The sequence below is a fragment of the Pseudomonas sp. 7SR1 genome, from assembly GCF_900156465.1.
Taxonomy (GTDB): domain Bacteria; phylum Pseudomonadota; class Gammaproteobacteria; order Pseudomonadales; family Pseudomonadaceae; genus Aquipseudomonas.
Map to the genome: position 1 here is coordinate 5026334 of NZ_LT707064.1, position 57671 is coordinate 5084004.

Sequence of the window (57671 nt, forward strand, 5' to 3'; positions counted from 1 at the left end):
TGCTCAAGAACGTCGGCCAGGGTCCGGCAGAGTTCGAGAGCACGCCCTTGCGGGTGGAAAAGGTCCTGTCGCCGGGCGTCACCACGTTCGTCGTGATCCACCCGCTGCGCCCCGGGCACTATCCGTTCTTCGATGAATTCAATCCGCAACTGCCCGAGGGCGGCATCCTGGCCCGGTAACGGCCAGCAGGAGGCGTTTGCATGACTCAATCGATGTTCATTGTCTGGCGCGAAAGCGTCGAGGCGCTGCTGGTCATCGGGATTCTCCTGGCCTGGGTCGGTCGCCGGCCACAGTCCCGACGACTGTCGCGCTATGTATGGAGCGGAGCCGCGCTGGGCCTGCTGGTGTCGGCGCTCCTGGCCGGCCTGATCCTGCTCGCCGGCGAGGCCATGAGTGGTGCCGCGAACGAGTGGTTCCAAGCCGCCCTGGCGTTGATCGCCAGCCTGCTCATCGTGCAGATGGTGGGCTGGATGCACCGAAACGCCCGGACACTCAAGCAGGACCTGACACGCCACGCCGGTGAGCGCCTGGACCGCCAGGGTGGCCTTGGGCTGTTGGTCCTGGCACTGCTGGCGGTCAGCCGCGAAGGCAGTGAAACCGTGGTCTTCCTGTACGGCGCCGGTGCGAGGTTGCAAGGCACGTCACTGGGCCTGTTCGCCATTGGCGCAGTAGCCGGCCTGGCGCTGGCACTGCTGACCGTCACCCTGCTGCACGGCAGCCGCCGGTTCATCTCGTGGCCACATTTCTTCGCCATCAGCGAAGCGATCCTGCTGCTGTTGGGGGCCGCGCTGCTGGTCAGCGGCATGGAGCGGATCGCCGGGCAATGGCTCGCCATGGACTGGCCCGAGCCGGTGTATCGCGCCATCGGGGACGCCCTCTGGGACACCGGCGCGGTACTCGACGACGGCCATGGCCTGGGCGGCCTGCTGGCCGACTTCGCCGGCTATCGGGCGAGCCCCAGCATGCTGACCTTGGTCGTATGGCTGGGCTACTGGCTGCTGGTGGCCGGATGGCTGCGGCCGCGCAAGACGCGAAGCCTGCCATGCCCGACCTGAACCCGTGGCTCCAGCGCCTGGGCGATGGCATGCGGCGCCACGGTGCGACCATTCGCGCCGTGCAATGGGGGGTGGTGCTGTTCTATGCCGTGCTGTTGGTGCTGCCCGCCGTGGCGCCATTGCCGGCGAGCCAGGCGCGGCTGTTCGACAATCTCACCCTGCTGGCGCAGTTCCTGTTCTGGGGAATCTGGTGGCCGTTCGTCTTGCTGTCGATCGTACTGTTCGGTCGGCTCTGGTGTGGCGTGTTATGCCCTGAGGGCGCGTTGAGCGAATGGGCCAGTCGGTATGGCAAGGGCTTGGGCGTGCCCCGCGGGATGCGCTGGGCCGGCTGGCCCACCCTGGCGTTCTGCCTGACCACGATCTATGGCCAACTGATCAGCGTCTATGACTACGCCCAGGCGGCACTGCTGATCCTGGGAGGCTCGACCGTCGCGGCCATGGTGGTCGGCCTGCTGTTCGCCCGAGGCAAGCGGGTCTGGTGCCGTTACCTGTGTCCGGTCAGCGGCGTCTTCGCCCTGCTCGCCCGCCTGGCGCCGGTGCATTTTTTTGTGGACGAACAACGCTGGCTGGAGAACTTTGGCCCCCGCCGCCCGCCGCCCAATTGCGCGCCGCTGCTGGATATCCGCCGCCTGCGGGGCGCCGCGGACTGTCACGCCTGCGGTCGTTGCAGCGGCCAGCGCGATGCGGTGCGCTTGATTGCCCGTTCCAGCAGCCAGGAAATCCTGGAGGCGACGCCGGCCACCGTCTCGGCATGGGACGTGCGCCTGCTGCTGTTCGGGGTCATCGGCCTGGCCATGGGCGCCTTTCAATGGACCGTCAGCCCCTGGTTCATCGCCTTGAAGCAAGCGCTGGCACAATGGTTGGTTGCCCACGAGCTGTTCTGGCCGCTGCAGGACAATGCTCCCTGGTGGCTGCTGACCCATTACCCCCAGGCCAATGACAGTTTCAGTTGGCTCGACGGGTTTTGCATCCTCGCTTACCTGGGCACGAGCGCCATGCTGCTGGGCACCTCATTGCTGTTGCTGATGCGCCTGGCGGCGAGATTCGTGGGCGATCCCGCCCAATATTGGCCCTTGGCCATCACCTTGACGCCCCTTGGCGGTGCAGGATTGTTCCTCGGCCTGTCGGCCACCACCGTCAAGCTGTTGCGCTATGAAGGGTTGTTGCTCGAGTGGGTACAGCCGGCTCGCGCCGGGCTGCTGGTGGCGGCGATCGCCTGGAGCCTCTGGCTGGGTTACCGGCGCCTGGAACAGAGCGCAGCGACACCCCTCCAGCGATTGCCCGCCATGGCCTGCCTGGTATCGGCCAGCGGGCTGGTGGGCTATGGCTGGTGGTTACAGTTCTGGGGCTGGTGACACACCGCCCTGTGAAAGCGAACCTGCTTGCGATGACATCGGCACGGCCCCTTTTGCCATAAGCTGACTCACCGCCATTGCGAGCTGGCTCGTCCTCCGGGACCAGGGACATCGCTCGATGTCCCTGGGCATCGCCTGCTGGCTACACCTTGAACCGCGCCACTGTTTCATGCAGCGAACCCGCCATCTGGGCCAGGTCCTGACCGGCCGTGTCGGTGTGACGGGCGCCCAGCAGCACCTGCTCGGACAGGTTGCGAATCCCCGTCAGGTTGCGGTCTACCTCCCGGGCCACCAGCGCCTGCTGTTCCGTGGCGCTGGCGATCATCAGGTTGCGCTCGTTGATCTGCGAGATCGAACGGGCGATTTCATCCAGGGCATCGCCCGAGCGCTGGGCCACTTGCAGGGCGCTCTGCACCCGCTCGCTGTTGCTCTGCATGGCACTCACTGCCTGGCCGCTGTCCTGGCGGATGTTGCCGATCATGTCTTCGATTTCCCGGGTCGAATCCTGGGTGCGATGGGCCAGCGCCCGGACCTCGTCGGCCACCACCGCAAAGCCCCTTCCGGCGTCGCCGGCACGGGCCGCCTCGATGGCGGCGTTCAACGCCAGGAGATTGGTCTGTTCGGCGATGCTGCGGATCACGTCCAGCACCGAGCTGATGTCCTCGACCCGTCCCGCCAGTTGCTGGATGCGAGAGGAGGAATCCATCACGCCATCGGCCAATACGCCGATGGACGCAACCGTTTCCTGGACCTGCTCGCGCCCGCGCTGGGCGGTCTGTTCGGAGAGGCGCGACGCCTCGCTGGTGCTCACCGCATTGCGCGCCACTTCATCCACCGCGGCTGTCATCTGGTTCACCGCCGCCGCGGCCTGTTCGATTTCCATACCCTGCAATTGCAAGGTGCTGTTGGTCTGGCTGCTGACGGCACTCAACTCTTCGGACGAGCTGGCCACCCGGTCCACCGAGGCCGCGATATGGCGGACCATGGCGTTGAGATTCTGCTGCATGTCATGCATGTTGCTCATCACGCTGTCATTCGCACCGACGCCCACGGGAACCCGGATCGTCAGGTCGCCCTGGGCGATGAGGTTCAGCACCCGTGCCGCATCATCGGGTTCACCGCCCAGCGGACGGGTCACGCTGCGCGTCACCAGTATCGCGACAGTGCTCACCAGGGCCAGGCACATCAGCACCAGGGCGAGCATGTTGCGTCGTGCATCGCTGTAGCGTTCCTGGGCCAGGCGCTCGCGCTCGGCGAACAGCTTGCCCTGCATCGCCATCAGCCCTTCCAGGCTCTTGTACACCTCCAGCTCCGCCGGGATCACCCCTTGGCGCAGCTGCGTCATCGCCTCGTCCCTTGCGCCCTGGCGGATCAGCGTCTGCACCTGGACGAACGCCGCCACGTAGGCTTCGCGGCGCTTTTTCAGTTCAGCGTATGCGGCCTTGCCTTCGGGCTGGACCAACAGCGGTTCCAGCGTGGCAAAGGCCTGGGTGATGCGTTGCCGGGTGGCATCGATGGACTGTTGGACCTGGGCGTTGTCCTTGTCGATCAACAGGTCCCGGGTGTTGCGGGCGTTATCGCGCACGCCCGTGGCAATCACCATGATCGGATCGATCCTGGGCCAGTCCTGGCGGACAATCTGCTCGGCCTGGTCGCGCAGTGTCGCCAGGTCGTGCAAGGCGTAGAACGCCAGGGCGATCAACGCCAGGGGCGCGATGGCAAAGCCGATGACGATACGTTGGGCAGTGGTGAGTCTGGTCATATCAAATGCTCCCTGTTCAACTACCTGCCATCCGGCAGCGCATTTGAAAACCTTGAGAAAATGCCCGGTCAGGCCGGGCCGATGAGCCTCAGCGTGGCAGTGTCAACTGCGCAACACGAACGAGGGGAACAACTCGCGAAGGGCTCCCCACAGCTCGGGCTGCAAGGCTTGTGCCGAAACGCTGGAAAGATGGGGGTCGAGCATTCGGGCGGTGCGCACCAGTTGCACGGCGAAACGCTTGACGCCCTGCTCGCTCAGGCGCCGGGCCAGGGTCAACAGTCGATCGGGATCGAACAGGTGCCAATGCACGGTGGTGCGGCATTCGTAATCCACGCCACTGGCCAGCAAGTGGTCGAGGCTGCGCCAGTTGGCGGCACCGCTTCCCTCGACCCGGGTGACATCCAGCGCGTCCTCGGGCAGGGCCTTGATGTCGAAACCCACCCAGTCGGCCAGGCCCACCACCTTGGCGAAAGCCGCCGGCTTGATACCGGCGCTGTGCAGGCCGACGCGAAACCCCATCTGCCGCACTTCTTCCATGGCCAGGGCCAGGCCGTCCTGCAGAGTCGGCTCGCCACCGCTGAAGACCACGGCATCGAGCAGGTCCTGGCGACGCTGCAGGAATGCCAGTACCCGGCACCAGTCCACCTCCTCGCTGCCGCGCGGGGGGATCAGTTGCGGGTTATGGCAATAGCGACAACGCCAGGCACACCCCTGGCAGAACAGGACGCAAGCCAGTTGGCCCGGATAGTCGAGGGTGGTCAGGGGCACCATGCCCCCGACCCGCAGCACTCGACTCATGGACGCCCGGCCGCGCTTTCGGTGAAGTGCACCCGCTCGCGGTGCTCGGACTGTTTGCCTGGGTTGAACGCCGCCACCGGGCGGTGATAGCCCATCACTCGGGTCCAGACTTCGCAGCGTTGGCGCTGTGCCTGTGGAACGGTCTGTGATGCAGTCATGGATGTAGCTCCTTGCGGTCGATGGATCGGATCAGTGAACGCTGCCCTGGCGCTGTTGTTGCAGCAGCAAGGCCTCGTCGCATTTGGGGCAGAACTCGTGTTCGCCCGCCAGGTAGCCGTGCACCGGGCAGATGGAGAACGTCGGCGTGACGGTCAGGTACGGCAGCCGGAATCGCCCCAGGGCCTTGCGCACCAGTTGCTTGCAGGCCTGGGCGGAAGAAATCTGTTCGGCCATGTACAGGTGCAGCACGGTGCCGCCGGTGTACTTGCATTGCAGTTCGTCCTGCAGCTCCAGGGCTTCGAACGGATCGTCGGTGAAGCCCACCGGCAGTTGCGAGGAGTTGGTGTAGTAAGGCGCGACCGGACTGCCGGCCTGCAGGATGCCGGGGTAGCGCTTGAGGTCTTCCTTGGCGAAACGGTAGGTGGTGCCTTCGGCGGGCGTGGCCTCCAGGTTGTAGAGGTGGCCGGTTTCCTCCTGGAAACGCAGCAGCGTGGCCCGTACGTGATCCAGCAGCCTGAGCGCGAAAACCCGGCCCTGCTCGGTGTGCAGGCCCTGCTGGTCATCGGTGAAGTTGCGCAGCATTTCGTGCAGGCCATTCACCCCGATGGTGGAGAAATGATTGCGCAAGGTGCCCAGGTAGCGCTTGGTGTAGGGATACAAACCGGCATCCATGTGATGCTGGATGACCTTGCGCTTGACCTCCAGGCTCTCCTTGGCCAGTTCCATCAAGGTATCGAGGCGTTGCAGCAACGCACTGGTGTTGCCCTTGTAGAGGTAGCCCAGGCGCGCGCAATTGATCGTCACCACGCCAAGGGAACCGGTCTGCTCCGCCGAGCCGAACAGGCCGCCGCCGCGCTTGAGCAGTTCGCGCACATCCAGTTGCAGGCGGCAGCACATCGACCGCACCTGGTTGGGTTGCATGTCCGAATTGAGGAAGTTCTGGAAATACGGCAAGCCGTAGCGGGCGGTCATTTCGAACAGTCGGTCGGCGTTCTCGCTATCCCACGGGAAGTCATGGGTGATGTTGTAGGTGGGAATCGGGAAAGTGAACACCCGTCCTTTCGCGTCGCCGGCCTGCATCACTTCGATGTAGGCCCGGTTGAGCAGGTCCATTTCCTGTTGCAGGTCGCCATAGGCGAACGGCATTTCCTCACCGCCGATCACCGGGATCTGCTCGCGCAGGTCCTGCGGGCAGACCCAGTCGAACGTGAGGTTGGTGAACGGCGTCTGTGTGCCCCAGCGCGACGGGACGTTGAGGTTGTAGATGAACTCTTGCAACGCCTGGCGGACCTCGTCGTAGCCGAGCCTGTCCTTGCGCACATAAGGCGCCAGGTACGTGTCGAAGGAACTGAAGGCCTGGGCCCCGGCCCATTCGTTCTGCAAGGTCCCGAGGAAATTCACCATCTGCCCCAGGGCACTGCTCAGATGCCTGGGAGGCCCGGCCTCGACCCGTCCCGGCACACCGTTGAGGCCTTCATGCAACAACGTGCGCAAGGACCAGCCGGCACAGTAGCCGGCGAGCATGTCCAGGTCGTGGATATGCAGGTCGGCCTCGCGGTGGGCCTCGCCGATGGCCTGGCTGTAGACCTCGTCGAGCCAGTAGTTGGCGGTGACCTTGCCCGATACGTTGAGGATCAGCCCGCCGAGGGAGTAACCCTGGTTGGCGTTGGCCTGCACACGCCAGTCCTCGCGGTCCAGGTATTCGTTCATCGAGGTGGCGACTTCCACCAGGGTGCGACGATCCCGACGCAGGCGTCCGTGTTGTTCGCGATAGACGATGTAGGCGCGCATGGACAGGAAATACCCGGCGTCCATCAGAACGCGTTCGACACGGTCCTGGATCTGCTCGACGTTCAACCGTGTCTGTCCTTCCAACCGGGCCAGCACCGCCTGCAGCAGCCCCTCGGCCTCGGCCTCGGCATATTCGCCCGTGGCCTTGCCGGCGGCGATCAGCGCCTGGCGGATCTTGTCCGCGTCAAAGGCAACCACGCTGCCATCGCGCTTGTGCAAGCGGTTACAGCCCACAGCGATCAACATACTTTGCATTTTGGCTCCAGACACTACATATAGGATTTTTTCTTTATAAAAACACAATATGCAGTGGAGATTACGGCCAAACGATCGAGTTGCAATTGATCGATATCAAGAATCCGGGGCGACTATCCATCAGGCTTGAAAGGTCATTTTGGCAGCCCCCTTATCCCTGTGGGAGCGCGCTTGCTCGCGATAGCGGTGGGTCAGTTGAGATCGATGTTCAATGGGCCGCCGTCATCGCGAGCAAGCTCGCTCCCACAATTGGATCGGGGTACGACCGTGAGACCAAGAACAGGCCTGCTGCGCCCTCCCAGCGGGAGCAAGCTCCCGCGCCACGGGGTTTGTGCAGGCCCTTAGCCTCCAGTCATGTTCATGAACCGTACGATCTGCACTTCTGCACCGGGGTCGAAGTCATGCCGCAATGGCTTGCCGCGCAACGCCTGTCGCACCGCCTGGATGACCGGTTGGTCGTCCAGCGGATACCGGCGCAGCAAGCCGCGCAGGTCCAGGGAGTTTTCCTGTCCCAGACACAACAGCAAGCGCCCTTCGACGGTCATGCGCACCCGGTTGCAACTGGCGCAGAAGTTGTGGGTGTTGGGGGAAATGAAACCGATCCGGGTGTCCGGATGCTGTTCCAAACGCACATAACGCGCCGGGCCGCCGCTGTTTTCGGTGCTGTCCAGCAGCCGGTGATGGCGAGCGATCTCGGCCCGGACCTCATCGCTGGAACAGAACGACTCGCCCCGGGAACGCCCGACCTCCCCCAACGGCATTTCTTCGATGAAGCTGATATCGATGTGTTGGTCGATGGCGTACTGCGCCAACGCCGGGACTTCATCGAAGTTGCGGCCTTTCATGACCACGCAGTTGAGCTTGATCCGCTCAAACCCGCCGACCTTCGCCGCTTCAATCCCTGCCAGCACTTGATCGAGGTTGCCGTTACGGGTGATCGCCCGAAAACGCTCACCGTCGAGGCTGTCGAGGCTGATGTTCAGGCGCTTGACTCCGGCCTCCACCAACGGCCGGGCCAGTCGCGCCAGTTGCGAGCCATTGCTGGTCATCACCAACTCCCGCAGGCCGGGCAGTGCCGCGATGTCGCGACACAAGCCGACGATGCCGGGACGGATCAGCGGCTCGCCGCCGGTCAGGCGGATCTTCTTCACCCCCAGCCCGACGAACAAGCGCGCCAGCCGATGTATCTCTTCCAGCGTCAGTACCTGCTGGCGCGGCAGGAAGGTCATGTTTTTCGCCATGCAGTACACACAGCGAAAATCACAACGATCGGTCACCGACATCCGCAGATAATCGATCTGGCGCCCAAATCCGTCCTGCAACACGGCGTTCATGGATACCCCCTGGTTGGCCCGGTGTTCACTGCACCAACGGCGAGTCGGCGCCCTGGAGATGGATGCCACGGATGTCCGCCGCACCGACCAGGGTCTGCAGGTACTGCACCAGCGCCTTTTGCCACACGCCCTGCTCCAGCTGGGTGCGGATGGCGGTCGCCACGGCTTCGTAAGGCAGCGGCTGGCCTTCGATGCGCTGGTCGATGCTGATCACGTGCCAGCCATAGCGACTTTCCAGCGGCTTGCCCGCCAGGCCCGCCGGCAGCGTGAACAACTGACGCTCCAACTCGGGCACGGTCTGGCCCTTGCTGATCTGCCCCAACGACCCGCCCTGCTCCTTGGACGGGCACGCCGAATACTTCAGCGCCAACTCGGCGAAGCTGCCGGGAAACTGGTCCAGCCGCTGGAGCAGCAACTCGGCCTGGGCATGGGCCAGGCTGCGGGCCTCGGCGTCATCCGGCGCGCATTCGAGCAGGATGTGTCGCACCGCCAGCAACGGCGCGCTGTGGAAACGCGCCCGGTTGCTTTCGTAGTAATGCCGGCAGGTGGCCTCGTCACATTGCGGCACCTGCACCTCACGTTCGAGCAACAGCCGCGTGGCTGCCTCTTCTTCGTTTTCACCGGCAGCGACCTGCAACGCCAGGCCCAGCTCGGCGATGCGCTGCTGGAGCAATTGGCGAATCACCAGGGCCCGTGCCGCCTGGTAGACCGCCTCCTCGCGACTGTCAGCCGGGTGATATTGCAGCTCCTGGGCCATCGCCTGCGGGGTGATGGACACCCCGTTGACGCTGATGATCGGCCATTGCTGTTCACTGCTGGCAATCAACTGCGGCGCTTCATCTACCGCCACCGGCCCAGCCTGGGCCGGCTCGAACTGCGCCGCCCCGACGGGGTCCACATCGACCACCGGCGGCACTTTTGCCGAGGAGCCGCAACCACCGCTACCGCTACCACCGCCACATCCGCATCCACTGGCCATGATCTTCTCCTCAGAACTTCTGCCGAACGATTTGATAACGACGTCCCAGGTACCAGACCGGCGCACTGACGATGTGGACCAGACGGGTGAACGGAAACAGCACGAACAGGGTCAGGCCCAACAGCACATGGAGCTTGTAGACCAGGCCCACCGGTGCCATGGCGGTGGCCGCCTCCACCGGACGCAGCAGCACGGTGTTCTGGGCCCAGTCGGCCAGCATCACCATCACCGAGCCGTCCATATGGGCAGTGGACGCCACGATGGTCATCAAGCCCAATACCAGTTGCACCAGCAGCACCACCAACACCAGGATGTCCGAAGTGTTGGACGTGGCACGCACGCGCGGGTCGGTCAAGCGGCGGTTGAGCAGCATCAGCAGGCCGATCAGCCCCAGCACGCCGAAGAAACCGCCGGAAACCATCGCCAGCAACTGCTTGTTCTCGGTGCTCAACACATGGTGGTAGATCGCCGAGGGCGTCAGCAGACCAACGAAGTGGCCGGCCAGCACGAACAGCACGCCAATGTGGAACAGGTTGCTCGCCACGCGCATGCCGCGGTTGCTCAGCATCTGGCTGGAGCCGGCCTTCCAGGTGTACTGGGACAGGTCGAACCGTGCCCAACTGCCGATCAGGCAGACCGCCAGGGCCACATAGGGATAGACCCCGAACAGCAACAGATCCCATTTAGACATTGCCCACCTCCCCGGCTGGCGCTGCGGCCCGCCCTTCATGCTGAAAATCCACCCAGTGCAACGGCACCGGACCTTCTTCCCGGATCTTGCCCGGCGCGCTCGGCAGCGAACTGCAACGCTCCTGCTGCTCGGCCTTCATGAAATCCACCACCTCTTCTTCCCAGACCCTGTCCAGGGCTTCGAGGGAGTCGTCCCGTGGCTCGGCTTTCACCTGCTCTGCCAGCCCGGCGACCGCCGTCTGGGGTTCGGCCCCGGCAATCTGCAACAGGGCCCGGAAACAGCTGGCGTAGGCGCTTTCCCGCTCGTCCAGGCGCGCCGCCAGCAAGGCCAGCAAGTGCGCCACGTCCGCCAACCCTTCACGGGCCTCGATGTCTTCGCGGGTGGACAGAAACTCCAGGTACAGGGGGATGTAGTCGGGCAGCTCCTTGACGCCGATGGCGAAGCCGGCTTCTTCGTACTGGGCCATCATGTCCACCATGGCCTGGCCGCGGTCGCGGGACTCACCGTGGACATGTTCGAACAACAGCAGCGACAGCGAACGGCCGCGACCGAACAGCGCCCCGTAGTGTTCCTGGCCGTCCATCAGATCCTGGCTGCAGATCAGCTCCAGCAGCTCGAACAGCCCGGCACGCTGGGCGGGACTGATTTCCCGGGCCTGGAGAATCGCCTGTTCGAGTTCGTCACGGGCGGCCACCAGGGTTTCGGTCGGGTAGTCGAGGAGCAGCGAAATCACCTTGAGAATGCGCATGTTCATTCCTCCCACAACTGCACGGTCTTGATCACATCCCGGCGGTTGGCCTTCTTGCCGCCGAACATGTTGGTGTCGGAACTGCCGCTGCAACCGCTGCCGAAGCTGAAGCCGCAACCGGAGCGCTCGGCGAATGCGTCGCTCATGGCGTCTTCGCGGTGGGCGCTGGGCACGACGAAACGATCCTCGTAGTTGGCGATGGCCAGGTAGCGGTACATCTCCTCCACCTGGTTCACGCTCAGGCCGACGTCGGCCAGCACTTGCAGGTCCTGTACGCCATCGACCTGCTGGGAACGCTTGTAGGCGCGCATTGCCAGCAGGCGCTTGAGGGCATGCCTGACCGGCTTTTCGTCACCGGCGGTGAGCATGTTGGCCAGGTAACGCAATGGGATGCGCAGGCTGTCGACGTCCGGGATCACCCCGTTCATGCCCACGGTACCGGCGGCCGCAGCGTTCTGGATCGGCGACAGTGGCGGCACGTACCAGACCATCGGCAAGGTGCGGTATTCCGGGTGCAGCGGGAGCGCGAGCTTCCAGTCCACGGCCATCTTGTAGACCGGCGAACGCTGGGCCGAGTCGATCACCGACTGCGGCACACCATCGGCCAGGGCCTGGCGGATCACCGCCGGGTCGTTGGGGTCGAGGAAAATCTCCAGTTGCTTCTCGTACAGGTCCTTCTCATCGGCGGTGCTTGCCACTTCGCTGATGCGGTCGGCGTCGTACAGCAGCACGCCGAGGTAACGGATCCGGCCGACGCAGGTTTCGGCGCACACCGTCGGCATCCCCGCCTCGATGCGCGGGTAGCAGAAGATGCATTTCTCCGACTTGCCGCTCTTCCAGTTGAAGTAGATCTTCTTGTAAGGGCAGCCGCTGATGCACATGCGCCAGCCGCGGCACTTCTCCTGGTCGATCAGGACGATGCCGTCTTCCTCGCGCTTGTAGATCGCCCCGCTCGGGCAGGATGCCGCGCACGCCGGGTTCAGGCAGTGCTCGCACAGGCGCGGCAAGTACATCATGAAGGTGTTTTCGTACTCGCCGTAGATGTCCGCCTGGACCTTGTCGAAGTTCTTGTCCTTGCGCCGCTTGGCGAATTCGGTACCGAGGATCTCCTCCCAGTTCGGGCCCCACTCGATCTTTTCCATGCGCTTGCCGGACACCACCGAACGCGGCCGTGCGGTGGGTTGATGTTCGCCCAGTGGCGCGGTGTGCAGGTGCTGGTAGTCGAAATCGAACGGCTCGTAGTAATCGTCCAGGCTGGGCAGGTCCGGGTTGGCGAAGATGTTCGCCAGCACACGGAACTTGCCGCCGATGCGCGGGTTGATCGAACCGTCGGCGTTGCGGACCCAGCCGCCCTTCCACTTGTCCTGGTTCTCCCATTCCTTTGGGTAGCCGATGCCCGGCTTGGACTCGACGTTGTTGAACCAGGCGTATTCCATCCCTTCGCGGCTGGTCCAGACGTTCTTGCAGGTGATGGAGCAAGTGTGACAGCCGATGCATTTGTCCAGGTTCAGGACCATGCCGATTTGTGAGCGAATCTTCATCTCAGTTCTCCTCGATATCGGTTGGCAGTGGACGCGGCAGATCATCGCCACTGGAACCGTCGAGCCAATCGACCTTGGCCATCTTGCGCACCACGACGAATTCGTCGCGGTTGCAACCGACCGTGCCGTAATAGTTGAAGCCATAGGCCTGCTGGGCGTAGCCACCGATCATGTGGGTGGGCTTGAGCACCACGCGGGTCACCGAGTTGTGGTGGCCACCACGGGTCTTGGTGGTTTCGGAACCTGGCACGTTCACGATCCGTTCCTGGGCGTGGTACATCATCACCATGCCCTCCTTGACCCGCTGGCTGACCACCGCCCGGGCGGTCAGCGCGCCGTTGGCGTTGAAGCATTCGATCCAGTCGTTGTCCTCGATGCCGGCGCGCCTGGCGTCGATTTCCGAAAGCCAGACAATCGGCCCGCCACGGCTCAAGGTCAGCATCAGCAGGTTGTCGCTGTAGGTGCTGTGGATGCCCCATTTCTGGTGCGGGGTGATCCAGTTCAGGACGATCTCGGTCTCGCCATTGCCGCGCTTGCCCTTCACGCCGGCGATGGTGCGGGTGTTGACCGGAGGCCGATAGCTCATCAGCTGCTCGCCGAACGCCTGCATCCAGGGGTGATCCTGGTAGAACTGCTGGCGACCGGTGATGGTGCGCCATGGAATCGACTCGTGGACGTTGGTGTAGCCGGCGTTGTAGCTCACATGGTCGTCTTCCAGGCCGGACCAGGTCGGGCTGGAAATGATCTTGCGCGGCTGGGCCTGGATGTCGCGGAAGCGAATGGCCTCATGCTCCTTGGAGACGGCCAGGTGGCTGTGGTCGATGCCGGTGAATTCCGACAGCGCCGCCCAGGCTTTCACCGCCACATGGCCGTTGGTTTCCGGAGCCAGGGACAGGATCACTTCGGCGGCGTCGATGGCGCTGTCGATCTTCGGCCGCCCTTGGCTGATACCGGCGTCCACTTCATGATGATTGAGCTCGCCGAGGAACTTCACCTCGGCGTCGGTGTTCCAGTTGATGCCCTTGCCGCCGTTGCCGAGTTTTTCCAGCATCGGGCCCAGGGAGGTGAATTGCTTGTAGATGTTGGGGTAGTCGCGCTCCACCACTTGCAGGTTCGGTGCGTTCTTGCCCGGTACCGGCGCCACACCGGCGCTTTTCCAGTCGGTCCCGCCAAATGGCTGGGCCAGTTCGCCAACGCTGTCGTGCATCAACGGTACGGTCACCAGGTCTTTTTCCACGCCCAGGTGTCCGACGGCCATGGCGGAAAACGCTTTGGCGATGCCCTTGTAGATTTCCCAGTCCGAGCGCGATTCCCAGGCCGGATCGATGGCGGCGGACAGCGGGTGGATGAACGGGTGCATGTCCGAGGTGTTCATGTCGTCTTTTTCGTACCAGGTAGCGGTCGGCAAGACGATGTCGGAATACACGCAGGTCGAGGACATGCGGAAGTCCAGGGTGGTCACCAGGTCGAGCTTGCCAATGGCACCCTCGTCGACCCATTCGGCTTCAGTGGGCTTGCAGTCACCGACCTGGCCGATGTCTTCGTTCATCACGCCGTTCTTGGTGCCCAGCAGGTACTTGAGCATGTACTCGTGGCCCTTGCCCGAGGAGCCCAGCAGGTTGGACCGCCAGATGAACATGTTGCGCGGGAAGTTCACCGGGCTGTCCGGTTGCTCGCAGGCAAAGCGCAGGGAGCCGTCCTGCAGCGACTTGACCACATAATCCTTGGGTTCCAGGCCCGCGGCGGCGGCATCGCGGCAGATGTGCAGCGGGTTGGTGTTGAGTTGCGGCGCGCTGGGCAACCAGCCGGCCCGTTCGGCGCGGATGTTGTAGTCCAGGGCGTGCTCGGGGAACTGCGACTTGTCGGCCAGGGGCGAAAGCACGTCGTGCATGCTCATCTTCTCGTGGCGCCATTGCGAGCTATGGCCATAGAAGAAGCTGGTGCCGTTCATCTGCCGGGGCGGACGGTTCCAGTCCAGGCCGAAGGCCAGGGGCAGCCAGCCGCATTGCGGACGCAGCTTTTCCTGGCCGACGTAGTGGGCCCAGCCGCCGCCGGTCTGGCCGATGCAACCGCAGAGCATGAGCATGTTGATCAGCCCGCGGTAGTTCATGTCCATGTGGTACCAGTGGTTCATCGCCGCCCCGACGATGATCATCGAGCGGCCACGGGTCTTGTCGGCGTTGTCGGCGAACTCGCGGGCGATCTGGATCGCCTTCTCGCGGCTCACACCAGTGATCTGCTCCTGCCAGGCTGGCGTACCGGGTACCGAGGCGTCGTCGTAGTCCTTGGCGACGTTGGCGCCCCCCAGGCCACGGTCGATGGCCAGGTTGGCCGCCGACAGGTCGAATACAGTGGCGACTTTCGCCACGCTGCCATCGGCCAGCACCACGCTGTGCACCGGCACCCTACGGAACTGCACCGCATCACCGGCCACGTGCTGGAAGTACTCCTGGGCTTCGCCGGCGAAGTACGGGAACGCCACCTCGGCGACGTCACCGCCGATCAGGCTCAGCTTGAGGTCGATTTCACGCCCCTCGCCGCCTTCACGGGGCAGGATGTTCCACTTGCCCTTCTCGCCCCAGCGATAGCCGATGGAACCCTGGGGGGAAACCAGCTCGCCGTTGGTATCCAGGGCGATGGTTTTCCATTGCGGGTTGTTGTCCTGGCCGAGGTTGTCGGTCAGGTCGCTGGCCCGCAGGAAACGGTCCGGCTGGTAGCCCGCGCCTGGTGCCGCGCCGAGCATCGGCTTGAGCATCACCAGCACCGGCAGGTCGGTGTAGCGCTTGGCGTATTCGGTGAAATAGGCGCTGGGCTTGTCCAGGTGGAATTCTTTGAAGATCACATGGTTGAAGGCCTGGGCCAGGGCGGCGTCGGTGCCCTGCTTGGGGTTGAGCCACAGGTCGGTGAGCTTGGCGACTTCCGAGTAGTCCGGGGTGATCGCCACGGTCTTGGTGCCCTTGTAGCGCACCTCGGTGAAGAAGTGGGCATCAGGGGTACGGGTCTGCGGGACGTTGGAGCCCCAGGCGATGATGTAGTTGGAGTTGTACCAGTCGGCCGATTCCGGCACGTCGGTCTGCTCGCCCCAGACCATCGGCGAAGCGGGCGGCAGGTCGCAATACCAGTCATAGAAGCTCAGGCACACGCCACCGATCAGCGAAAGATAGCGCGAGCCGGCGGCGTAGCTGACCATGGACATGGCCGGGATCGGCGAGAAACCCACCACCCGGTCAGGGCCATGGGTCTTGACGGTGTAGACGTTGGCGGCGGCGATGATCTCGTTGACTTCTTCCCAGTTGGAGCGGATGAAGCCGCCCATGCCGCGCTTGCTTTTATAGGCGTCGGCCTTGGCCTTGTCCTCGACGATGCTGGCCCAGGCCTCCACCGGCGGCAGGGTCTGCCGGGCTTCGCGCCACAGCTTGAGCAACGGCTTGCGGATCTTCGGGTACTTGAGCCGGTTGGCGCTGTAGATGTACCAGCTGTAGCTCGCGCCGCGAGGGCAACCGCGAGGTTCGTGGTTGGGCAGGTCGTTGCGGGTGCGCGGGTAGTCGGTCTGCTGGGTTTCCCAGGTGATCAGGCCGTTCTTGACGTAGATTTTCCACGAGCACGAGCCGGTGCAGTTCACTCCATGGGTCGAACGCACGATCTTGTCGTACTGCCAGCGGGAACGGTAGACGTTTTCCCAGTCGCGGGACTCCTTGCGGGTCTCGCCGTGACCGTCGGAAAACTCGCCTTGCTTGCGGTTGAAGAACCGCAGTTGATCCAGTAAATGACTCACAGTGTCTTCCTCTCAGGCTTGCTCCGCGGGGTCTGCGCCCCGCCCAGGCAGGTTTAGGTTCGGCTTAGCAAGGTGTCGCGGCGCCCTTGCGGGCATACCACCACCAGGTCACCACGATGCAGCTCAGGTAGAAGCCGACGAACATGTAGAAGGCCATCTCCGGACCGCCCGTCAGGGCCATCGAAGTGCCGAATGATTTAGGAATGAAGAACGCACCGAAGGCGCCCATGGCCGAGCTGAAGCCCAGCACCGCGGCCGACTCCTTGCCGGCGTTCTTGAGCGCTTGCTCGCGCACCTCGGGCTTTTTCCCCAGGGCGGCTTTTTCATGCAGGGTGCGGAAGATCACCGGGATCATGCGGAACGTGGAACCGTTGCCCACGCCAGTGGTGATGAACAGCAACATGAACAGGCCCAGGAAGCCGTAGAAGTTGCCGCCCTGGCCACCTTGGGGCAGAAAGTGCATGACGCCGAACACCATCGCGATCATCAGCACGAAGTTCCACAGGGTGACCTTCGCACCGCCGAGCTTGTCCGCCAGCCAACCACCCAGCGGCCGCACCAGGGCGCCCACCAGGGGGCCGAGGAAGGCGAATTTCAGGGCGATGACTTCCGGGAACGAAGTCTTGATCAGCAGCGGGAACGCGGCGGAGAAGCCAATGAACGAGCCGAAGGTCGCCAGGTACAGCCAGCACATCAGCCAGTTGTGCTTGCGCTTGAAGATCACCGCTTGTTCGCTGAACGAGGCCCGGGCGCTGGACAAATCGTTCATGCCGAACCAGGCAATCAGGGTCACGGCCAGGATGAACGGCACCCAGATGAAACCGGCGTTCTGCAGCCACAGCGAGCTGCCGTCAGCCAATACCTGGGGCTGGCCGCCCATGAAGCCGAACACCCCGAAGGAGATCACCAGCTGCACGCAGAACTGCATCACCGAGACGCCCAGGTTGCCCAGCCCGGCGTTCAGGCCCAGGGCGGTGCCCTGCTGGGACTTGGGATAGAAGAAGCTGATGTTGGACATGCTGGAGGCGAAGTTGCCGCCGCCAAAACCGCAGAGCAATGCGATCAGCACGAAGACGCTGTAGGGCGTGCCCGGATCCTGTACCGCGAAGCCCATCCACAGCGCCGGCACCAGCAGCGATGCAGTGCTCAGGGCGGTCCAGCGCCGACCGCCGAAGATCGGCACCATGAACGAATAGAAGATGCGCAAGGTGGCACCGGACAGCCCCGGCAGCGCCGCCAGCCAGAACAGCTGGTCGGTGCTGAAACTGAAGCCGATGGCGTTCAGGCGCACGATCACCGTGCTCCAGACCATCCACACGGCGAAGGCCAGCAGCAGCGCCGGGATCGAGATCCACAGGTTGCGCCGTGCGGTCTGTTTGCCACTGCTGCCCCAGAAGGCGGGGTCTTCGGGGCGCCAGTCATGGATGACCGGGCCTTTGTCAGGCGTTTGCAGAACGGACATGTTCTTCTCCTTGGGCAATGCTGGAAAACGGGGGGTGGCTGGCGGGCTGACGCTTGCCCAGCAGCGGGCGCTTGCGCATTTCGCTGAAGTACATCCAGATGAGGGAGACCCAGACCACGCCGTACAGCAACATGAAGCAGGACGAGCGCACGCCGGTGAGGTCCACCAGGGCGCCGAACATGATCGGCAGCACGAAGCCGCCCAGGCCGCCGGCCAGGCCGACGATGCCGGACACCGCGCCCATGTTTTTCGGGTAGTCGTTGGCGATGTACTTGAAGACCGAGGCCTTGCCGAACGCGAAGGCGATGCCCATCACGAACAGCAGCACGGTGAACAGGGTGGCGTTGAGGCCGATGTGGAAGTCGACGATGCCGTTGACGGTCTGCACTTGCAGCTGGGTCTGGGGATAGGACAGCAGGAACAGACAGATCCAGCTGACCCACAACACCCACCAGGTCACGCTCTGGGCACCCCAACGGTCGGACATCCAGCCACCGACGGCGCGCAGCACACCACCGGGCAGCGAAAAGCACGCCGCCAGCAGCGCCGCGCTCTGCAGGCTGAAACCGTATTCCTGCACGTAGTATTTGGTCATCCACAGCGCCAGGGCCACATAGCCGCCGAACACGATCGAGTAGTACTGGCAGTAGCGCCACACGGCCGGCTCTTTCAGGGCCTTGAGCTGTTCGCGCAGGCTGGCGCCGTTGGCGCTGCGGTGCTCTTTTTTCTCGGCGGTGAGGAACCAGAACGACAGCGCGGTGAGGAACAGGATCGCGCTGAACACCTTCGGCACCAGGTGCCAGGAGCCCAGGGCGATCAAGGCCGGCGCAAGGAACTTGGTCACCGCCGCACCGGCGTTGCCGGCACCGAAGACGCCCATGGCAAAGCCCTGGTTCTGTTTGTCGAACCACTTGGCGACGTAGGCGATGCCCACCGAAAACGAACCGCCGGCCAGGCCGACGAACAGCCCCAGGACCAGGAACTGCCAGAAGGCCGTGGCCAGGGTGATCAGGTACAACGGCAGTACGCAGGACAGCATCAGCAGGAAGAACACGATGCGCCCGCCGAAACGGTCGGTGAGCAGCCCCAGGGGCAGGCGCACCAGCGAACCGGTCAGTACCGGCGTGGCGGCCAGCAGGCCAAACTGGGTTTCGTTGAGGGCCAGCATTTCCTTGATGGGAACGCCGAGCACCGCGAACATCATCCAGACCATGAAGCACACGGTGAAGGCCAGGGTACTCATCCCCAGTACCAACCCTTGTTGCACTTGCGCTCGCATCACGATGCTCCCATCAGTTCGATGAGCGCAGACTAGTGATGCCTACCCCGCAAAAACTTGACGTGAGTCAAAGAGCCTCCCGGGGGTATGGGCCTATGCTTGGCCCACCTACCTCCAAGGAGGTAGTCCCTGAAATTGATAGAACCCTTTGTTTATCAATAGCTTGAACGAATTGGCCGAAGCTTTTATGGAAACGGAACGGCCAACAACTCTTTAGAGGTAGTGCGCCCGGGATCGGCTGCAACACCCTCGATCCGAGGCACCCTATGCTCGTTTTACCGCTGTTGCGCCAGGGCCAGCCGCAATGATGGGCTGGCTGCGCAGCTCCCTGCCCGCGCGCGCCGCGGTAGCAGTCATCCTGATTGCCATCCTTGCCCTGGCCAGTTCCCTGAGCGCCGGATTGATCGCCTGGTTCAGCCAGGGCGATGCGGCAGCGATCAACACCGCCGGCTCGGTGCGCATGGAGACCTACCACCTGAGCTGGAAACTGGCGGCGGGCGACACCGCCGCCATCCCGGCCATCGTCGACAGCCTGCAGCAACGCCTCAATAGCCCTTCCCTTCGCGCCGTGCTGGAGGACGGCCCGACAACTGCCCTGAACCAGAGCTATCGTGACCTTCTGCAACGCTGGGACGAGACCCTGCGCCCCGCCGTCGAGCGCGGCGACTCGGCGCTCTTGCAGGCCAGCGCGGATTCCTTCGTCGCGCAGCTGGACCAGTTCGTCACCCTGCTGCAACGCCAGAGCGAGCACAAACAGGGCTGGCAACAGACGATCCAGGGCATGGCGCTGTTCAGCACCATGATCATCCTGCTGATCGGCTTGTACGAACTGCAATACAGCGTGGTCACGCCGTTGCAGGAACTGGTGGAGGCGACCCAGCGTTTTCGCCGTGGTGAATTCCAGGTCCGGGTCAATCACCAGTCCGAGGATGAACTGGGCCAACTGGCGACCAGCTTCAACACCATGGCCGAAACCATCGAGCAGTCCCACCGGACCCTGGAAGAACAGGTCCGCCAGAAAACCCTGAACCTGCAACACGCCAATGCCGCCCTGGAACTGCTGTACCAGAGCAGCCGCAGCCTCGCCACGCGCCAGGCCAATGCCCAGGGCCTGGATGAGCTGATCGGTCGTTTCCAGCAGCGGCTGCCGGGCCTGCGCCTGTCGCTCTGCCTGCAAGGGCAACTGCAGGCCCCCGCGCGGCAACTGCTGGCGATTCATGGCGCCAACAACCGCGAGGTCTGTGCCAGCAGTGACTGTGCCACCTGTCAGAAGCATCATGGTGCCCGGCCACAGACCTTCAGCATCAGCAACCAGGGCAACGAACTGGGCGAGCTCAAGGCGCATTTCGTCGACGGCCATACGGCGCAACCCTGGGAGACCGAACTGATCCAGGCCCTGGCCAACGTGATCGGCACGTCACTGTCCCTCAAGCGCCAGCGCGAGCAGGACCATCGCCTGTTGCTGCTGGACGAACGCACCATCATTGCCCGGGAGCTGCATGACTCCCTGGCCCAGGCCCTGTCGTACATGAAACTGCAGGTCAGCCGCATGCAGACCCTGATGCGTCGTGGCGAACCGGTGCAAACCCTGGAAGCGGTGACCGGCGAGCTGCGCGAAGGACTCAACAACGCCTATCGCCAGCTACGGGAACTGCTGACCACGTTTCGCCTGCAGATCCACGACGACGGCCTGGTGGAAGAGCTCAAGGACACCGCCGCGGAGTTCTCCAGCCGCGGGGACTTCCAGGTCCATCTGTTCATCGACACACTGGCTTTCGAGCTGTCGGCCAGCGAACAGATCCATATCCTGCAGATCACCCGTGAAGCCTTGTCCAACTGCCTGCGCCACGCACACGCCGAGAATGCCTGGCTGCAGTTGCGCCAGGAAGGCGAGACGGTGCAATTGTCGGTCGAAGACGATGGCCGTGGTTTCAGCGGCGAAGTGGACCAGCGCGAACACCATGGCCTGAACATCATGAACGAACGGGCCCGCAGCCTGCGCGGCCAGCTGCAGATCCTCTCCCGGACACCCCAGGGCACCCGTATCCAGGTGTGCTTCCAGCCGGAATTCCTGGGCCAACACACCGAAGGCACCGTCACATGAACGCCCCCCTGCGCCACACCCTGCTACTGGTCGACGACCATCCGATGATGCGTCGCGGGATTCGCCAGATGCTCGAACTCGAAGACGACCTGCAGATCGTCGGCGAAGCCAGCCATGGCGAAGAAGCCCTGTGTTTGATCGAACCGCTCAAGCCCGACCTGGTGCTGCTGGACAACAACATGCCGCAGATGAACGGCATCGAAACCCTGCGTCGGCTGCGCGCCATGAACTACAGCGGCAAGGTGTTGCTGTTCACCGTGTCCGATGCCGAGGACGACATCCGCGATGCCCTGCGCCTGGACGCCAACGGCTACCTGCTCAAGGACATGGAGCCCGAGCTGCTGGTGCAGTACATCCGCGATGCGCTCAAGGGCGCCCTGGTGATCAGTCCCGGGCTGACTCGTGTCATGGCCCAGGCCCTGCGCTCCCCGCCCCGCCAGGCCGACGTGGACCTGACCGAGCGCGAACGCCAGGTGCTCAAGACCATCGCGGCCGGCTACAGCAACAAGGTCATCGGCCACAAGCTGGGCATCACCGAAGGCACGGTGAAGGTCCACGTCAAGAACCTCTTGCACAAGCTCGGCCTGCGCTCGCGGGTCGAGGCCGCCGTATGGGCCATGGAGCACCTGCGCGGGGTCGGTTAGGCTGCAATGCCCGGGCAGGTCTCCCCGCCCGGCTCCCCAGCCGCCATTTGAAAAGTCCTCGGAGACAAAGGTCAGGCCAGGCAAAAACCGCCTGGGAAGCTGGATTCACTGGCGTAAACGAGCATTCCGAGGCGGTTTTCGACGCCGCATCACCGAGTATCAGGGCTTTTCGAACAGCACTTAATGTTGGACCTGGACCATGGAGCTCACCTGCACCCGGGCCTGCATCTGCTCCGCCCCGCCTCCGCGACGCATGCCCCGCACCGGGCAGGCATCGAGGTAGTCCAGGCCGACCGCCAGCTTCAGGTGCCGGTCCGGGCGGGTCAGGCGGTTGGTCACATCGAAGCTGTACCAGCCATCGCCCAGCCAGGCTTCGGCCCAGGCGTGGCTCGCCAGGTGACTTTCATCCTCGGTGCACAGGTAGCCCGAGACATACCGTGCCGGAATCCCCAGGCTGCGGGCGCACGCCAGAAAGGCGTGGGTATGGTCCTGGCAGACACCCGAGCCGCCGGCAAACGCCTCGGCGGCCGTGCTGTTGACCGCGGTCGTACCCGGACTGTAGGGCATGCGGGCCACCAGGCCGTCCATCAGGGCGGTCAAGGCGGCACGATCGCGTCGGCCCGCGCATTGTTCCTCGGCGAAGGCACCGAGGGCGTCGTCCGCCTGGGTGAGACGGCTGGTACGCAGGAACGGCAATGGCGACTGGTCATCCGGCTCCACCTCCACCGCCTGGTGGATCTGCACCTCACCGTAGGCCGTGAGCACCAAGGCGCCGTGGGGCTCGTCCATGGTCATCACATGCAGGATGTTGCCGTACGGGTCGAGCTGGCTGCGCACCAGGCGCGGCAACTCCAGGTGCCATTGCAGGATGCGCTGGCGCTGGCTGTCCTTGGGCGTCAGGCGCAGGAACTGGATGCTGGTGCACACCTCGTCGGTGTAGCGGTAGGTGGTGTCATGGCGTATGGAAAGTTTCATACGACCTCCAGATAGGATTCGTGGACGGTCTGGCCCAGGTGGCGGATCTGGTCGATAAGGTCGGTCAGCCACAGATGCAGGCCCGAGGCCAGGATCTCGTCGATCCCGGAATAACGCAGGCGTGCGTGCAGCTCCGCGGCCAGGCGCTGGGCCGGGCGCCCATTGTTGCCCGGCAGGCTGGCCAGGATGTGGTCGAGTTCCTCGATGCAGGCGAGCAACGAGCGCGGTACATCGGCGCGCAGCAGCAACATTTCCGAGACCTGCTCGGCATTCGGCGCATTGCGGTAGATCTCGTTGAACGCCTCGAAGGAAGACAGGGCCCGCAGCAACGCGCTCCACTGGTAGTAGCCGCGCGCCGATTTGTCGCTGACCTCCTCCGACTCCTCGCCATACATTTCGTAGCGGGCGTCCAGCAACCGCAGGGTGTTGTCCGCCCGCTCGATGAAGGTGCCCAGGCGAATGAAACAGTAGGCATCGTTGCGCATGATGGTGCCCGACGTCGCCCCACGGAACAGGTGCGAGCGTTCCTTGACCCATTCGCAGAAATGACTGATGCCGTAGCGTCCCAGGCCATTGCCGGCGATGTTGCGCATTTCCAGCCAGGTGGCGTTGATGTTTTCCCACATGTCGGCGGTGATGCGTCCGCGCACGGCGTGGGCATTGGTCCGCGCCGCCCGCAGGCAGCTGTAGATGCTGCCGGGGTTGGTGTCGTCCAGGGCGAAGAAATGCAGCATGTGTTCGCTGTCGAGCGCCCCATAACGAGCGTTGTAGTCGTCCAGCGTACCGGCGGCCAGCAATGACATCGCCAGCTCGGCGTGCCCGTCGCTACGCCCGGCCTGGGGCATCAGCGACAGCGAGTAGCTGACCTCCAGCATGCGCGCCAGGTTCTCGGCGCGCTCCAGGTAGCGGGACATCCAGTAGAGGTCCGAAGCGGTTCTTGAAAGCATGTCTTAATCCTCCACTACCCAGGTGTCCTTGGTACCGCCACCCTGGGACGAGTTCACCACCAGCGAGCCCTCGCGAAGCGCCACGCGGGTCAGCCCCCCGGGCACCAGGCGCGTCTCCTTGCCCGACAGCACGAACGGACGCAGGTCGATATGACGCGGGGCGATGCCGTTCTCGACAAAGGTCGGGCACGTGGACAGGCTCAGGGTCGGTTGGGCGATGTAGTCTTGCGGCCGGGCCTTGAGGCGGGCGCGGAAGTCTTCGATCTGCGCCGCGGTCGCCGCCGGCCCCACCAGCATGCCGTAGCCGCCGGAGCCCTGGGTTTCCTTGACCACCAGGTCGGGCAGGTTGGCCAGCACATGGGACAGGTCCTGGGGCTTGCGGCACTGCCAGGTGGGCACGTTCTTGAGGATGGGTTCTTCGGTGAGGTAGAAGCGGATCATCTCGTCCACGTAGGGGTAGATCGACTTGTCGTCGGCCACGCCGGTGCCGACGGCATTCGCCAGCACCACATTGCCGGCGCGGTACACGGCGATCAGCCCGGGCACGCCCAGCATGGAGTCGGGGTTGAACGACAGCGGATCGAGGAACGCATCGTCGAGACGACGGTAAATCACGTCCACCTGTTGGGGACCTGCCGTGGTGCGCATGTAGACATGGTCGTCGCGCACGAACAGGTCGGCCCCTTCCACCAGTTCGACCCCCATTTCCCGGGCCAGGAACGCGTGTTCGAAATAGGCACTGTTGAAACGGCCGGGGGTCAGGACCACGGCGGTGGGGTTGTCCAGCGGGCTGGAGCTCTTGAGGGTGTCGAGCAGCAGGTTCGGGTAATGATCGATGGGGGCCACGCGCTGGGCCGCGAACAGTTCGGGGAACAGGCGCATCATCATCTTGCGGTCTTCGAGCATGTAGCTCACGCCGCTGGGGGTGCGCAGGTTGTCTTCCAGCACGTAGTAGCTGCCATCGCCGTCACGCACCAGGTCGACACCGGCGATATGGGCATAGATGCCCCGGTGCAGGTTCAGGCCCTGCATCGCGATCTGGTAACCCTCGTTGGCCAGCACCTGCTCGGCCGGGATGATGCCCTCCTTGAGAATGCGCTGGTCGTGATAGATGTCGGCCAGGAACATGTTCAGGGCCTGGACCCGCTGGATGCAGCCGCGCTCGACCGTCTGCCATTCACTGGCCTTGATGCTGCGCGGAATGATGTCGAACGGTATCAACCGCTCGGTACCCTGCTCGTCCCCATACAGCGTGAAGGTGATCCCGGCGCGATGGAACAGCAGGTCGGCTTCGCGCCGGCGTTGCTCGAGCAGCTCGGTCGGCGTGTCCGCCAACCAGCGTGCGAAGGCTTGGTAATGCGGGCGGCAGTCACCCTTGGCGTCATACATTTCATTGAAAAAAGCTCGGGGCATAGCCAACTCCCAGCCGCGTTCTACACGGCATTTCTTATCACTGCGTCATTCCAATAGTGCGGCCTTGCCTGTTTGGGTGAGCCTTGTTTGATGAGCCCTGGTTCTATGAGCACCTCATGGATGTCGGTCGCTGATCTGGCCTTTGCGTCTGGAAGACGTGCGCCCCCTTCAACTCTGCGTAGTGCCCCTCTCCTCTGTTCTGTGGGTGTCTGTTCCATGGAAGCCCCCGGTTCGGTGGCCACTGACTCAAGCCGTAGCAAAGGCTGTGCCCAAGCTCGAGGTTAGGCGCTTTCGCTGGAAAAACCGGCGCAAAATGGCGTAACCGTGAAATTTTTATTCGTTTGAGCGGCGAAAAGCACCTGATAAGGCTGCAAAGCCCTGCACGGCGCCTGACCAGGACATCGCAAACGGGTCGAATCGGTGCAGCGAAACGGATGAAGGGCGCTTGATGCCCTGAAACGGGGAAATTACTACCCACTGGCGATTTCGGCCTCCCTGCAAGCCGGCAATCGAACCAAGCCCATGTGTGTCAAAAGTGACAATTGTCCCCACTGGCCCGCCGCCGTCGCGCAAACGGCTGTCAACTGCCCGCAAAGCCCAATAACGTATCGCGCAAACGGATCAACTCTGATTAAGGATGATGCACGTGGGGGTCTTTCGGTTGCTGCTGGCAATGCTGGTGGCGATGTCTCATATGGGCGTGACGTTCATGGGCTTCAATCCCGGCGTGGTGGCCGTGATTTCCTTCCTGATCATCAGCGGCTTCGTGATGACCTCCCTGATCGAACGCAACTACGGCAGCGATGGGCAGATTGGCCTGTTCTACATCGACCGGCTGTTGAGGTTGTACCCTCAGTTCCTGCTTTACTTCGCCCTGTCCTGCGTGGTGATTCATTTCCTGTTGCCCGGCACACCCCAGGCCGCGGCCCTGACCCTGGAAAACGTCGCCACCAGCCTGCCGATCGTACCGCTGGGTTTCTATATGTTCGGCATCACCGTGCCGCAGATCCTGCCGCCGGCCTGGTCCCTGGGCATGGAAATGTGTTTCTACCTGCTGATCCCGTTCCTGATCCGCTACAGGGCGCGGGGCATCGCATTCGCGGCGTCCGTGGCGATCTTCCTGGTTGCCTCGCTGGGCTACCTCGACACGGATATATACGGCTACCGGTTGCTCCCGGGCGTGCTGTTCATTTTCCTCTGTGGCAGCTACCTGTACCGGGCCCAAGCCAAGGGCCTGTGGATCGCGTCGATGACCGCGGCTGTGGCTGGGTTGATGTGCCTGGGCATTGCCATGGGGTTCATTCCCCGCCGTCCTTTCAACGCGGAAGTCACCCTCGGCATCGCCCTCGGCCTGCCGGCAGTATTCCTGCTCGCCAGGCACAAGCCTCATCGGCTGGACGAACTGCTGGGCAATATCAGTTACGGGGTGTTCCTCAACCACTTCGTGGTGATGTATGTACTGCGGGCGTTCTGGCCGGTGGAGTACAACGCGCTGATCATCACGGCGGTACTGGTGCTGTCGTTCGCATTGAGCGGCGTGTCCTATTACCTGGTGGAGCGACCGGCGCTGAAGCTTCGCCACGCCCTCAGGTCAGGCGTCAGGCAGGACGCGGCGAAGCCCCCCGTCGGCGGCACCCCGGCTTAGCCTGCGACACCATGAAAAAGCCCGGGACAAAACCCGGGCTTTTCGGTTTCAGCGCAGCGCGATCAGAATGTCACGCTGGCGCTCAGGCGTGCGGTACGAGGCTCGCCGACGTTGACCTGCAGCTCGCTGCCGGTGGAGGACGGGTAGTACTGCTTGTCGAACAGGTTGTCCACGTTCAGCTGCAACGAGGTCTTGTAGCCCAGGACCGGCGACTCCCAGCGCAGGAAGGCGTCGGCCACGGTGTAACTGCTGAGCCAGAAACCGTTGTCGTTATTGGCGGCTCGTTCACCGACGTAGCGCGCACCGCCCCCGGCGTGCCAGGCGCCGAATTCGGCGGGGACATTGAGATGATGGGTCAGGTACAGGCTGGCGGTGTGTTTCGGCGCGTCGGCGAGACGATGACCTTCGTTTTTCGGATCGTCGAGGATTTCCGTGTGGGTGTAGGCGTAGGTGCCGATCAGCTCCCAGCGCTCGGAAAGGCGACCGGTGATGTCGAGTTCCAGGCCTTGGGAGCCGACTTTTCCGGCGGCTTCGGAGACTTCGTCGACAGTAGTCACTACGTTCTTCTTAACAATGTCGAACAGGGCGAGATTGATGTTCAAGCCCGGCAACGGATCGTACTTGGCGCCAATTTCATAGCTGCGCCCCTCCTCTGGCTTGAAGGTACGACTGTCCTTGTCGACCACGTCGTTGGGCTTGAATGAACGGCTATAGTTGCCATACAGCGAAAGGGTCTCGGATGCCTTGTAGACCACGCCCAGGAATGGCACGAAAGCGTCGCCGTTATCGTCGCGAACCGGCGAAGCAGGAACCAGTCCTTGTGTAGTGTATTGATCGTAATGCTGGTAGCGACCACCAAACACCAGGATCCAACGATCATCCAGATGCCAGTTGTCCTTGAGATAGATGGAGCTGGATGTCAGTTGGTTGCTCAGATTACTTTGTGCCGCATTGATTCTGCCCGGCTCTGCCAGCCCACCGTAGACAGGGGCTGTGATGTCGAATCCGCCTTGCGCGACCCCACGATAGGTCTTGCCGCGATACTGATCGGATACCTGATTATCGACCCCCACCAGCAGGTCATGGCGTTGGCCGAACAGCTCCTGCTTACCAATGAAATCCCAACTCGCGTAACGGGTCTCATCATCGTAGTGCGCGCCATTGGCAGCCCTGCGCAGGATATTGCCAGTCAGTTGGCTCGGCTGCGCAATCGAAAGGCTGTACCGATCATTGTTCCAGCCATACGTCACGCGGGTTTTCCACGCCTCGCTCAGCTCATACTCGAAACGCGCCGTCGCTGTCTCGCGAATGCCCACGCTTTTGGCCCAGGGCTCGTCCAGGCGCTTGTCATAATCGATGTCCACCGGATGTCCATTGCGGAACACTGTGCCCCGGTCAAACGGATTGGAATATTCGTTGTACTCATAACTCAAATTCAACGAAGCCCGCTCACCCGTCCAGGCCAGCGAAGGCGCGACCAGAGTGCTCTCGTTGACCCCGTAGTTGCGCCAGTAATCTTCATGTTTGCGCTCGGCAATCAAGCGATACGCCAACCCTGTGTCTCCCAACGGCCCGGTGGTATCCAGGGCCATTGTGCCGCCGCCTTCGCTGTAGCCCGAGCCGCTCAATGTGGTGCTCCGGGTGTACTCGGGCTGCTTGCTGATGACGTTGATCAGGCCGCCCGGCTCCAGCGCGCCATACAGCAACGAGGCCGGCCCCTTGAGCACCTCGACCCGCTCGGTGGTGGCGCTGAAATTGTGCCCCAGGTTCGAGCGCACGCCATCGCGCAGGATCGAGCCATCGTCGTTGGTACCAAAGCCGCGCTTGACCAGTGAGTCCCGCGAGCCGCCCAGGGTGTTGCCCTGGCTGACACCGCTGACGAATTTCATCGCATCGTTCAGCGAGCGCACCTGATAGTCATCCAGGGTCTGCTGGGTGACGACATTGATGGACTGCGCCTCTTCCTTGATCGGTACATCGCTCTTGCTCGCCGTGCTGGCTTGCGATGCCGTGTAACCCTCCTCCTGAGTGATGCGGGTGCCCTGGATATCCGTGGTGGGCAGCTCAAGGGAATCCTGCGCCCACAAGGGGCTGGCGATGAGGCAGCAGGACAGCGTGGGCAGCACACGCTTGAAGAATGCGCTGCGGTTGGCGAAAGGGATGGAACGCTTCAAGAAAGGGCACTCATGGGAGGGGACGTTAATGAGAGCGAATATACTTTGAGAATAATTCCCAGTAAATCTTTTCCATCAAGCCCATCGCCTTCCAACCCTATGAATCGGGCCGACTTTTGCAGAGTGATATCAAATAGCCCTTCCCCGCCTAAAGCTTTTGCGCTTTCGGTCGAATGTATTCCATTAAAAGATTTTTCCGCCCAGGAGCGACGGTATGCAGACGTTAAAGGACTTGTACGAGTCTATCGAAATGCGTTTTTTCGATACCCTCACTAAAAAGCTGTCGAGCCTTTTTCTACTGGTCGTGGTCAGCGGGTTGCTGTACTGGGTCGCCCTCAGCGCCCGTGCGGACATCGTGCTGCAGTTGCGCAATGCCCAATTGGACGCCGCCTTGCTGGGGCAGATCGAGGGGCGACTCGACAGCCTGACCCACGCGCTGCTGTTCGGTACGTTACTGACGGCGGGCATGATCAGCTTCATGGTCTGGTACTTCCGCCATCTCATCGTGCGCCCGGTCACAGCCATGACCAAGGCCCTGGAGGAAATCGCCAACGGCGAAGGCGACCTGTCCAAGGACTTGCCCCTGGTGACCCACGACGAAATCCGCGTACTGGCGGGCACGTGCAACCGTTTCCTGGCCAAGCAGCGGGAAATCATCAGCAACGTCCAGGCCCTGACCGTACACATCGCCGTGGAATCGGCGCGTTCGCTCAAGAACATCAGCGATTCCAGTGACAGCGCTACCCACCAGGCACGCTTCGCCAAGGAAGTGATGGACCAGAGCAACAGCGCCGTTGGCCGCATCGAGGAAGTCTCGCGCCAGACCCAGGGCATCTCCAGCACCACCGCCCAGAACCTGAGCATGGCCCGCGACTCCTACGCCGAGTTGCTCGAAGTGACCGGCAACATCAGCGAAATCTCCAGCAGCCTCAACGAGTTCGCCACGCTGGTGAACGCCTTGAACCAGCGCTCCTCGAGCATCAAGTCCATCGTCGGGTTGATCCAGCAGATCTCCGCCCAGACCAACCTGCTGGCGCTCAACGCCGCCATCGAAGCCGCCCGGGCCGGCGAAAGCGGCCGAGGCTTCGCCGTGGTGGCCGATGAGGTGCGGACCCTGGCGCAGAACGTCAGCCGGGCCACCGACGATATCTCCCGCAACATCGACGCCATGCTGGAAGAAGTCAGCTCCACCCATCAACAGACCACCCAGATCAGCCACAGCGCCCGGGAAACCCAGAAAGTCGTGGAGCGCGCCTCCGGCCATTTCGAAAGCATGATCGGCGACTTCGAGTCCACCAATGGCAAGCTGGCGGACATCGCCGAGCATATCCAGCAGTTCGCCGATGCCAACACCGGCATCAACGAGCGAGTCACCCAGATCCACGCCGACAGCCAGTCCATCGATCAGCGCATGCAGCATTCGGCGACCGCCACCCGCGACCTGTCCGGCGTGGCCGAGCGGGTGCAGGCGTTGCTGGGCCGCTTCGTGCTCGGCCATGGCAAGCTGGACGCCGCCATCACCCGGGCCAGCGAATGCCGGGACACCCTTCAGGTCCGCCTGCAGGCACTGCTGGACGAGGGGCTCGATCTGTTCGACCAGAGTTATCAGCTGATCCCGGGCACCGATCCCAAGCAGTACATGACCCGCTACACCGAACGCTTCGCCCAGGTCTGCCAGGAAGCCTGCGACACCCTCACCCGCAGCACGCCGGGGGGCAAGGTTTCGTTCATTGTCGACAGCAAGGGGTATTGCCCGGTGAACAACAGCTGGGTTTCGAAGCCACCGACCGGTGACCGGGCGGTGGATCTGCCGGTGTGCCGCAACAAGCGAATCTTCAACGACCCCATTGGCCTACGTGCGGCAGGCAACGTCCAGCGCTTCCTGCTGCAGACCTACCTGCGCGATACCGGGGAAATCATGACCGAGATCGACGTCCCGTTCTTCTTTGGCGGTCGTCACTGGGGCAACTTGCGCGTGGGCTTCGATGCGGCGGTGTTGCTGGCGGAGTGAGGGTGCGCTTACACGCCCCCCTTCCCCGGAAACGACTGATGTTGGGGGGAAGTCTGCTCACAAGCGGTGGATCAGCGACATCATCGTCAACTGACCCACTGCCATCGCGAGCAGGCGCGCTCCCACAAGGGATCCGTGGCGTAAGCAAATCCTGAGGTCATCCTACAAAGGGGTCTGAGGTGTATGCACCTCTTGAGCCCCCAGAAACAACTGTGGGAGCGAGCAAGCTCGCTCCCACAAGGGTTGCATCATCCGCCGGCAATCAGCGGTTCAACAGCACTTGGGCCCGGCCTTGCCGCCGTAGCGGGCTTCCTGGCGTTCGCGGAAGAACGCCTCGTAGTCCATCAGCGGCTTGTCCGGGTGCTTGGTTTGCATGTGCTCGACGTAGTTGTCGTAGTCGGGCATGCCGACCATCAGGCGGGCGGCCTGACCGAGGTATTTACCGAGGCGACTCAAGTCATTGAACATCGTTGCAATCCTCTGGTTACGCGTCCGGCAGGGCCTGGAATGGCGCTTCTTTGTCCGTGCGCTCTTTCGTGCCCCAGGCGGCGATGCCGACCTTGAGCGCGTAGAACAGGATGCTGAAGACCACGAACAGGAACAGCACCGTCAGCGTGGCGTTGGTGTAGGCGTTGAACACCACGTGCTGCATCTGCTCCACGCTCTTGGCCGGGGCCAGGACCTGGCCGGCGGCCAGGGCATCGTTGTACTTGCGCGCCAGGGCCAGGAAGCCGATCGCCGGGTTGGCGTCGAACAGCTTGATCAGGCCCGCGGTGGTGGTGCAGATCAGCAGCCACGTCGCCGGCAGCAGCGTGACCCAGACGTAGCGCTGGCGCTTCATCTTGATCAGCACCACGGTACCGAGCATCAGGGCGATCCCCGCCAGCATCTGGTTGGAGATGCCGAACAGCGGCCACAGGGTGTTGATGCCACCCAGCGGGTCGATCACGCCCTGGTACAGCAGGTAGCCCCACAGTGCCACGCAACCGGCGGTGGCGATCAGGTTGGCGGGCCAGGATTCGGTGCGCTTGAGGGCCGGCACGAACGAGCCCAGCAGGTCCTGCAGCATGAACCGCCCGGCACGGGTGCCGGCGTCCACCGCGGTGAGGATGAACAGCGCTTCGAACAGGATCGCGAAGTGGTACCAGAACGCCATGGTGTTCTCACCCGGCAGCACCGAGTGCAGGATCTGCGCGATACCCACCGCCAGGGTCGGCGCACCACCGGCGCGGGCCAGGATGGTGGTTTCGCCGATGTCCTTGGCCACCGCCTGCAACGCGTCCGGCGTGATGGCAAAGCCCCAGTTGCTGACGGTCTGCGCCACGGCCACCACGTCGGTGCCGACGATGGCCGCCGGGCTGTTCATGGCAAAGTACACGCCCGGCTCGATCACCGAAGCGGCGACCATGGCCATGATCGCCACGAAGGACTCCATGAGCATGCCGCCGTAGCCGATGTAACGGGCATTGACTTCGTTATCCAGCAGCTTGGGCGTGGTGCCCGATGAAATCAGCGCATGGAAGCCCGACACCGCGCCACAGGCGATGGTGATGAACAGGAACGGGAACAGCCCGCCCTTCCACACCGGGCCGGTGCCGTCGGTGAACTGGGTCAGCGCCGGCATCTTCAGCTCCGGCATGGTGATCAGGATGCCGATCGCCAGGGCGACGATGGTACCGATCTTGAGGAACGTGGACAGGTAGTCCCGCGGCGCCAGGATCAGCCACACCGGCAGCACCGCCGCGACAAAGCCGTAGCCGATCAGCATCCAGGTGATCTGCACGCCGGTAAAGGTGAAGGCCTTGGCCCAGACCGGATCGGCGGCCACCTGCCCGCCCAGCCAGATCGAACCCAGCAGCAACAGCACGCCGATGAGGGAGATCTCACCGATGCGGCCCGGGCGGATGTAGCGCATGTAGATGCCCATGAACATCGCGATCGGGATGGTCGCCATCACCGTGAAGATCCCCCACGGGCTCTCGGCCAGGGCCTTGACGACGATCAGCGCCAGCACCGCGAGGATGATGATCATGATCAGAAAGCAGCCGAACAGCGCGATGGTGCCGGGGATACGGCCCATTTCCTCGCGCACCATGTCGCCCAGGGAGCGACCGTTGCGGCGGGTGGACAGGAACAGGACCATGAAGTCCTGCACCGCACCGGCCAGCACCACGCCGGCGATCAGCCAGAGCGTGCCGGGCAGGTAGCCCATCTGCGCCGCCAGCACCGGCCCGACCAGCGGCCCCGCGCCGGCAATCGCCGCGAAGTGGTGGCCGAAGAGGATGTGCTTGTTGGTCGGGACATAGTCCAGGCCATCGTTGTTGAGCACGGCGGGAGTGGCCCGGCGCGCGTCGAGTTGCATCACGTTGTTGGCGATGAAAAGGCTGTAGTAGCGGTAGGCGACCAGGTAGATGGCCACGGCTGCGACGACGATCCAGAGGGCGTTGATGGGTTCGCCGCGGCGCAAGGCCACGACACTCAACGCACAGGCTCCCAGAACAGCCACGGCAAACCAGGCGAGGTGTTTAACCAGACGGGTTGTCATTGCGTGTCTCCTGCCGATGTCCAAGAGGACTGCGGCGATTGTTTTTATAATGTGCCCCGGCTATTCGGAGCCGGCCCAATATCGTTGCAAGCCGTCAATAAATAAATCCGTAGTACTACGTAGACGCCGTCGGTCTTGCAGGGCCGGGCTTGCTTGCACAGGTCTGCTATCGGGTAGGATGTTTGGCATATGATGCCAGTCATCACGCCTCCCCTCGCCAGGCCCGGACAGGAGTACAGATGCTGCTCAAACACAAAATCGTCGCCCTCGGGATCCTGCCCCTGGTCCTGGCGATCGCTGTCATCTGCGTGCTGGTGATTTCCCTCAACCGCCAGTTGGGTGATCAGCAGGCGCAACTGATCGAAGACAGCATCCTGGCCAGCAAGCGCGCCGAGTTGAAGAACTATGTCGAGATGGCGCAGAGCCTGATCGCCCCGCTGTACAACGATGGACAGGGGGACGAAAAGGCCCAGCAGCAAGTGCTGGAGGAGTTGCGCAAGCTCAGCTTCGGCATCAACGGTTATTTCTTCGTCTACGATCGCCAGGGCCGCAGCCTGATGCATGCACGCCAGTCGGAACTGGTGGGCCAGTACCTCTGGGACATGAAGGATCCCCACGGCCTGCCCGTCATCCAGGCGCTGATCAAAAGCGCCGAGTCAGGCGAAGGCTTCCAGCGCTATGCCTGGAACAAGCCCTCCTCCGGCCAGGTGACCGACAAACTGGCCTATGTGGTCATGCTCGATCGCTGGGGCTGGATGCTCGGCACCGGGATCTACCTGGAGGATGTCGAACTCGCCACCCAGAAGGCCCGCGATGAAGTGGCCCAGGGCATCCACACCACCATGCAGGCCATCGCCGCGGTGGCATTGGTGGCGGTGCTGCTGGTATTCGCCGGCGGCATGACCCTGAACGTCAGTGAGCACCGCCTGGCCGACAAGAAACTGCAACGGCTGAACCAGCGCATCGTCAGCTTGCAGGAGGAAGAGCGCTCACGGGTGTCTCGCGAGCTTCACGACGGCATCAGCCAGGTGCTGGTGTCGATAAAGTTCCAGTTCGAACTCGCCAGCCATGTCCTTGAGAATGGCCAGGAAAATGGCCTGGGTATCCTGAAGAACGCCACCGACCGGCTGGGCCAGGCCATCGGCGAAATCCGCAGCATTTCCCATGACCTGCGCTCCTCCCTGCTCGATACCCTGGGCCTGCCGGCCGCCATCGGCCAGCTCGCCGCCGAGTTCGAACAGCGCAGCGGGCTCGAAGTGTCCTATCGAAGCAACGAATTCGACTGCCGGCTGGAAAATGGCGCCCCCGTCTCGCTGTTCCGCATCGCCCAGGAGGCCTTGACCAATATCGAACGCCACGCCGGAGCCAAGCGGGTCGCCATCACCCTGTTCGGTTCGGGCCAGTCCTTGCGCCTGACGGTGGTGGATGACGGCATGGGCTTCAACGTGCCCCAGGTCGAACGTGGCCATGCTGGCATCGGCCTGCGTAATATCCGCGAACGGGTCGAGCATTTCGGCGGCCGCCTGGAACTGACCTCGACACCCGGACGAAGCGAACTGGACGTCCTGCTCCCCATGAACACGTCGGTCACGCAAAGCTGATGAGCCCCCATTACAACAAGAGCGCCTGCCCATGAGCCTGCCCCCTGTAATCCGTGTCGCGCTGGTGGACGATCATTCCCTGGTCCGCGACGGCATCAGGGCCTTGCTGTCCGTCATGCCGCAACTGGAGGTGGTCGGTGAAGCGGAGAACGGCGAGCAAGCGCTGGAAATGATCGGTCGTTGCCAGCCGGACCTGCTGCTGATGGACATCGGCCTCAAGGACATGAACGGACTGGAACTGACCCGGCTGCTGGGCAAGCAGTACCCCAGCCTCAAGATCCTCATGCTCAGCATGTACGACAATCATGAATACGTGAGCGAGTCCGTGCGCTCCGGCGCCAGTGGCTACGTGCTCAAGAACGCCCCATCGCGGGAAATCATCGCCGCCATCGAAGCCATCATCAGCGGCGGCACCTTCTACAGCGCCGAGATCGCCCAGCGGCTCGCCGCCGATCCGAACACCGACAACGAACTGACCCCTCGCGAGAGCCAGGTGCTGCGCAAGATGGTCCAGGGCCTGAACAACAAGGAAATGGCCCGGGAACTGGACATCAGCGTGCGCACCGTCGAGACCCACCGCCTGAGCATCCGCCGCAAGCTCAACATCGACAAACCCGCGGCACTGGCGAAGTACGCCATCGATCACGGGATCATATCCAGCTGAACAGTGGACGGCTGACGCGGATGCAGCGGGCGGAACCGTCCACGCAAGGTTGCAACGGCGCCATGGCTCCGGCAGGTGCCTCGCTTCACTTCGCGAACAGCTGGCCCATGTCCTTGAAGGCCTTGAATTCCAGCGCGTTACCACACGGATCGAATAAAAACATGGTCGCCTGTTCGCCAACCTGGCCCTGGAAGCGAATATAGGGCTCGATCACGAATTCGGTGCCGAAGGACTTCAAGCGTTCGGCCAACGCTTCCCATTCCTGCCAGCCCAGCACCACGCCAAAATGCGGGACAGGAACGTCATGACCGTCCACCGGGTTGCTATGGACGCTTTCCTGGGACGGCGTCTTCGGATGTTCATGGATCACCAGCTGATGTCCGAAAAAATTGAAATCGACCCATTGGGCGCTGGACCGCCCTTCTTCCAGGCCAAACACTTGGCCGTAGAAAGCGCGGGCGGCCGCGAGGTCATATACAGGGATAGCCAGGTGAAAAGGCGCGATACTCATCGGGACTCCAGGGGTTTGAGGTCAGGGAAACCAGCCTAGCGCCGCGCAGAAGATAAAAAAATCAATATAAATCGCTCAGGAACACAACTATTCTTTGTGAATGATCAAAGAACTCAAAACACTGGTCGCCGTCTGCCGCGAGGGCACGTTCGCCGCCGCCGGCCACCGAATCGGCCTGACCCAGGCCGCCGTCAGCGCCCAGATGCAGCGTCTGGAAGCCGAGCTGGGCTTCCCGATCTTCGATCGCAAGGGTCGTAGCGCCCAGCTCAATCGGATGGGTCATCAAATCCTGCTCCAGGCCCAGGACCTGCTGCGCCTGTACGACAACCTGGGCTCCGCCAGCATCGGTGCGCCCGCCAGTGTCTTGATCAACATCGGCGCCATCGCCTCGGTACAGCGCTCGTTCCTGCCGGACGCGCTGGCGAAGTTCCACCGACAGTATCCGCAATGCCGAACCCGCGTGATACCCGGCCTGTCGATCGAGTTGATCAACCTTGTGGACGCCGGTGAGATCGACATGGCCCTCATCATTCGCCCGCCTTTCTCACTGCAGAGCGACCTGCGCTGGGCCACTCTGGTCCGTGAGCCCTACCGATTGATCGTACCCGCCGATGTGCCCGGGGATGACTGGACCGAACTGCTCGCCAGCCAGCCCTTCATCCGTTATGACCGCTCTTCTTTCGGCGGCAGGCAGGTGGACCGATTCCTCAGCCGGATGCCTGTCAACCTGCGAGAAATATGCGAGCTGGATGAACTGGATGCGATCATCAAACTGGTGGGAAAAGGCGTGGGGGTCGCGCTGATTCCCCAGACCGCCGCCCATCAGGACTGGCCCGGCGACGTCCGGGTGGTGGAGCTGGGGGAGCACACTTTTCACCGTGATATCGGCCTCGTGCATCGTCGCCCCCAAAGCCTGAGCGAGCCTGTGGGATCGCTCGTGCAATTGATGAGCGAACATATCCGACCGGACGGCCCTTGAACACGAGCCCTGCCGCCACCGCGGGCGCAAGCATGCCCAGCCCACGCCTTCGGTGACAGCCTGCAAGCACTTTCACTACACTGGCCCGTCTTGTCCCCTTCCCTTGCGAGACGTGCGTCCCTATGAAAAACACAATAAGCACAATGACGTTCTGCGGCCTGATGGCGCTGTGCGGCAGCGTCATGGCCGAGCCGGCCCCTTCCCATCTGGATCAGGTCCTGCAACGCGGCGAGCTCAAGGTCTGCACCACCGGTGACTACAAGCCCTACACCTACAAGGCTGAAAGCGGTGAATACGAAGGCATCGACATCGACATGGCACGCTCCCTGGCCACGAGCCTGGGGGTGAAGGTGCAGTGGGTGCAGACTACCTGGAAGACCCTGATGCCGGACATGCTGGCAGGCAAGTGCGACATCGGCATGGGCGGGATTTCCGTGACCCTGGAACGCCAGAAGAAAGGGTTTTTCAGTGACACCCTGGACGTGGACGGAAAAATCCCGCTGGTGCGCTGCGAAGACCAGTCGCGCTACCAGACCATCGAGCAGCTCAACCAGCCCTCGGTGCGCCTGGTGGAGCCCGCCGGCGGCACCAACGAAGCCTTCGTACGGGCCTTCCTGCCCAAGGGCCAGCTCAGTTTCCATGACAACGTGACCATCTTCCAGGAGCTGCTGGACAAGCGGGCCGACGTGATGATCACCGATGCGTCGGAAGCCCTCTACCAACAGAAACTCAAGCCTGGCCTTTGCGCCGTCAACCCGACCCGCTACCTGCAATATGGCGAGAAGGCCTATCTGCTGCCTCGGGACGACACCACCTGGAAAATGTATGTGGACCAGTGGCTGCACCTGAGCAAGGCCAATGGCAGCTACCAGAAAGTCATCGGGCAGTGGCTGGCGGTGCCAGGGGCTCGATAACGCTCTGATAACGATGCGTCAGGCTGTGGGAACGAGCCTGCCCGCGATGGCGCCAGGTCAGCCACACTGCAAGTCGCTGACACACCGCCATCGCGAGCAGGCGCGCTCCCACAGACTTGAACGGGACCCGATTCAGCTCACTGTCCTGCCCGCACCTTGGCGATTTCGTCGTACATCATCTTCACCAGGTTGGCGTCCAGGGACTGGGCGAACTTGTCGATCACCGGCCGCACCCGCTCGCGGAAGCGATCTTTCTCGGCCGGGGTGAGTTCGTTGACGGTCATCGCGCCAGCCAGCGTCGCCTTGGCCTTGTCCATGCTCGCCGCGGTGACTTCCCGCTGGAAGTGCTGCGCTTGGGCGGCGGCCTCGCGAATCATGGTTTTTTCAGCATCGTTGAGGCGATTCCAGGTCTTCTGGCTGATAATCAACGATTGCGGGTTGAAGATATGGCCCGTGACGGACAGGTATTTCTGCACCTCGTAGAACTTGTTGCCCTCGATCACCGTGAACGGGTTCTCCTGGCCGTCGATGGTGTGTTGTTCAAGACCGGTGTAGACCTCGGGGAACGCCATCGGCACGGGGTTGGCCCCCAGCGCGGAGAAGGTTTCCAGGTAGATGGGCGACTGAATGACCCGAATCTTCAGGCCCTGCATGTCTTCGAGCCGGTTCACCGGATGCTTGCTGTTGGTCAGGTGGCGAAACCCCAGGTCCCAGTAGCCCAGGCCGACCAACCCTTTGCTGTCCAGTTGCGCTGCGAGCTTCTGGCCGACCGGTCCGTCGATCACCGCATGGGCCTCGGCGGCGTCGTTGAACAGAAACGGAAAGTCGAGCATGGCGAAGTCCGGTGCCTGGGCCGCCAGGATGCCCGAGTTGAGCACGGTGATATCCAGCGTACCGCCCTGCAGGGCAGACACCGTCTGCACGTCACCGCCCAGCGTGCCGCCGGGGAACAGGCGGACCTTGATCTTGCCGCCGCTCTTTTCGCTGAGCAGGTCGGCGAACTTCTGCGCCCCCTGGCCCTGTGGATGTTCCTTGACGTTCTGGAACGCGAATCGCAGGGTGCGCTCGCGTATCTCGTCCGCATGGCCGGCCACGCTGCCCAGCAGCAACCCCGTCGCACATGCCCCGGCCAACAGGGTCTTCATCAGTTTTCGCATGTCACTCTCCATTCATTATTGTTGTTGAGGTCGAGCTGACCAGGCTTGCACCGGGCTCATCCGGTGAAGAACTTCAACGGCCCGAGGACCAGTTGCGGGAACAGCACCAGCAGGAACAGCACCACGAATTGCGCGAGCATGAACGGCCAGACCCCGCGGACGATCTCCTCGAAATCCAGCTTCGCCACGCCGCACACCACATTCAGTACCGTGCCCACGGGCGGGGTGATCAGGCCGATGGCCGTATTGATCAGAAACAGCACGCCGAAATACACCGGATCGATCCCCGCCTGGATGACCGCGGGCATCAGCACCGGCGTGAGGATGAGGATGGTCGGCGTCATGTCCATGACCGTTCCCACCAGGATGATCAACGCCATCATCACCAGCAGCAGGAGGGTCTGGTTGTCCATGAAGGGTGCCAGCAGCTCCGCCAACTGACCCGGCAGGTCGGCAATGGTCACCAGCCAGGATGAAACCATGGCCGCCGCCACCAGCAGCATCACCACCGAAGTGGTCCTGGCCGAGGACAGGATCACTTCGTACAGTTGGCTGACTTTCATTTCCCGATAGATCACCAGGGACACGAACAGCGAGTAGACCGCCGCCACCACTGCGGCTTCGGTGGGGGTGAAGATGCCGAACTTCAGGCCCAGGATGATGATCAGGGGCAGGCCCAGCGCCCAACTGCCGTCGAGCAGGGTGCGCAGTACTTCGGCGCGGGAGCGCTTGGGGGGCGTTTCCACATGCTCGTTGCGCGAGATGTACCACCAGGCCACGGCCAGCGAAGCGCCCAGCAACAGCCCTGGCACGATGCCGGCCAGAAACAGCTTGGAAATCGACACACCGGACGCCACGCCAAACACAATGAAACCGATGCTGGGGGGAATGACCGGCGCAATGATGCTGCCGGCCGCGATCAGGCCGGCCGACCGACCCCGGGAGTGCCCGGCCAGCACCATCATCGGCACCAGCAACGCCGCCAGTGCGGCCGCGTCGGCAACGGCGGAGCCGGAGAGCGATGCCAGCAGGCAGGACGCGATGATCGCCACGTAACCGAGGCCACCGCGCTTATGCCCTACCAGGGCCATGGCAATGTTGACGATGCGCTTGGACAAGCCGCCGACATTCATGATTTCGCCGGCCAGCATGAAGAACGGCACCGCCATCAGCGGAAAGCTGTCGGCGCCATTGAGCAGGTTCTGGGCAATGATCTGCGCGTCGAACAGGTCCAGGTAGACCATCAACGCCACACTGACCACCAGCAAGGCAAACGCGATGGGTATGCCCAGCGCCATGCTGCCCATCAGGGACCCGAGGAAAATGGCCAGTGTCATGGGCGGTCACTCTTGATGGGGTTATGCGCCAGCGCTTGCGTAGCGTCGTTGTCCTTGATCATCACCAGCTCGTCGTCGCCGAGCTTGCCGAGCAGGGCCAGGTAGAGTTCATGGAGCAGGATCGGCGCGGCACTGGCACCGAATACCAGGCCGGCGGCATAGAACAGCGCCATGGACAGACCGGATGCCGGTGCGACCACCTGCAGGTTGATCACCGCCTGCTGCCAGCTGCCCAGCAAGATCAACCAGCAGATGTACAGCATCAGCAGATGCCCGATGACCAGGCAGGCGCGCTTGCCGGCCGCTGGCAGACGCTTGACCAGGCTGTCCATGCCCAGGTGCGCGCGGTCCTTGAGTGCCACCAGGGCGCCGAGAAAAATCATCCAGACGAAGAACCAGCGCGACAGCTCCTCGGATACGCTGATGCCGGAGTTGAAGGCGTAACGCAGCACGACGTTACCGAATACCAGCACGATCATCGCGACCATGCACAGGACAATCAGCAACTTGAGCAATTTGAAATACAGATCGACGACTTTGGTCATCTTGAAGACCTCTCGGGTTTGTCGAGCGCCGGCCTCGGCGGCGCGATAGGACCGCAGCGGCGTGGGCCGCTACCGGGTCGAACCGGAGACGCAAATGGCTTCAGGAATGAAACGACAGAGCGAAGAGAGAGCGTGGGGTGCCCGCGGACGGCTGCGCATAGGGTGTTCCTCTATTTTTATTATGAGCCCCGCCGTATCGGACAAGACTGTTGCGCCTAAAATGTACCAACCGGTTAGTTCGGTCAATAACCCAGGCCTGCCCACCGTACAAAGCGTGCGATTATCGGCTAGGGAAAGTCCTCGGAATTGAGCACTGGCAGGCAGGTCTACAACGGATTTGTATCGGTCTGTATATGAACCCGCGACAGATACGAAACCGTCGATTTCGCCCTCTCCCGCCACACAGCGTCGATACATCCAGGCGTTTAACTGTGATCACCGGACAGCAACACCCTTCGCTGCCACGGACCCAATCCACTTGAACGCAAGGAGAACCACCATGCTCAGTTTCTCGAAGATATCCTCCCTGGCACTGGCCCTGACCCTGGTTGGCGGGGTCGGCGTGGCGAATGTCGCCTCGGCGAGCGCAACGCCCCACAGCCAGGCTGCGCAACACCTGGCTGAAGGCGGCTCCGACCGCTTGCTGGAACGTCGTGTCGCCGAGGGCGGGTCCGACCGTTTGCTGGAACGCCGTGTCGCCGAAGGCGGCTCCGACCGCTTGCTGGAACGTCGTGTCGCCGAGGGCGGGTCCGATCGCTTGCTGGAACGTCGTGTCGCCGAAGGCGGCTCCGACCGCTTGCTGGAACGTCGTGTCGCCGAAGGCGGGTCCGATCGCTTGCTGGAACGTCGTGTCGCCGAGGGCGGGTCCGACCGCTTGCTGGAGAATCGTGTCGCCGAAGGCGGCGCCGATCGCTTGCAGGAGCTGCGCGAACGCAGCGCCGCGACCGTCGCCTGAAGGTCCCGTCAATGCCCTTCGAGAAGCTGCGTGGCGTGACAGAGAGTGCCGCCACGCCAGCTTCGAGACGGCTCGCAAAGCACCAGTGGCTTCAACTGAGTACCACTACCCCACCCGGTAATTCGATGCATCGGGCCCCGTAGGCGTCGCGGATCAGCAGCGCCACGCCAGCCAGTTGATCGAGACGGAAACGCGCCTGGACCTTGCGCTGGCCCAACTCACGATTGAGCAGCAACAACATGCCCGGACGGTAGCGGTTGATTTCATCGATGACGCTGGCCAACGTGGCGTCGTTGAAGACCAGCACTTGCTCGCGCCAGGCAACGGCAGCCGATACATCGGCGTTCTGTGGCTGGCCGGTACGGCCATTGCCGTAGGTCAATTGCATGCCCGGCTCCAGACGCAAGCTCTGCCCCTGCACCTGCACCTGCACGACGCCTTCCAGGCAGGTAGTGCAGACGCTCTGGTCCACGTAGCGGATGTTGAACCGTGCCCGTGCAGCGCTGATCCAGCCGGTGCCGGCCTGGACGCTGACCGTCGAGACACTGCGCCCCTGCACTTCGATCTCTCCAGCCAGCAACTCCAGTGCCTGCCCTCCCTCTGCCAGCGCACGGCGACTCAGGCGGGTCTGGGTATTGAGCTCCAGGCTGATTCCATCGCCCAGTTCCACCCGCCGCTGCTCGCCAACCTCGGTGACGTAGTCGGCTCCCAGCCCGGAAATTCCGCCGGGCACCATCGTCCTGATCAACAGGAAACCCGCCGATGCCGCGATGGCCCCGCCCAGGAATGCCCGACGGCCGAAATGCCGCGGTGCCTGCATGGCCTCGGCGGCCGGCAGCAGCCCCTGCCAAAGCGCCTTGGCCTGCTCGAATGCCTGGGCGTGCGCGGGGCTTTGCCCACACCATTGGCGCAAGGCCCGGGCATCGGCCACGGTGGCCCGTCCCGAGGTCAGCAGGATCAGCCAGTCTCGGGCTTCGTCGGCCAGTCGAGCCTCTGGCGTGGCATCAGGGGAAGCGATGCTGAAGATGTTCAAGCGCACACGTACTCACGAATTGATCCGATCCAAGGGTTGTACGTAAAGTCGCCACGCGGCGAGCAGGCCAGGCGAAAACAGGCGAGCAAGCGCAGTTGACGGGTTGCCAATGAGCTTTGCGAGCCTGTTCTCAACGGCAGCAGGGTCGTCGCGCAGGCACTTTTCGTACACAGCCTAACCTTCAAGACTGTTTTCCCGCCCCGGGACCGAACCGTTGGATGACTTTTCTTTCCAGGCGTTGGGCGCAATGCCCCAGCGCGGCCTTGATTTCCTTCTCCACCATCCGGGTGGAAATACCGAATCGCTGGGAAATTTCCAGGTGCGGTGCTTCTTCCAGGCGCGCCGCGATGAAAATCCTGCGCCGGCGCGCCGGCAATTCATACAGTGCCTTGAGCAAGGTCTGCAGTTCCTTCTGCCCGCTCACGACCCGGGCCGGGTCCAGCGCCTCATCCGAAACCTGCAGCAGTTCGTCGATCTCGCCGCCGGTCAGCAGGCGAGCATCGGCTTGCCGTCGGTCGGCGGCGATGTTCAGGGCCATGCGATACAGATAGGCGTTGGGCTGGGCGATGTCCGGTGTGTCGTCCATGCGATCGACTCGCAGGTAGGTCTCGTGCAACACATCGTTGGCCAGTTCCTCGGAACCCAGGCGTCGGCGCAGGCGAACCTTGAAATCCTCGTAGGAGGTGAGGAAAAGCCTGACCATCGGGTTGCGACCAGTGTCTTTCATTGCCCGAACACCCCTTCCCCTGCTGTGCATTCCATGCGTTTTCCTGATGAGTCGGGTAACAAGAGCAGGGTCACCGGCTGGCGCAACGACGTGGGCGCCGGGCGGTCGATCCTGAGGTTCTGCATACTGTTGACCAGGGCCTTGTCACGCATCAGATTCCCGGTGGAAGCGACCAGGCGAGTGTGCTGGACCACCCCGTCGCGGCCGATCCACACCTGCAGCAACGCGCGAAAGCTGCCCGGATGGGTCAGTGGCGACGCACACAAATTGCGTTGGATGACCGCCTGGATGGCCGCCGCATAATTGCCTTCACTCAACCCCGGCGCAGCGCCGGGAGGCAGCGCGACTTCACGGACCCGCACCGGCTGCAACGTGAAGGCGTCCGCCCGGGCGTAATGCGCCGCAAGCCCTGTACCGCGCAGCAATACGTTCAAGGCTTCGGAAGGCGTGAATCGCCCCTGGACACCCAGGGTCTGGCGTCGGCTCGACAACCCGTGGTCCACCAGCACCGCCATGCCGGTCGCCCGGCTGAACTGCTCCAGCGCCGTGGTCAATGCCTGGGGCGCGATGTCCAGCTCCACCAGGCCAACAGCCCGCACCGGAGCGGCCAGCAGACACAACCACACCATCAGCCAACCCAAGGGGGGCCTGGTCAATCCACGCCTGCATCCACCCCTGGCGCTGCCTTGCTGCACGACTGACGTATCCGTTGAAAAACGTCATCCTGAGGGCTGTTTATGAATGTCGTATGACACCTGATACAAATCCCTCGGACCGCACTAGACTGATGCCCTGACAACGCACCGTCCGCGGTGACGGGCCAGGAGGTCAGCGATGAAACAGTGGATGGGCATGACGGCGGGAGTGGGATTGTTCACGGTGCTTTGCAGCGCCTGGGGCGACGAGGCGCCGGCCTGTATCGAGGTGACGGTGGGTGGCTACAAGACCCCCGACTACAACTGCCTGAGCCGTCAGATGGGCAACGATCCACAGGCCGCGGCCGCCGCTCGACAGGCCCGGGAAGCCCTGGACGTGCCCGTCGAGCGGCGGCCGCCCAACAGCGTCGGCCTGGCAACGCCGGCGGCTACCGGGGTGCGCATGGGCAATACGTTCGGCACGTCGGTCAAGCCCCAGAGGCCAGCCAGCGGCCAATGACTTCGCTGCGCCTCAACAGCCGTCCGGGTGCCGTGTCGATCAAGCGCTGGGACTCTGACGGAAACTCACCGCCAGACGATTCCAGGCGTTGATGGTGCTGATCGCCAGGGTCAGGTCCACCAGCTCTTCTTCGGCGAACTGACTACGGGCCAGGGCATAGACGTCATCCGGCACCTGGCTTTCGGCCAATAGCGTGACCGCTTCGGTCCAGGCCAGGGCAGCACGTTCGCGCAGGTTGAAAAAGCCGCTGTCGCGCCAGACCGCCACGGCGTAGAGGCGTCGTTCGGTCTCACCCTGGCGTCGCGCGTCCACCGAGTGCATGTCGGTGCAAAAGGCGCAGCCGTTGAGCTGCGAGGCACGAATCTTGATCAGGTGCAGCAGCGCCGGCTCGATGCTCAGGCGACTGGCCAGCGCTTCCAGGCCGATCATCGCTTTCATCGCCCCGGGGGAGGCGCTGTAGTAATCCAGACGCTGGCTCATGGCGGGCTCCGTGGCGTTCGATAGCGTCACGGTAGGGCCTGCGGGCCGCCAGGGACAGGTCCAATTCAACGAAAAAACCGGGACCACCGTCCAGAAGCCAATAGGCGGGATTTTCACCACGCAACTTCTACGCGCTTATCCAATACGGGTAATCTTGCCCCTTTGATGCTCGCCGCAACCAATTGCCCCAGGAGCCAGCGGGTATGGAACTTCATGTCGTCATCAACGGCCGCAAGGACCTGACGAGCCAGTTGTATCAACAATTACGCAGCGCGATCGAAAGCGGCCGCCTGGCCGCCGGTACCCAACTGCCCCCCAGCCGGTTGCTGGCCGAACAGCTGGGGGTGTCTCGCAAGACGGTTTCCGATACTTATGCGCAGCTCACCTATGAGAACTTCCTGACCGGCATCATAGGCAAGGGCACCTACGTCAACGCCCGTCCGGCCAGGATCGTGCACAAGCAGAGCCACCGGGAGCTGGCCGGCGCCGAGGTGGTGCAAGCCTGGCGCAACATGCCGGACCTGATGCGCCACCCCAGCGTCGAGAGTGCCCTGCGCTACGACTTCATCGGTGGCGCCACCGGCAAGGGCCAGTTTCCCCTGGACGACTGGCGCCGCTGCACCGCCCATGCCCTGCGCCAGATCGCCAGCCACAAGGGTTTCTATAGCCAGCCCGAAGGCCTGCCGGCGCTGCGCAATGCCATTGCCCGGCACGTCGCGTTTTCCCGCGGGGTCAATTGCCAGGATGACGACGTGGTGGTGTGCAACGGCGCACAACAGGCCCTGGACCTGATCTCGCGAGTACTGACCTGTCCCGGTAGCCTGGTGGCCATGGAAGACCCGGGCTACCCACCGGCGCGCCTGCTGTTCGGTTCCCATGGGGCGACGGTGGCCGGCGTGCCGGTGGACGACCAGGGCATGCGCGTGGACCTGATTCCCGACGGTACGCGGCTGATCTACGTGACCCCTTCCCACCAGTTCCCGTTGGGCATGCCCATGAGCCAGGCGCGGCGCCAGGCCTTGCTGGCAAGGGCCTACGAGCTGGGGGCGATCATCATCGAGGACGACTACGACAGCGAGTTCCGCTACGAAGGACGCCCTGCCGACTCCCTGCAGAGCATGGACGAACGCGGCATCGTGGCGTACGTCGGGACCTTCTCCAAGACGCTGCTGCCGGAACTGCGGCTCGGTTACGCCATCCTGCCACCGGCCATTCTCGAAGCGGTGATCCTGGCCAAGCGCCTCACCGACCAGCACACCTCCACCCTGCCCCAATGGGCCTTGGCCAAGTTCATCGCCGAGGGCTGCCTGCTCAAGCACATCCGTCGATGCCACACCCTCTACGCCGGTCGGCGCGAACGCATCCTGGCCCGCATGGCCGGGGACCTGTCTCCCTGGTTCGAAGCCGTGCCCACCACCGCGGGCTTTCACCTGGCGGTACTGTGCAAGGTGCCGATCGACCTGGCGCTGGTGATCGAGCTGGCGAAGAAAGCCGAAATCGGCTTGTACAGCCTCGACGGCTTCTTCAACGAAGCGCCGGTCCGCCCGGGCCTGTTTCTGGGTTTTGGCGCGATCGAAACCCTGGACATCGACACCGCCCTGGACCGCTTGCGGGACATCCTGCAACAGATCGCCTGAGGCGATTGGACTGGTCATTTATCCGCCCATTGGCTGTTTTAGCCTTGGCCTGGGGGGCCTATCCTGCACAGGTGCCGTTGAGTGCCGAACAACCCCGTCCGACTTGATTCAGGAGCCAGCGCAATGACTCGCCAAGTGATCAATACCGTACAGGTGCAGGCTGCCGCCGGCCGCTCGGAAGAGCTGGGCCGGCAATTGCAGCAGATCGTCGAAACCCTGCGTGCCCAGCCGGGCTGCGACGCCTATATGGTCGACCGTTGCCCGGAGGACGGCGATCGCTGGACCGTCAGCGCCCGCTGGCAATCGGAAGCGGCCATGCAGGCCCACTTCAATTGCCCCGAAGTGCAAGGCTTCATCGGCCTGATCGACAATCGCCTGGCCCGCAGCGTGGACTTCAACAGCTTCCCGATTGTCTGAAGGTCGCCGCTTTATTCCTGCCCGGCCAGATTGTGGTGAGGGGATTGATCCGCTCACCACAAAGGGGCTGGCCAGCTCATCGCACTGGCCAGCCTGCCGTGGATTCGCCCCCATCATTGGTCTACTCACCTTCCGCAAGATTGGACGTTTGCTTGCCTCACCCTGGGGCTTAGGGTGGATTCATCGCCGCAACAGCGCGAATCCACTCACAACCACACAGGTCATGTCCCCATGAAAACACTCTGCCTGATCGCCGCCCTCGGCCTGCTGCCCCTCGCCCAGGCCTACGCCCATGAAACCGCGCCTTCGGAAAAGGTCACGGTGCTGCAGGAAAAGGCGTTGAAGAACCTGCCCGGTAAAAAAACCATGATGCTCACGGTCGACTACGCGCCGGGCCAATCCTCCATTGCCCACAAACATGAAGGCACGGCCATGGCCTATGTGCTCGAAGGCGCCATCACCTCACAGGTCAAGGGCGAGCCGGCGACCACCTACAAGGCCGGGGAGTTCTGGTATGAAGCGGCGGGTTCCGAGCACCTGGTCTCGAAAAACGCCAGCGCGACCGAGCCGGCGAAACTGCTGGTGTTCATGGTGATGGGAAAGGATGAAGCGGTATTGATACCGCTGAAAAACTGACGATCACACTACAAGCTCGCTTCCACAGGGGCCACAGTCAATCCTGAAAGGCAAAAAAGCCCCGCATCTCGCGATGCGGGGCTTTTCATTCAACGCCGGATCAGTTGGCCGTCACGACCGCCTGACCGCTCAACGCCAGGTCCAGCAGTTCGCGGTTGGCCACCGCGTACATGGCGTAGTCGGTACCGTTGGCGGCACGGATGTCCACCAGCATCGCACGCCAGCGCTCGACCATGCTGTGATGCTGCTCCAGCCACAGCGCCAGGCGGGTTTCCACGTCCTGGGTGCCATCGCCCTGTTGCAGGACCGAGATGGTGATCGCCCGCTGCTGCCAGTCGACATCATCGCGGAACGCTTCGCGGGCCAGGGCCTGCCAGTTGTTTTCCACTGGCAAGGCGCTGATCTGCTGCAGGTACCAGGTGACGTCCAGGGCGCTGCCGACGGCGAAGTAGGCCTTGGCCACATCGGCGGCGTTCTGGCCCGTCACGTCGGATGCCTCGATGATCGGCAGCAAGGTGTACAGGTGCGTGGTGCCTGCCACCATGCGCGCCAGCAACTCCGGCACGCCGGCCGCCACATAGGCCTGGTAGCGGGTCTGCCAGCCTTCGCGGGTCGGACCTTCCAGCAGTTCGTCGAGCTTGAGGCCCAACGCCGCCAGGTGCGGACCGAAGTGCGCGACGTCGCGGGCGGCGTTCTGCTCGTTGCGGCGGCTGCGCAGGAACCAGCGCGTTGCGCGGCGTCCCAGGCGCATCAGCTCGTCCATCAGTTCCAGCTGGACGTCCGCCGAGACCTGGTGGTCCAGGGCTTCGATCTGGCGGAACCAGTGTGGAAGGTGAAAGATATCCCGAACGATGACATACGCACCCGCCACGTTCGCCGGGCTCATGCCAGTGGACTCTTTCAGCCGCTGGACGAAAGTGATGCCCATGTGGTTGACCAGGTCGTTGGCGATCTGGGTGCTGACGATCTCGCGCTTGAGACGATGGCGACGCATGGCTTCGGAGAACTTGCTCACCAGGGTCGGCGGGAACGCGGTTTCCATGTCCCGGGTCAGGTAGTCGTCGTCCGGCACCAGGGAGTTGAGCAGCGCCTCCTTGAGGTCGATCTTGCTGTAGGAGATCAGCACCGACAGCTCGGCACGGGTCAGGCCATGGCCCGCCGCGACGCGTTCGGCCAGTTGCTCCTCGGTCGGCAGGAACTCGATGGCGCGGTCCAGCTTGCCCCGGGCTTCCAGGTCGTTCATCAGGCGCTTGTATTCGGCGATCCGCACGAAGGCACGGCGGGCCGCCAGGGACAGGGCCTGGGTCTGCTTGTAGTTGTTGCCCAGCACCAGGCCACCGACTTCGTCGGTCATGCTCGCCAGCAACTGGTTGCGTTGCTTGTCGGTCATGTCGCCGGCCTGCACCACTTCGTTGAGCAGGATCTTGATGTTCACTTCGTGGTCGGAGCAGTCCACGCCACCGGCGTTGTCGATGAAGTCGGTGTTGGTGGCGCCGCCATGCAGGCCGAACTCGACGCGACCCAGCTGGGTCATGCCCAGGTTGCCGCCCTCGCCCACCACCTTGCAGCGCAGCTCGTTGCCGTTCACCCGCAGTGCATCGTTGGCCTTGTCGCCGACGTCGGCGTGGCTCTCGCTGCTGGCCTTGACGTAGGTGCCGATACCGCCGTTCCACAACAGGTCCACCGGTGCCTTGAGCAAGGCATTGAGCAGTTCGGTCGGGGTCAGCTTGTCAGCCTTGATGTCGAATCGTTCCTGCATCTGTGGCGTGATGGCGATGCTTTTCGCGCTGCGCGAGAAGATACCGCCGCCTTCGGACATGATGCTGGTGTCGTAGTCGGTCCAGGCCGAACGCGGCAGGTCGAACAGGCGCTTGCGCTCGGCGAAGCTGCTGGCCGGATCCGGATTCGGGTCGACGAAGATGTGCAGGTGGTTGAACGCCGCCACCAGTTGCAGCTTGTCGGACATCAGCAGGCCGTTGCCGAACACGTCGCCGGCCATGTCGCCGATGCCAACCACGGTGATGCTGTCTTCCTGGACATTGATGCCACGCTCGCGGAAGTGGCGCTGCACGCCCACCCACGCGCCCTTGGCGGTGATGCCCATCTTCTTGTGGTCGTAACCGGCCGAGCCGCCCGAGGCGAACGCGTCGCCGAGCCAGAAACCGTAGTCGATGGCGATGCCGTTGGCGATGTCGGAGAAGGTCGCGGTGCCCTTGTCCGCCGCCACCACCAGGTACGGGTCGTCATGGTCATGCCGCACCACGTTGGCCGGCGGCACCAGGGCGCCGTCCTTCAGGTTGTCGGTGATGTCCAGCAGGCCCGAGATGAAGATGCGGTAGCAGGCAACGCCCTCGGCCGCGATCTCGTCCCGGCTGCCGCCCAGTGGCAGGCGACGTGGCAGGAATCCGCCCTTGGCCCCCACCGGCACGATCACCGAGTTCTTAACCTGCTGGGCTTTTACCAGGCCCAGCACTTCGGTGCGGTAATCCTCTTCACGGTCGGACCAGCGCAGGCCGCCGCGAGCCACATTGCCGAAGCGCAGGTGCACGCCCTCGACCCGTGGCGAGTACACGAAGATCTCGAACTTGGGCACCGGCTTGGGCAGTTCCGGGATCAGGTGCGGGTTGAACTTGAAGCTGAAGTACGACTTGTTCTGGCCGTGGGCGTCGGTCTGGTAGAAGTTGGTCCGCAGGGTGGCCTTGATCAGGTCCAGGTAGCGACGCAGGATGCGGTCTTCGTTGAGCACCTGGACATCGTCCAGGGCCGTGAGGATCGCCTGTTCCAGGCGCAGTTGCTTGTCTTCCAGGTCGTCGCCGCTGAGTTTGCGTGCCAGGTAGAAGCGGGTCTTGAACAACCGGGTCAGTTCGCGAGCGATATCGGTGTGGTTGTTCAGGGTGCTGGCGATGTAACCCAGGTCGAAGCCCAGGCGGATCTGCTTCAGGTAACGGGCATAGGCTCGCAGCAGCGCCACATCGCGCCATGGCAGGCCGGCGGTCAGCACCAAGCGGTTGAACGCATCGTTCTCGGCATCGCCGCGCACGATGTGCACGAAAGCGTCCTGCAGGGTGTCGTTGAGCTGCTGGATGTCCAGGTCCAGGCCTTCGGCGGCGGTGAAGGCGAAATCGTGGATCCAGAACTCGCGGCCGTTGTTGTGGCGCAGGCGGTACGGGAACTCACCCAGCACGCGCAGGCCGAGGTTTTCCAGGATCGGCAACACGTCGGACAGGGCCAGCGGCGCGTCGGCGTGGTACAGCTTGCAATGCAGCTCGCGCTGGCCGGATACCTGGCCCAATGGCTGGTAGAAGCTCATCACCAGCGGATTGGTTTCGTTCAGGCTCAGCAGGTGCTGCATGTCCACCACCGCCGAATGGGCGGCAAAGCGCTCGCGGTAGCCGGCCGGGAAGCCTTTGGGGAAGTCCGCCAGCACGTTGGTGCCCTGGGCTTCGCCGAAGCTCTCGATGACCAGGCTGGCGTAGTCGTCCTTCCAGCTGCGGCAGGCCTGTACCACTTCCTTTTCCAGCAGCAGCGGGTCGATGTCGATACGGTTCTTCGGGTCCACCCGCAGGATCAACTGCACACGAGCCAGCACGGACTCGGAGAAGAAGGTCCAGAATTCGCAGTCCGTGGCCTTGAGGCGATCCATCAGCACTTGCTGGATCTTCTGGCGCACTTCGGTGGAATAGATGTCGCGCGGCACGTAGGCCAGGCAGTAGCAGAAACGGCCATACGGGTCTTTGCGCAGGAACACGCGGATCTTGTTGCGCTCCTGAATCTGCACGATGGACATCACGGTGCTGAACAGCTCGTCCACCGGCGTCTGAAACAGGTCGTCACGGGGCAGGACTTCCAGTACCTGGGCCAGTTCCTTGCCCAGGTGCGCCTTGGCCTGGAAGCCCGAGCGCCGCTCGATTTCCTCGACCTTGCGGCGGATGTACGGGATGACCCGCACGCTTTCGCCGTACACCGAGGAGGTGTACAGGCCCATGAAACGGCATTCCTTGATGACCTTGCCGTCGGCGTCGATTTCACGGATCGACACATAGTCCGGGTAGGCCGGACGATGGACGCGGCTCGGGTGCGCGGCCTTGGCGAACGACAGCGGAGTCGGTTCACGCAGGTAGTTGACGGCGTAGTCCTCGATGCGCAGGTCATCGGCGGTCAGGCCGGCGCGCAGCAGCCTGGTCAGGCCGAGGAACGAATCGGGGTTGTACTCGATGTGCCCACCCTCGGCATCTTCACGGACCACGAACTCTTCATAGCCCAGGAAGGTGAAGTGGTTGCCCACCAGCCACTCCAGGAAGGTCTTGATTTCGCTCTTTTCATCGGCGTCGATGGCGTAGGCGCTGTTGTCCAGGCCCACCAGGATGTCCTGGACCTTGGCTTTCATCGGTTCGAAGTCGGCCACGGCCACGCGCACTTCACCCAGCACCTGCTCGAGTTCCTTGCTCAGGACGTTGAGTTCGGCGGCGTTGGCGCAGCGGTCGATTTCCAGGTACATCAACGACTCTTGCAGGATCCCCTCGCCCTGGGTGCCCTTGGGCAGGATTTCCAGCAACTCGCCCTTGGCGCCACGGCGCACGCTCAGCACAGTGGTTTGCAGGGTATGGATGCTGTAGCCGCGACGGTTCAGCTCGGTACGCACCGAGTCCACCAGGAACGGCAGGTCGTGGTGCAGCACTTCCACGGCGGTGTGGGTCGATTGCCAGCCGTGACGTTCGTAATCGGGGTTGTACACACGCACCTGCGGTTGCGCGTGATCGAAGCGCTCAAGCAGGCGCCAGGCAGACAGGGTGCAACCGGCGAGGTCGGACAACCGGCGCTGGGTGAGTTCATCGAGGGAAATGATGCCGAAGAATTGTTCAGCGAACAGCGCCACTTGTGGCAGTGCCTGTTCACTGATGTGCTGCGCCAGTACCGCTTGCAGTTGATGCTGGAAGTCGGCTTTGCTGGCTGCGGTGAAGAACGCCATCTGTGGTACTCCGCTTGGGCTTGTTATTGATGAAAGCGTCGTGCAACCCCTCTCGGGCTGCCGGCCATCCTGTTCCTGATTCTCGGGCAGAGGAAACAGGACGACAGGTGGGTGAAGCTGGACAAGACCCGCAGGTCACATTCCTTTTCCATGTAACCTTCCATGTGATGAACACCTGCCAAAAACACCCCACGGTGCTCTTGGCAGGTGCGCATCCGTTGCGCAGCTTAACGAGTGCGACAACGAGCATGCTTGCAGCGCTGCGACATATTCGGTCAACGGCTAGCTAAACAGCCGGTACGCACCGGACAACCCTAGCAGGCTGGGGACCAAACGGCACCCCGAGGCGGTAAACCAGCAGAAAATCCTTCGCGCTGGCAGAATCCACTTTTTGCACCCCGCACGTGCACTCGATCCTGGAGCCATCACCTTGAAAATGACCACCGCCCTTCTGATCGCCAACCCGTGTGATGAAGAAGAAGACAACATGGCCATGCTCTGCTGCCACAGCGCCCAGGGCGAAATGTTCCTCATGAGCCGTTATCCCGACGAGGACGAGCTGGAGATCGCGCTCGATGGCGAGCCTTCGACACTGGATGGTGTAAAGGTGACCCTCAGCCCGACCCTGCTGAAGATCGAGATCGCCGCGGCGCACGTCGATGCTCTCAATGGCGACGACGTGCTGGAAATCAGCCACTGCACCGATGCGGCGGATCTGGTGGAAGTGGAGTTGACCCTGCAGAACATTCTCCGGGGTACCGGGACCTACGTAAGACAGGACTGATTCCAGCGTTTCAATGGACGCTATCGCGAGCAAGCTCGCTCCCACAGGACTGGCGTCGTTCACCAACCTGTGCAAGTCACCATCGTGCAAGCGAGCTTGTTCGCGATAGCGGCGGCTCAGCTTGCAAGAGAGTGACCGTCACCTCAAAACCGCTCGCGACGTGGCAACCGTCGGTCGCTCTCGCATCGAGACGCCCTTGACGGGCGACTGTGTTCTGAGGTTTCCTGAAACCGGTTTCAGAACCGTTGAATAATTCCAATAAGCAGGTTTCCATCCGTGAATTCTTTCTCCGCCGCCCAGCGCAGCCGCGTCACCATGCTTGATGTGGCCGAACGCGCCGGGGTTTCCAAGGCCAGCGTCTCGCGGTTCATCGGCGAGGACCGCGCCCTGCTCTCCGAAGCCATCGCCCGGCGCATCGAGCAAGCGATCAGTGAACTGGGCTATCGCCCCAACCAGATGGCCCGCGGCCTCAAGCGCGGCCGTACTCGCCTGATCGGCATGCTGGTGGCCGATATCCGCAACCCTTATTCGATTGCCGTGATGCATGGTGTGGAAACCGCCTGCCGTCGCCATGGCTACAGCCTGGTGGTATGCAACACCGACCGGGACGACGAGCAGGAACGCCAGCACCTGGCGCTGTTGCGCGCCTACAACATCGAAGGCTTGATCGTGAACACCCTCGGCCATCACCGGGACGAACTGCTCGAACTGCGCAACGAGATGCCCCTGGTACTGGTGGACCGCAAGGTCGACAGGCTCGACAGCGACCTGGTGGGATTGGACAACCCCGCCGCCGTGACGATGGCCCTCGATCACCTTGAACAGCGAGGCTACCGTGACCTGCTGCTGGTAACCGAGCCGTTCGACGGGACCAGTTCGCGAATCGAGCGGGTCGAGAGCTTCAAGGCTGGCATCGAGCAGCGCCCCGCCCTCTGCGGCACCGTGGTGGAAATCTGCGATCAGTTGACCACGCGCATCGAGACCTTCCTGGCCCAGCCGGACCGGGGCCCCAAGGCGCTGTTCTGCGCCAATGGCATTGCAGCCTTGTCCGCCACCCGGGTGTTGCGTGAACTGGGCTGCGACCTGTTCGACGACGTGGGCCTGATCGCCCTCGACGACCTGGACTGGTATCCGTTGGTGGGCAGCGGCATCACGGCCCTCGCCCAACCCACTGCCGAGATCGGCGCCAGTGCATTCGAATGCCTGCTCAAGCGCTTGCGCGGCGACAGCGGGCCGGTGCGGACCCTGGATTTTGCGGCGCGGTTGATCGAGCGTGGGTCGACGCTTGGCAATGGTCGGTGATGGTGAGGGCGCTATCGCGAGCAAGCTCGCTCCCACACTGGATCTGTAGCGCATTGAAGCCCCCTGTGGGAGCCAGCTTGCTCGCGATGAGGCCCTGAAGCTCCCCCTTTTTTTTGACCAGAACTGAAACCGGTTTCAGAGGTGTGACAACAATGAACAAGCCACCCGTTTCCATCAGCCTTTCAAGCTACGGCGCCGACCTGGTGCGGCAACATGGCCAAGGCAGTTTCATCGATCTGCTGACCGCCGCCAGCGCCTCGCGGGTCGAATGGCGCGAGGAACTGCTCACCACCGAACAGCCCGCCGAGCTGGCCACGAGCGCCCAGGCCAAAGGTTTGCAGAGCATTTTTTCGTCCCCCCTCGAGCTGTGGCTCGCGGGCCGGTCCAAACCCAATCCCGCCCTGGCGCCTACCTTGCAACGTGCCGAGGCGTTCGGCTCCACATGGCTGAAAGTCTCCCTCGGTCACTTCACCGATTCCCATGACCTGTCAGCCTTGGCGGATGTGCTCGCCGCAAGCCCGGTGCAATTGCTGGTGGAAAACGACCAGACCTTGCAGGGCGGGCGAATCGAACCGTTGCAACGGTTCTTCGCCGCAGCCGAGCAGCAAGCGTTGCCCATCGGCATGACCTTCGATATTGGCAACTGGCAATGGCAGGACCAATCGGCGGCCATGGCGGCCCGGCAGCTCGGCCGCTATGTGGCGTATGTGCACTGCAAGGCGGTGGCCCGACGCGCCGACGGCAAGCTGGTGGCCATGCCGCCGGCAGTGACGGACCTGCATGTGTGGGGACAACTGTTCAAACAGATGCCGGCCGGCGTGATGCGGGCCGTCGAATACCCACTGCAAGGCGAAGACCTGTTGCAGTTGACCAGGGAGCATGTGGCCGCCCTCGCCCAACTTGGGCAATCGAGCCGGGAGCCCGCCCATGTCTGAGCTCGATGTATTGTCGTTCGGCGAAACCATGGCGATGCTGGTGGCCGACCAGAACGGTGATCTGGCCTGCGTCAACCAGTTTCATAAACGCATCGCCGGGGCCGACAGCAACGTCGCCATCGGCTTGTCCCGGCTGGGCTTGCAGGTGGCATGGCTGAGCCGGGTCGGCGCCGACTCCCTGGGCCGTTTCGTGGTGCGGACGCTGGAGAACGAAGGCCTGGACTGCAGTCACGTGGCGGTGGATCCAGCGCACCCCACCGGATTCCAGTTCAAGTCCCGTACCGATGATGGCAGCGACCCGCAAGTCGAATACTTCCGACGCGGCTCAGCGGCCAGCCATCTGTCGGTGGCGTCCATCGTGCCGGCGCTGCTGCAAGCCCGTCACCTGCACGCCACCGGTATCGTGCCGGCGCTGTCGGCCACGGCTCGGCAGATGGCCTTCGAGTTGATGACCCGCATGCGCGAAGCCGGCCGTAGCCTGTCGTTCGATCCCAATCTGCGACCAGGCCTGTGGGCCAGCGAGTCGACGATGATCGGCGAAGTCAATCGCCTCGCCGCCCTCGCCCACTGGGTCTTGCCGGGACTCGGCGAAGGGCGGCTGCTGACCGGGTACGACGAGCCCGCCGACATCGCCGCGTTCTACCTGGACCAGGGCGCTGACGCCGTGGTGATCAAGCTCGGCGCGCAGGGTGCCTATTACCGCACGCCGCTTGAACAAGGCGTTGTGCCTGGCGTGCCGGTGGCGCGCGTGGTGGACACCGTGGGCGCCGGCGATGGATTTGCCGTTGGCCTGGTCAGTGCGTTGCTCGAAGGACGCGCCATCACCGAGGCCGTGCAGCGCGCCAACTGGATTGGCAGCCGCGCGGTACAGAGCCGTGGAGACATGGAGGGATTGCCGACTCGCATTGAGTTACTGGCTGAATTTGAAACCGCCTATCGCGAGCAAGCTCGCTCCCACATGGGATCGAGTTAACCCCTGTGGGAGCGAGCTTGCTCGCGATAGAGGCCACCGCAAAACACACCTGCTGCAAACAAAAACAACAAGCTCAGGAGTCAACGACATGCAAACGCTCAACCTCGCCACCCGCCGCTGGTGGTACATCATGCCCATTGTGTTCATCACCTACAGCCTGGCCTATCTGGATCGGGCCAACTACGGGTTCGCCGCCGCCTCGGGCATGGCCGAGGACCTGATGATCACACCGGGGTTGTCGTCCCTGCTGGGGGCCCTGTTTTTTCTCGGCTATTTTTTCTTCCAGGTACCGGGGGCGATCTACGCCCAGAAGCACAGCGTCAAGAAGCTGATCTTCGTCAGCCTGATACTCTGGGGCTCGCTGGCGACGCTGACCGGCGTCGTCTCCAATGCCTATTGGCTGATCGTGATCCGCTTCATGCTCGGCGTGGTCGAGGCCGCCGTGATGCCGGCCATGCTGGTTTACCTGTGCCATTGGTTCACCCGGGCCGAACGCTCGCGCGCCAACACCTTCCTGA

General features: G+C 63.1%; 48 protein-coding genes (2 of these 48 running past the window's edge). 21 read left to right on the forward strand and 27 right to left on the reverse strand.

Annotated elements, in window-relative coordinates:
• The 3 genes in view from BW992_RS22135 to BW992_RS22145 are tightly spaced (at most 21 nt apart) and all read left to right on the forward strand, a layout consistent with a single transcriptional unit that may run on beyond the window.
• Nucleotides 1–179, forward strand: partial view of a cupredoxin domain-containing protein gene (locus BW992_RS22135; protein ID WP_072390957.1) — the end only. Its footprint begins 184 nt before the window's first position; the window shows 179 of its 363 coding nt (coding positions 185–363); its start codon lies off the left edge, out of view; the stop codon is at nucleotides 177–179.
• A gap of 21 nt (nucleotides 180–200) precedes the next feature.
• Entirely contained in the window at nucleotides 201–1055 is an 855-nt protein-coding gene (locus BW992_RS22140) for an FTR1 family iron permease (protein WP_072390954.1), read from the forward strand.
• Entirely contained in the window at nucleotides 1043–2410 is a 1368-nt protein-coding gene (locus BW992_RS22145) for a 4Fe-4S binding protein (protein ID WP_076407376.1), read from the forward strand. Before BW992_RS22140 ends, BW992_RS22145 begins: the two co-directional genes overlap by 13 nt.
• Before the next feature lie 142 nt (nucleotides 2411–2552).
• Here BW992_RS22145 and BW992_RS22150 read toward each other — a convergent pair whose 3' ends face one another.
• The 12 genes from BW992_RS22150 to BW992_RS22205 all read right to left on the reverse strand — a co-directional run bounded on the left by BW992_RS22150 (nucleotide 2553) and on the right by BW992_RS22205 (nucleotide 18984).
• The gene (locus BW992_RS22150; RefSeq protein WP_072390951.1) at nucleotides 2553–4172 is read right to left on the reverse strand and encodes a methyl-accepting chemotaxis protein; all 1620 of its coding nucleotides are present in this window, start codon (nucleotides 4170–4172) and stop codon (nucleotides 2553–2555) included.
• 102 nt (nucleotides 4173–4274) lie between these two features.
• Nucleotides 4275–4970: an anaerobic ribonucleoside-triphosphate reductase activating protein gene (locus BW992_RS22155; RefSeq protein ID WP_072390948.1), complete on the reverse strand. Its 696-nt coding sequence runs from the start codon at nucleotides 4968–4970 to the stop codon at nucleotides 4275–4277.
• Nucleotides 4967–5128: an anaerobic ribonucleoside-triphosphate reductase gene (gene nrdD / locus BW992_RS22160; RefSeq protein WP_072390945.1), complete on the reverse strand. Its 162-nt coding sequence runs from the start codon at nucleotides 5126–5128 to the stop codon at nucleotides 4967–4969. The genes BW992_RS22155 and nrdD overlap by 4 nt, the downstream gene beginning before the upstream one ends.
• Nucleotides 5129–5159: 31 nt before the next feature.
• Nucleotides 5160–7175, reverse strand: coding sequence for a ribonucleoside triphosphate reductase (locus tag BW992_RS22165; protein WP_072459238.1), 2016 nt, complete (start codon nucleotides 7173–7175; stop codon nucleotides 5160–5162).
• Nucleotides 7176–7516: 341 nt separating this feature from the next.
• The gene (moaA, locus tag BW992_RS22170; RefSeq protein ID WP_076407113.1) at nucleotides 7517–8509 is read right to left on the reverse strand and encodes a GTP 3',8-cyclase MoaA; all 993 of its coding nucleotides are present in this window, start codon (nucleotides 8507–8509) and stop codon (nucleotides 7517–7519) included.
• A gap of 25 nt (nucleotides 8510–8534) precedes the next feature.
• Nucleotides 8535–9488 carry a peptidylprolyl isomerase gene (locus BW992_RS22175; RefSeq protein WP_072390936.1) on the reverse strand — a complete coding sequence of 318 codons (954 nt, stop codon included), beginning with the start codon at nucleotides 9486–9488 and terminating at the stop codon, nucleotides 8535–8537.
• A gap of 10 nt (nucleotides 9489–9498) precedes the next feature.
• Nucleotides 9499–10179: a respiratory nitrate reductase subunit gamma gene (narI, locus tag BW992_RS22180; RefSeq protein WP_072390933.1), complete on the reverse strand. Its 681-nt coding sequence runs from the start codon at nucleotides 10177–10179 to the stop codon at nucleotides 9499–9501.
• Nucleotides 10172–10927 (reverse strand): nitrate reductase molybdenum cofactor assembly chaperone, encoded by a 756-nt coding sequence (narJ, locus tag BW992_RS22185; RefSeq protein WP_072390930.1) that lies wholly within the window; start codon nucleotides 10925–10927, stop codon nucleotides 10172–10174. The genes narI and narJ overlap by 8 nt, the downstream gene beginning before the upstream one ends.
• Before the next feature lie 2 nt (nucleotides 10928–10929).
• Nucleotides 10930–12468, reverse strand: a complete 1539-nt coding sequence (narH, locus tag BW992_RS22190) for a nitrate reductase subunit beta (RefSeq protein WP_072390927.1) — start codon at nucleotides 12466–12468, stop codon at nucleotides 10930–10932.
• Between the two features lies 1 nt (nucleotide 12469).
• A complete protein-coding gene (locus BW992_RS22195; protein ID WP_076407114.1) occupies nucleotides 12470–16243 on the reverse strand; it encodes a nitrate reductase subunit alpha in 3774 nt (1257 codons plus the stop codon).
• Nucleotides 16244–16307: 64 nt separating this feature from the next.
• Complete coding sequence (locus tag BW992_RS22200) at nucleotides 16308–17705, reverse strand: NarK family nitrate/nitrite MFS transporter (RefSeq protein ID WP_076407115.1); 1398 nt, start codon at nucleotides 17703–17705, stop codon at nucleotides 16308–16310.
• Nucleotides 17683–18984 (reverse strand): MFS transporter, encoded by a 1302-nt coding sequence (locus BW992_RS22205; protein ID WP_372239196.1) that lies wholly within the window; start codon nucleotides 18982–18984, stop codon nucleotides 17683–17685. Before BW992_RS22205 ends, BW992_RS22200 begins: the two co-directional genes overlap by 23 nt.
• Before the next feature lie 304 nt (nucleotides 18985–19288).
• Between BW992_RS22205 and BW992_RS22210 the strand changes: the two genes are divergently transcribed.
• Together BW992_RS22210 and narL are read left to right on the forward strand one after the other, a co-directional pair.
• Nucleotides 19289–21088, forward strand: coding sequence for a HAMP domain-containing protein (locus tag BW992_RS22210; RefSeq protein WP_072390915.1), 1800 nt, complete (start codon nucleotides 19289–19291; stop codon nucleotides 21086–21088).
• Complete coding sequence (narL, locus tag BW992_RS22215; RefSeq protein WP_072390912.1) at nucleotides 21085–21732, forward strand: two-component system response regulator NarL; 648 nt, start codon at nucleotides 21085–21087, stop codon at nucleotides 21730–21732. The genes BW992_RS22210 and narL overlap by 4 nt, the downstream gene beginning before the upstream one ends.
• 180 nt (nucleotides 21733–21912) lie before the next feature.
• Here the strand turns inward: narL and BW992_RS22220 are convergent, their stop codons facing one another.
• From BW992_RS22220 to BW992_RS22230, 3 genes are read right to left on the reverse strand one after another with little or no spacing between them, the layout of a single operon-like run.
• Nucleotides 21913–22707 carry a transglutaminase family protein gene (locus BW992_RS22220; RefSeq protein ID WP_072390909.1) on the reverse strand — a complete coding sequence of 265 codons (795 nt, stop codon included), beginning with the start codon at nucleotides 22705–22707 and terminating at the stop codon, nucleotides 21913–21915.
• Nucleotides 22704–23654, reverse strand: a complete 951-nt coding sequence (locus BW992_RS22225; RefSeq protein ID WP_072390906.1) for an alpha-E domain-containing protein — start codon at nucleotides 23652–23654, stop codon at nucleotides 22704–22706. Before BW992_RS22225 ends, BW992_RS22220 begins: the two co-directional genes overlap by 4 nt.
• A gap of 3 nt (nucleotides 23655–23657) precedes the next feature.
• A complete protein-coding gene (locus BW992_RS22230) occupies nucleotides 23658–25067 on the reverse strand; it encodes a circularly permuted type 2 ATP-grasp protein (protein WP_072390903.1) in 1410 nt (469 codons plus the stop codon).
• Nucleotides 25068–25713: 646 nt separating this feature from the next.
• Between BW992_RS22230 and BW992_RS22235 the strand changes: the two genes are divergently transcribed.
• Nucleotides 25714–26712, forward strand: coding sequence for an acyltransferase family protein (locus BW992_RS22235; protein ID WP_072459243.1), 999 nt, complete (start codon nucleotides 25714–25716; stop codon nucleotides 26710–26712).
• A 62-nt stretch (nucleotides 26713–26774) separates the two neighbouring features.
• Here the strand turns inward: BW992_RS22235 and BW992_RS22240 are convergent, their stop codons facing one another.
• The gene (locus BW992_RS22240; protein ID WP_072459244.1) at nucleotides 26775–28886 is read right to left on the reverse strand and encodes a TonB-dependent siderophore receptor; all 2112 of its coding nucleotides are present in this window, start codon (nucleotides 28884–28886) and stop codon (nucleotides 26775–26777) included.
• A 214-nt stretch (nucleotides 28887–29100) separates the two neighbouring features.
• Between BW992_RS22240 and BW992_RS22245 the strand changes: the two genes are divergently transcribed.
• Nucleotides 29101–30897 carry a methyl-accepting chemotaxis protein gene (locus BW992_RS22245; RefSeq protein WP_072390897.1) on the forward strand — a complete coding sequence of 599 codons (1797 nt, stop codon included), beginning with the start codon at nucleotides 29101–29103 and terminating at the stop codon, nucleotides 30895–30897.
• 270 nt (nucleotides 30898–31167) lie between these two features.
• Here BW992_RS22245 and BW992_RS22250 read toward each other — a convergent pair whose 3' ends face one another.
• Both BW992_RS22250 and BW992_RS22255 read right to left on the reverse strand, forming a co-directional pair.
• Complete coding sequence (locus BW992_RS22250) at nucleotides 31168–31365, reverse strand: YbdD/YjiX family protein (RefSeq protein ID WP_072390895.1); 198 nt, start codon at nucleotides 31363–31365, stop codon at nucleotides 31168–31170.
• 16 nt (nucleotides 31366–31381) lie between these two features.
• Nucleotides 31382–33442 carry a carbon starvation CstA family protein gene (locus BW992_RS22255; protein WP_072430556.1) on the reverse strand — a complete coding sequence of 687 codons (2061 nt, stop codon included), beginning with the start codon at nucleotides 33440–33442 and terminating at the stop codon, nucleotides 31382–31384.
• A 239-nt stretch (nucleotides 33443–33681) separates the two neighbouring features.
• Here BW992_RS22255 and BW992_RS22260 point away from each other — a divergent pair, with 239 nt between their 5' ends.
• Both BW992_RS22260 and BW992_RS22265 read left to right on the forward strand, forming a co-directional pair.
• Entirely contained in the window at nucleotides 33682–35043 is a 1362-nt protein-coding gene (locus BW992_RS22260) for a cache domain-containing protein (protein WP_076407117.1), read from the forward strand.
• 31 nt (nucleotides 35044–35074) lie between these two features.
• Nucleotides 35075–35707, forward strand: coding sequence for a response regulator (locus tag BW992_RS22265; RefSeq protein ID WP_072398946.1), 633 nt, complete (start codon nucleotides 35075–35077; stop codon nucleotides 35705–35707).
• Nucleotides 35708–35792: 85 nt separating this feature from the next.
• Here the strand turns inward: BW992_RS22265 and BW992_RS22270 are convergent, their stop codons facing one another.
• Nucleotides 35793–36218 carry a VOC family protein gene (locus BW992_RS22270; RefSeq protein WP_072430555.1) on the reverse strand — a complete coding sequence of 142 codons (426 nt, stop codon included), beginning with the start codon at nucleotides 36216–36218 and terminating at the stop codon, nucleotides 35793–35795.
• Nucleotides 36219–36318: 100 nt separating this feature from the next.
• Between BW992_RS22270 and BW992_RS22275 the strand changes: the two genes are divergently transcribed.
• Together BW992_RS22275 and BW992_RS22280 are read left to right on the forward strand one after the other, a co-directional pair.
• Nucleotides 36319–37197 carry a LysR substrate-binding domain-containing protein gene (locus BW992_RS22275; RefSeq protein WP_072398944.1) on the forward strand — a complete coding sequence of 293 codons (879 nt, stop codon included), beginning with the start codon at nucleotides 36319–36321 and terminating at the stop codon, nucleotides 37195–37197.
• Nucleotides 37198–37319: 122 nt separating this feature from the next.
• The gene (locus BW992_RS22280; protein WP_076407118.1) at nucleotides 37320–38111 is read left to right on the forward strand and encodes a transporter substrate-binding domain-containing protein; all 792 of its coding nucleotides are present in this window, start codon (nucleotides 37320–37322) and stop codon (nucleotides 38109–38111) included.
• Nucleotides 38112–38248: 137 nt separating this feature from the next.
• Here the strand turns inward: BW992_RS22280 and BW992_RS22285 are convergent, their stop codons facing one another.
• Genes BW992_RS22285 through BW992_RS22295 form a run of 3 tightly spaced genes read right to left on the reverse strand, consistent with a single transcriptional unit; the run spans nucleotide 38249 to nucleotide 41150 of the window.
• Nucleotides 38249–39268, reverse strand: coding sequence for a TRAP transporter substrate-binding protein (locus BW992_RS22285; protein ID WP_072398942.1), 1020 nt, complete (start codon nucleotides 39266–39268; stop codon nucleotides 38249–38251).
• A 56-nt stretch (nucleotides 39269–39324) separates the two neighbouring features.
• On the reverse strand, nucleotides 39325–40605 hold the full coding sequence (locus tag BW992_RS22290) for a TRAP transporter large permease subunit (protein WP_072430552.1): 1281 nt from the start codon (nucleotides 40603–40605) through the stop codon (nucleotides 39325–39327).
• Complete coding sequence (locus tag BW992_RS22295) at nucleotides 40602–41150, reverse strand: TRAP transporter small permease (RefSeq protein WP_076407119.1); 549 nt, start codon at nucleotides 41148–41150, stop codon at nucleotides 40602–40604. Before BW992_RS22295 ends, BW992_RS22290 begins: the two co-directional genes overlap by 4 nt.
• 499 nt (nucleotides 41151–41649) lie before the next feature.
• On the opposite strand from BW992_RS22295, the gene BW992_RS22300 reads away from it, so the two are divergent.
• Entirely contained in the window at nucleotides 41650–42105 is a 456-nt protein-coding gene (locus BW992_RS22300) for a phage infection protein (protein WP_076407120.1), read from the forward strand.
• A gap of 91 nt (nucleotides 42106–42196) precedes the next feature.
• Here the strand turns inward: BW992_RS22300 and BW992_RS22305 are convergent, their stop codons facing one another.
• From BW992_RS22305 to BW992_RS22315, 3 genes are all read right to left on the reverse strand, one after another.
• Nucleotides 42197–43138, reverse strand: a complete 942-nt coding sequence (locus tag BW992_RS22305) for a FecR family protein (protein ID WP_072398949.1) — start codon at nucleotides 43136–43138, stop codon at nucleotides 42197–42199.
• Between the two features lie 181 nt (nucleotides 43139–43319).
• Nucleotides 43320–43865 (reverse strand): sigma-70 family RNA polymerase sigma factor, encoded by a 546-nt coding sequence (locus tag BW992_RS22310; RefSeq protein ID WP_072398938.1) that lies wholly within the window; start codon nucleotides 43863–43865, stop codon nucleotides 43320–43322.
• On the reverse strand, nucleotides 43862–44494 hold the full coding sequence (locus BW992_RS22315; protein ID WP_072430548.1) for a secretin and TonB N-terminal domain-containing protein: 633 nt from the start codon (nucleotides 44492–44494) through the stop codon (nucleotides 43862–43864). The genes BW992_RS22310 and BW992_RS22315 overlap by 4 nt, the downstream gene beginning before the upstream one ends.
• A gap of 205 nt (nucleotides 44495–44699) precedes the next feature.
• Between BW992_RS22315 and BW992_RS22320 the strand changes: the two genes are divergently transcribed.
• A complete protein-coding gene (locus BW992_RS22320; protein WP_072430547.1) occupies nucleotides 44700–45020 on the forward strand; it encodes a hypothetical protein in 321 nt (106 codons plus the stop codon).
• 39 nt (nucleotides 45021–45059) lie between these two features.
• Here the strand turns inward: BW992_RS22320 and BW992_RS22325 are convergent, their stop codons facing one another.
• Nucleotides 45060–45500: a carboxymuconolactone decarboxylase family protein gene (locus tag BW992_RS22325; RefSeq protein WP_072398935.1), complete on the reverse strand. Its 441-nt coding sequence runs from the start codon at nucleotides 45498–45500 to the stop codon at nucleotides 45060–45062.
• Between the two features lie 203 nt (nucleotides 45501–45703).
• Between BW992_RS22325 and pdxR the strand changes: the two genes are divergently transcribed.
• From pdxR to BW992_RS22340, 3 genes are all read left to right on the forward strand, one after another.
• The gene (gene pdxR / locus BW992_RS22330) at nucleotides 45704–47137 is read left to right on the forward strand and encodes a MocR-like pyridoxine biosynthesis transcription factor PdxR (RefSeq protein ID WP_076407121.1); all 1434 of its coding nucleotides are present in this window, start codon (nucleotides 45704–45706) and stop codon (nucleotides 47135–47137) included.
• Between the two features lie 123 nt (nucleotides 47138–47260).
• Nucleotides 47261–47554: an antibiotic biosynthesis monooxygenase family protein gene (locus tag BW992_RS22335; protein WP_072398933.1), complete on the forward strand. Its 294-nt coding sequence runs from the start codon at nucleotides 47261–47263 to the stop codon at nucleotides 47552–47554.
• Between the two features lie 231 nt (nucleotides 47555–47785).
• Nucleotides 47786–48190 carry a cupin domain-containing protein gene (locus BW992_RS22340; RefSeq protein WP_072398932.1) on the forward strand — a complete coding sequence of 135 codons (405 nt, stop codon included), beginning with the start codon at nucleotides 47786–47788 and terminating at the stop codon, nucleotides 48188–48190.
• 100 nt (nucleotides 48191–48290) lie between these two features.
• Here BW992_RS22340 and BW992_RS22345 read toward each other — a convergent pair whose 3' ends face one another.
• Nucleotides 48291–53159, reverse strand: a complete 4869-nt coding sequence (locus tag BW992_RS22345; protein WP_072430545.1) for an NAD-glutamate dehydrogenase — start codon at nucleotides 53157–53159, stop codon at nucleotides 48291–48293.
• Nucleotides 53160–53589: 430 nt separating this feature from the next.
• On the opposite strand from BW992_RS22345, the gene BW992_RS22350 reads away from it, so the two are divergent.
• From BW992_RS22350 to BW992_RS22370, 5 genes are all read left to right on the forward strand, one after another.
• Nucleotides 53590–53943 (forward strand): hypothetical protein, encoded by a 354-nt coding sequence (locus tag BW992_RS22350; RefSeq protein WP_072398930.1) that lies wholly within the window; start codon nucleotides 53590–53592, stop codon nucleotides 53941–53943.
• 276 nt (nucleotides 53944–54219) lie between these two features.
• On the forward strand, nucleotides 54220–55245 hold the full coding sequence (locus BW992_RS22355; protein ID WP_072430544.1) for a LacI family DNA-binding transcriptional regulator: 1026 nt from the start codon (nucleotides 54220–54222) through the stop codon (nucleotides 55243–55245).
• 152 nt (nucleotides 55246–55397) lie between these two features.
• Nucleotides 55398–56180 carry a sugar phosphate isomerase/epimerase family protein gene (locus tag BW992_RS22360; protein WP_076407122.1) on the forward strand — a complete coding sequence of 261 codons (783 nt, stop codon included), beginning with the start codon at nucleotides 55398–55400 and terminating at the stop codon, nucleotides 56178–56180.
• Nucleotides 56173–57153 carry a sugar kinase gene (locus BW992_RS22365; protein ID WP_072398927.1) on the forward strand — a complete coding sequence of 327 codons (981 nt, stop codon included), beginning with the start codon at nucleotides 56173–56175 and terminating at the stop codon, nucleotides 57151–57153. The genes BW992_RS22360 and BW992_RS22365 overlap by 8 nt, the downstream gene beginning before the upstream one ends.
• An 88-nt stretch (nucleotides 57154–57241) precedes the next feature.
• A protein-coding gene (locus BW992_RS22370; RefSeq protein ID WP_076407123.1) for an MFS transporter crosses the window boundary here: on the forward strand, nucleotides 57242–57671 show its 5' portion. It continues 869 nt past the right edge of the window; 430 of the gene's 1299 nt are visible here — the first part of the coding sequence; the start codon lies at nucleotides 57242–57244; the stop codon falls past the right edge of the window.

Excerpts from the sequence above, each read along its gene's own strand:
- narH (WP_072390927.1), bottom strand. The coding sequence starts at position 12,468 with ATGAAGATTCGCTCACAAATCGGCATGGTCCTGAACCTGGACAAATGC.
- BW992_RS22310 (WP_072398938.1), bottom strand. The coding sequence starts at position 43,865 with ATGAAAGACACTGGTCGCAACCCGATGGTCAGGCTTTTCCTCACCTCC.
- BW992_RS22335 (WP_072398933.1), top strand. The coding sequence starts at position 47,261 with ATGACTCGCCAAGTGATCAATACCGTACAGGTGCAGGCTGCCGCCGGC.
- narI (WP_072390933.1), bottom strand. The coding sequence starts at position 10,179 with ATGTCTAAATGGGATCTGTTGCTGTTCGGGGTCTATCCCTATGTGGCC.
- BW992_RS22150 (WP_072390951.1), bottom strand. The coding sequence starts at position 4,172 with ATGACCAGACTCACCACTGCCCAACGTATCGTCATCGGCTTTGCCATC.
- BW992_RS22255 (WP_072430556.1), bottom strand. The coding sequence starts at position 33,442 with ATGACAACCCGTCTGGTTAAACACCTCGCCTGGTTTGCCGTGGCTGTT.
- BW992_RS22320 (WP_072430547.1), top strand. The coding sequence starts at position 44,700 with ATGAAACAGTGGATGGGCATGACGGCGGGAGTGGGATTGTTCACGGTG.
- BW992_RS22230 (WP_072390903.1), bottom strand. The coding sequence starts at position 25,067 with ATGCCCCGAGCTTTTTTCAATGAAATGTATGACGCCAAGGGTGACTGC.
- nrdD (WP_072390945.1), bottom strand. The coding sequence starts at position 5,128 with ATGACTGCATCACAGACCGTTCCACAGGCACAGCGCCAACGCTGCGAA.
- BW992_RS22275 (WP_072398944.1), top strand. The coding sequence starts at position 36,319 with ATGATCAAAGAACTCAAAACACTGGTCGCCGTCTGCCGCGAGGGCACG.
- BW992_RS22300 (WP_076407120.1), top strand. The coding sequence starts at position 41,650 with ATGCTCAGTTTCTCGAAGATATCCTCCCTGGCACTGGCCCTGACCCTG.
- BW992_RS22265 (WP_072398946.1), top strand. The coding sequence starts at position 35,075 with ATGAGCCTGCCCCCTGTAATCCGTGTCGCGCTGGTGGACGATCATTCC.
- BW992_RS22220 (WP_072390909.1), bottom strand. The coding sequence starts at position 22,707 with ATGAAACTTTCCATACGCCATGACACCACCTACCGCTACACCGACGAG.
- BW992_RS22360 (WP_076407122.1), top strand. The coding sequence starts at position 55,398 with ATGAACAAGCCACCCGTTTCCATCAGCCTTTCAAGCTACGGCGCCGAC.
- BW992_RS22225 (WP_072390906.1), bottom strand. The coding sequence starts at position 23,654 with ATGCTTTCAAGAACCGCTTCGGACCTCTACTGGATGTCCCGCTACCTG.
- BW992_RS22140 (WP_072390954.1), top strand. The coding sequence starts at position 201 with ATGACTCAATCGATGTTCATTGTCTGGCGCGAAAGCGTCGAGGCGCTG.
- moaA (WP_076407113.1), bottom strand. The coding sequence starts at position 8,509 with ATGAACGCCGTGTTGCAGGACGGATTTGGGCGCCAGATCGATTATCTG.
- narJ (WP_072390930.1), bottom strand. The coding sequence starts at position 10,927 with ATGCGCATTCTCAAGGTGATTTCGCTGCTCCTCGACTACCCGACCGAA.
- BW992_RS22290 (WP_072430552.1), bottom strand. The coding sequence starts at position 40,605 with ATGACACTGGCCATTTTCCTCGGGTCCCTGATGGGCAGCATGGCGCTG.
- BW992_RS22340 (WP_072398932.1), top strand. The coding sequence starts at position 47,786 with ATGAAAACACTCTGCCTGATCGCCGCCCTCGGCCTGCTGCCCCTCGCC.
- BW992_RS22155 (WP_072390948.1), bottom strand. The coding sequence starts at position 4,970 with ATGAGTCGAGTGCTGCGGGTCGGGGGCATGGTGCCCCTGACCACCCTC.
- BW992_RS22285 (WP_072398942.1), bottom strand. The coding sequence starts at position 39,268 with ATGCGAAAACTGATGAAGACCCTGTTGGCCGGGGCATGTGCGACGGGG.
- BW992_RS22345 (WP_072430545.1), bottom strand. The coding sequence starts at position 53,159 with ATGGCGTTCTTCACCGCAGCCAGCAAAGCCGACTTCCAGCATCAACTG.
- BW992_RS22165 (WP_072459238.1), bottom strand. The coding sequence starts at position 7,175 with ATGCAAAGTATGTTGATCGCTGTGGGCTGTAACCGCTTGCACAAGCGC.
- BW992_RS22315 (WP_072430548.1), bottom strand. The coding sequence starts at position 44,494 with ATGGTGTGGTTGTGTCTGCTGGCCGCTCCGGTGCGGGCTGTTGGCCTG.
- BW992_RS22245 (WP_072390897.1), top strand. The coding sequence starts at position 29,101 with ATGCAGACGTTAAAGGACTTGTACGAGTCTATCGAAATGCGTTTTTTC.
- BW992_RS22270 (WP_072430555.1), bottom strand. The coding sequence starts at position 36,218 with ATGAGTATCGCGCCTTTTCACCTGGCTATCCCTGTATATGACCTCGCG.
- BW992_RS22200 (WP_076407115.1), bottom strand. The coding sequence starts at position 17,705 with ATGTCCGTTCTGCAAACGCCTGACAAAGGCCCGGTCATCCATGACTGG.
- BW992_RS22365 (WP_072398927.1), top strand. The coding sequence starts at position 56,173 with ATGTCTGAGCTCGATGTATTGTCGTTCGGCGAAACCATGGCGATGCTG.
- BW992_RS22205 (WP_372239196.1), bottom strand. The coding sequence starts at position 18,984 with ATGCGAGCGCAAGTGCAACAAGGGTTGGTACTGGGGATGAGTACCCTG.
- BW992_RS22295 (WP_076407119.1), bottom strand. The coding sequence starts at position 41,150 with ATGACCAAAGTCGTCGATCTGTATTTCAAATTGCTCAAGTTGCTGATT.
- pdxR (WP_076407121.1), top strand. The coding sequence starts at position 45,704 with ATGGAACTTCATGTCGTCATCAACGGCCGCAAGGACCTGACGAGCCAG.
- BW992_RS22175 (WP_072390936.1), bottom strand. The coding sequence starts at position 9,488 with ATGGCCAGTGGATGCGGATGTGGCGGTGGTAGCGGTAGCGGTGGTTGC.
- BW992_RS22250 (WP_072390895.1), bottom strand. The coding sequence starts at position 31,365 with ATGTTCAATGACTTGAGTCGCCTCGGTAAATACCTCGGTCAGGCCGCC.
- BW992_RS22280 (WP_076407118.1), top strand. The coding sequence starts at position 37,320 with ATGAAAAACACAATAAGCACAATGACGTTCTGCGGCCTGATGGCGCTG.
- BW992_RS22210 (WP_072390915.1), top strand. The coding sequence starts at position 19,289 with ATGATGGGCTGGCTGCGCAGCTCCCTGCCCGCGCGCGCCGCGGTAGCA.
- BW992_RS22145 (WP_076407376.1), top strand. The coding sequence starts at position 1,043 with ATGCCCGACCTGAACCCGTGGCTCCAGCGCCTGGGCGATGGCATGCGG.
- narL (WP_072390912.1), top strand. The coding sequence starts at position 21,085 with ATGAACGCCCCCCTGCGCCACACCCTGCTACTGGTCGACGACCATCCG.
- BW992_RS22325 (WP_072398935.1), bottom strand. The coding sequence starts at position 45,500 with ATGAGCCAGCGTCTGGATTACTACAGCGCCTCCCCCGGGGCGATGAAA.
- BW992_RS22260 (WP_076407117.1), top strand. The coding sequence starts at position 33,682 with ATGCTGCTCAAACACAAAATCGTCGCCCTCGGGATCCTGCCCCTGGTC.